Annotated in this window: 47 protein-coding genes and 3 pseudogenes (2 of these 50 only partly in view); 25 read left to right on the top strand and 25 right to left on the bottom strand. The window is 71.6% G+C overall.

Features of this window, described 5'->3' with window-relative positions; translation table 11 throughout:
- The 8 genes and pseudogenes from gyrA to HNR21_RS36780 all read right to left on the bottom strand — a co-directional run.
- Positions 1–1,792, bottom strand: the 5' portion of a protein-coding gene (gyrA, locus tag HNR21_RS05165; protein WP_182704278.1) for a DNA gyrase subunit A. The gene continues 755 nt to the left of window position 1, outside the view; the window shows 1,792 of its 2,547 coding nt (coding positions 1–1,792); its start codon is at positions 1,790–1,792; the stop codon falls past the left edge of the window.
- Between the two features lie 70 nt (positions 1,793–1,862).
- Positions 1,863–3,812, bottom strand: a complete 1,950-nt coding sequence (gene gyrB / locus HNR21_RS05160) for a DNA topoisomerase (ATP-hydrolyzing) subunit B (RefSeq protein WP_182704277.1) — start codon at positions 3,810–3,812, stop codon at positions 1,863–1,865.
- 370 nt (positions 3,813–4,182) lie between these two features.
- Complete coding sequence (locus tag HNR21_RS05155) at positions 4,183–4,695, bottom strand: DciA family protein (RefSeq protein WP_182704276.1); 513 nt, start codon at positions 4,693–4,695, stop codon at positions 4,183–4,185.
- A gap of 141 nt (positions 4,696–4,836) precedes the next feature.
- Positions 4,837–6,288 carry a DNA replication/repair protein RecF gene (gene recF, locus HNR21_RS05150; RefSeq protein WP_182704275.1) on the bottom strand — a complete coding sequence of 484 codons (1,452 nt, stop codon included), beginning with the start codon at positions 6,286–6,288 and terminating at the stop codon, positions 4,837–4,839.
- Between the two features lie 98 nt (positions 6,289–6,386).
- Positions 6,387–7,307: a phosphogluconate dehydrogenase (NAD(+)-dependent, decarboxylating) gene (gene gnd, locus HNR21_RS05145; protein ID WP_182704274.1), complete on the bottom strand. Its 921-nt coding sequence runs from the start codon at positions 7,305–7,307 to the stop codon at positions 6,387–6,389.
- Positions 7,308–7,633: 326 nt separating this feature from the next.
- The gene (gene dnaN / locus HNR21_RS05140) at positions 7,634–8,761 is read right to left on the bottom strand and encodes a DNA polymerase III subunit beta (protein WP_119726286.1); all 1,128 of its coding nucleotides are present in this window, start codon (positions 8,759–8,761) and stop codon (positions 7,634–7,636) included.
- Positions 8,762–9,803: 1,042 nt separating this feature from the next.
- Positions 9,804–11,075: pseudogene (gene dnaA, locus HNR21_RS36785) on the bottom strand (chromosomal replication initiator protein DnaA); the annotation flags it as partial.
- Between the two features lie 576 nt (positions 11,076–11,651).
- A pseudogene (locus HNR21_RS36780) lies at positions 11,652–11,798 on the bottom strand (hypothetical protein); the annotation flags it as partial.
- A 614-nt stretch (positions 11,799–12,412) separates the two neighbouring features.
- Between HNR21_RS36780 and rpmH the strand changes: the two are divergent.
- The 5 genes from rpmH to HNR21_RS05110 all read left to right on the top strand — a co-directional run bounded on the left by rpmH (position 12,413) and on the right by HNR21_RS05110 (position 14,852).
- Positions 12,413–12,550: a 50S ribosomal protein L34 gene (rpmH, locus tag HNR21_RS05130; protein ID WP_119731506.1), complete on the top strand. Its 138-nt coding sequence runs from the start codon at positions 12,413–12,415 to the stop codon at positions 12,548–12,550.
- Between the two features lie 34 nt (positions 12,551–12,584).
- Positions 12,585–12,983 carry a ribonuclease P protein component gene (gene rnpA, locus HNR21_RS05125; protein WP_246441963.1) on the top strand — a complete coding sequence of 133 codons (399 nt, stop codon included), beginning with the start codon at positions 12,585–12,587 and terminating at the stop codon, positions 12,981–12,983.
- 16 nt (positions 12,984–12,999) lie between these two features.
- Positions 13,000–13,314 carry a membrane protein insertion efficiency factor YidD gene (gene yidD, locus HNR21_RS05120; RefSeq protein ID WP_182704271.1) on the top strand — a complete coding sequence of 105 codons (315 nt, stop codon included), beginning with the start codon at positions 13,000–13,002 and terminating at the stop codon, positions 13,312–13,314.
- A complete protein-coding gene (gene yidC / locus HNR21_RS05115) occupies positions 13,307–14,266 on the top strand; it encodes a membrane protein insertase YidC (RefSeq protein WP_182704270.1) in 960 nt (319 codons plus the stop codon). The genes yidD and yidC overlap by 8 nt, the downstream gene beginning before the upstream one ends.
- Before the next feature lie 100 nt (positions 14,267–14,366).
- Positions 14,367–14,852, top strand: coding sequence for a Jag family protein (locus tag HNR21_RS05110; RefSeq protein WP_182704269.1), 486 nt, complete (start codon positions 14,367–14,369; stop codon positions 14,850–14,852).
- A 714-nt stretch (positions 14,853–15,566) separates the two neighbouring features.
- Here HNR21_RS05110 and HNR21_RS05105 read toward each other — a convergent pair.
- Both HNR21_RS05105 and HNR21_RS05100 read right to left on the bottom strand, forming a co-directional pair.
- A complete protein-coding gene (locus tag HNR21_RS05105; RefSeq protein WP_182703785.1) occupies positions 15,567–16,466 on the bottom strand; it encodes a transposase in 900 nt (299 codons plus the stop codon).
- A gap of 454 nt (positions 16,467–16,920) precedes the next feature.
- Positions 16,921–17,358, bottom strand: a complete 438-nt coding sequence (locus tag HNR21_RS05100) for a DUF6458 family protein (RefSeq protein ID WP_182704268.1) — start codon at positions 17,356–17,358, stop codon at positions 16,921–16,923.
- Positions 17,359–17,528: 170 nt separating this feature from the next.
- Between HNR21_RS05100 and rsmG the strand changes: the two genes are divergently transcribed.
- Positions 17,529–18,203: a 16S rRNA (guanine(527)-N(7))-methyltransferase RsmG gene (gene rsmG, locus HNR21_RS05095; protein WP_119731500.1), complete on the top strand. Its 675-nt coding sequence runs from the start codon at positions 17,529–17,531 to the stop codon at positions 18,201–18,203.
- A 1,289-nt stretch (positions 18,204–19,492) separates the two neighbouring features.
- Here rsmG and HNR21_RS35880 read toward each other — a convergent pair.
- Positions 19,493–19,666 carry a membrane protein insertion efficiency factor YidD gene (locus tag HNR21_RS35880; RefSeq protein ID WP_512700800.1) on the bottom strand — a complete coding sequence of 58 codons (174 nt, stop codon included), beginning with the start codon at positions 19,664–19,666 and terminating at the stop codon, positions 19,493–19,495.
- A gap of 990 nt (positions 19,667–20,656) precedes the next feature.
- Here HNR21_RS35880 and HNR21_RS05085 point away from each other — a divergent pair.
- Both HNR21_RS05085 and HNR21_RS05080 read left to right on the top strand, forming a co-directional pair.
- Positions 20,657–21,577 carry a ParA family protein gene (locus HNR21_RS05085; protein WP_376766574.1) on the top strand — a complete coding sequence of 307 codons (921 nt, stop codon included), beginning with the start codon at positions 20,657–20,659 and terminating at the stop codon, positions 21,575–21,577.
- Between the two features lie 40 nt (positions 21,578–21,617).
- Positions 21,618–22,565 carry a ParB/RepB/Spo0J family partition protein gene (locus HNR21_RS05080; RefSeq protein ID WP_182704266.1) on the top strand — a complete coding sequence of 316 codons (948 nt, stop codon included), beginning with the start codon at positions 21,618–21,620 and terminating at the stop codon, positions 22,563–22,565.
- A 935-nt stretch (positions 22,566–23,500) separates the two neighbouring features.
- On the opposite strand, the gene HNR21_RS05075 is transcribed toward HNR21_RS05080, so the two are convergent.
- A complete protein-coding gene (locus tag HNR21_RS05075; RefSeq protein WP_182704265.1) occupies positions 23,501–24,490 on the bottom strand; it encodes a D-alanine--D-alanine ligase family protein in 990 nt (329 codons plus the stop codon).
- A 225-nt stretch (positions 24,491–24,715) separates the two neighbouring features.
- On the opposite strand from HNR21_RS05075, the pseudogene HNR21_RS35875 reads away from it, so the two are divergent.
- Positions 24,716–24,865 (top strand): annotated as a pseudogene (locus HNR21_RS35875) (PLP-dependent aminotransferase family protein); the annotation flags it as partial.
- A gap of 1,250 nt (positions 24,866–26,115) precedes the next feature.
- Here HNR21_RS35875 and HNR21_RS05065 read toward each other — a convergent pair.
- Positions 26,116–27,348, bottom strand: a complete 1,233-nt coding sequence (locus tag HNR21_RS05065) for an aminotransferase-like domain-containing protein (protein WP_182708483.1) — start codon at positions 27,346–27,348, stop codon at positions 26,116–26,118.
- 351 nt (positions 27,349–27,699) lie between these two features.
- Here HNR21_RS05065 and HNR21_RS05060 point away from each other — a divergent pair, with 351 nt between their 5' ends.
- Entirely contained in the window at positions 27,700–28,317 is a 618-nt protein-coding gene (locus HNR21_RS05060; protein ID WP_119731495.1) for a GNAT family N-acetyltransferase, read from the top strand.
- Between the two features lie 587 nt (positions 28,318–28,904).
- Here HNR21_RS05060 and HNR21_RS05055 read toward each other — a convergent pair.
- Positions 28,905–29,810 (bottom strand): phosphotransferase family protein, encoded by a 906-nt coding sequence (locus tag HNR21_RS05055; protein ID WP_182704264.1) that lies wholly within the window; start codon positions 29,808–29,810, stop codon positions 28,905–28,907.
- 648 nt (positions 29,811–30,458) lie between these two features.
- Here HNR21_RS05055 and HNR21_RS05050 point away from each other — a divergent pair.
- Together HNR21_RS05050 and HNR21_RS05045 are read left to right on the top strand one after the other, a co-directional pair.
- A complete protein-coding gene (locus HNR21_RS05050; RefSeq protein WP_182704263.1) occupies positions 30,459–32,120 on the top strand; it encodes an ABC transporter substrate-binding protein in 1,662 nt (553 codons plus the stop codon).
- A gap of 74 nt (positions 32,121–32,194) precedes the next feature.
- Positions 32,195–33,475 (top strand): MFS transporter, encoded by a 1,281-nt coding sequence (locus tag HNR21_RS05045; protein ID WP_182704262.1) that lies wholly within the window; start codon positions 32,195–32,197, stop codon positions 33,473–33,475.
- Positions 33,476–33,653: 178 nt separating this feature from the next.
- Here the strand turns inward: HNR21_RS05045 and HNR21_RS05040 are convergent, their stop codons facing one another.
- The 3 genes from HNR21_RS05040 to HNR21_RS05030 form a co-directional block, all read right to left on the bottom strand.
- Positions 33,654–34,232, bottom strand: coding sequence for a dihydrofolate reductase family protein (locus HNR21_RS05040; RefSeq protein WP_182704261.1), 579 nt, complete (start codon positions 34,230–34,232; stop codon positions 33,654–33,656).
- A gap of 69 nt (positions 34,233–34,301) precedes the next feature.
- Positions 34,302–35,624, bottom strand: a complete 1,323-nt coding sequence (locus HNR21_RS05035) for an adenosylmethionine--8-amino-7-oxononanoate transaminase (protein WP_220500040.1) — start codon at positions 35,622–35,624, stop codon at positions 34,302–34,304.
- 156 nt (positions 35,625–35,780) lie between these two features.
- Positions 35,781–37,244, bottom strand: a complete 1,464-nt coding sequence (locus HNR21_RS05030; protein ID WP_182704260.1) for a CCA tRNA nucleotidyltransferase — start codon at positions 37,242–37,244, stop codon at positions 35,781–35,783.
- Positions 37,245–37,435: 191 nt separating this feature from the next.
- On the opposite strand from HNR21_RS05030, the gene HNR21_RS05025 reads away from it, so the two are divergent.
- The 6 genes from HNR21_RS05025 (at position 37,436) to HNR21_RS05000 (ending at position 45,409) form a co-directional block, all read left to right on the top strand.
- Positions 37,436–37,966 (top strand): aminoacyl-tRNA deacylase, encoded by a 531-nt coding sequence (locus tag HNR21_RS05025; RefSeq protein WP_182704259.1) that lies wholly within the window; start codon positions 37,436–37,438, stop codon positions 37,964–37,966.
- Between the two features lie 123 nt (positions 37,967–38,089).
- Positions 38,090–40,300: a DUF6049 family protein gene (locus tag HNR21_RS05020; protein WP_246441961.1), complete on the top strand. Its 2,211-nt coding sequence runs from the start codon at positions 38,090–38,092 to the stop codon at positions 40,298–40,300.
- Positions 40,212–41,990 (top strand): murein biosynthesis integral membrane protein MurJ, encoded by a 1,779-nt coding sequence (gene murJ / locus HNR21_RS05015; RefSeq protein WP_312880850.1) that lies wholly within the window; start codon positions 40,212–40,214, stop codon positions 41,988–41,990. Before HNR21_RS05020 ends, murJ begins: the two co-directional genes overlap by 89 nt.
- Positions 41,991–42,215: 225 nt before the next feature.
- Positions 42,216–43,823 carry a protein kinase family protein gene (locus HNR21_RS05010; protein WP_119731486.1) on the top strand — a complete coding sequence of 536 codons (1,608 nt, stop codon included), beginning with the start codon at positions 42,216–42,218 and terminating at the stop codon, positions 43,821–43,823.
- Between the two features lie 225 nt (positions 43,824–44,048).
- Positions 44,049–44,606 (top strand): RNA polymerase sigma factor SigM, encoded by a 558-nt coding sequence (gene sigM / locus HNR21_RS05005; RefSeq protein ID WP_220500546.1) that lies wholly within the window; start codon positions 44,049–44,051, stop codon positions 44,604–44,606.
- A 23-nt stretch (positions 44,607–44,629) separates the two neighbouring features.
- Positions 44,630–45,409 (top strand): anti-sigma factor family protein, encoded by a 780-nt coding sequence (locus HNR21_RS05000; RefSeq protein WP_182704257.1) that lies wholly within the window; start codon positions 44,630–44,632, stop codon positions 45,407–45,409.
- A gap of 323 nt (positions 45,410–45,732) precedes the next feature.
- On the opposite strand, the gene HNR21_RS04995 is transcribed toward HNR21_RS05000, so the two are convergent.
- Positions 45,733–46,302, bottom strand: coding sequence for a dienelactone hydrolase family protein (locus tag HNR21_RS04995; RefSeq protein WP_182704256.1), 570 nt, complete (start codon positions 46,300–46,302; stop codon positions 45,733–45,735).
- A 188-nt stretch (positions 46,303–46,490) separates the two neighbouring features.
- Between HNR21_RS04995 and trxB the strand changes: the two genes are divergently transcribed.
- Positions 46,491–47,450, top strand: a complete 960-nt coding sequence (trxB, locus tag HNR21_RS04990; RefSeq protein WP_182704255.1) for a thioredoxin-disulfide reductase — start codon at positions 46,491–46,493, stop codon at positions 47,448–47,450.
- Between the two features lie 544 nt (positions 47,451–47,994).
- Here the strand turns inward: trxB and cutA are convergent.
- Positions 47,995–48,324 carry a divalent-cation tolerance protein CutA gene (cutA, locus tag HNR21_RS04985; protein ID WP_182704254.1) on the bottom strand — a complete coding sequence of 110 codons (330 nt, stop codon included), beginning with the start codon at positions 48,322–48,324 and terminating at the stop codon, positions 47,995–47,997.
- Between the two features lie 124 nt (positions 48,325–48,448).
- On the opposite strand from cutA, the gene HNR21_RS04980 reads away from it, so the two are divergent.
- Positions 48,449–48,910, top strand: coding sequence for a hypothetical protein (locus HNR21_RS04980; RefSeq protein WP_182704253.1), 462 nt, complete (start codon positions 48,449–48,451; stop codon positions 48,908–48,910).
- 5 nt (positions 48,911–48,915) lie between these two features.
- A complete protein-coding gene (locus HNR21_RS04975; RefSeq protein ID WP_182704252.1) occupies positions 48,916–49,254 on the top strand; it encodes a hypothetical protein in 339 nt (112 codons plus the stop codon).
- 53 nt (positions 49,255–49,307) lie between these two features.
- Here the strand turns inward: HNR21_RS04975 and HNR21_RS04970 are convergent, their stop codons facing one another.
- From HNR21_RS04970 to HNR21_RS04960, 3 genes are all read right to left on the bottom strand, one after another.
- On the bottom strand, positions 49,308–49,667 hold the full coding sequence (locus tag HNR21_RS04970) for a DUF1801 domain-containing protein (RefSeq protein WP_182704251.1): 360 nt from the start codon (positions 49,665–49,667) through the stop codon (positions 49,308–49,310).
- A 161-nt stretch (positions 49,668–49,828) separates the two neighbouring features.
- On the bottom strand, positions 49,829–50,902 hold the full coding sequence (locus HNR21_RS04965) for an IS110 family RNA-guided transposase (RefSeq protein WP_220500038.1): 1,074 nt from the start codon (positions 50,900–50,902) through the stop codon (positions 49,829–49,831).
- Positions 50,903–51,129: 227 nt separating this feature from the next.
- Complete coding sequence (locus HNR21_RS04960; protein ID WP_182704250.1) at positions 51,130–51,774, bottom strand: DUF998 domain-containing protein; 645 nt, start codon at positions 51,772–51,774, stop codon at positions 51,130–51,132.
- A gap of 155 nt (positions 51,775–51,929) precedes the next feature.
- Between HNR21_RS04960 and HNR21_RS04955 the strand changes: the two genes are divergently transcribed.
- Both HNR21_RS04955 and HNR21_RS04950 read left to right on the top strand, forming a co-directional pair.
- Entirely contained in the window at positions 51,930–52,250 is a 321-nt protein-coding gene (locus tag HNR21_RS04955; protein ID WP_182704249.1) for a YciI family protein, read from the top strand.
- A 98-nt stretch (positions 52,251–52,348) separates the two neighbouring features.
- Positions 52,349–54,313: a sigma-70 family RNA polymerase sigma factor gene (locus HNR21_RS04950; RefSeq protein ID WP_312880849.1), complete on the top strand. Its 1,965-nt coding sequence runs from the start codon at positions 52,349–52,351 to the stop codon at positions 54,311–54,313.
- Between the two features lie 110 nt (positions 54,314–54,423).
- Here the strand turns inward: HNR21_RS04950 and HNR21_RS04945 are convergent, their stop codons facing one another.
- Positions 54,424–55,077 (bottom strand): dihydrofolate reductase family protein, encoded by a 654-nt coding sequence (locus tag HNR21_RS04945; protein WP_182704247.1) that lies wholly within the window; start codon positions 55,075–55,077, stop codon positions 54,424–54,426.
- Positions 55,078–55,214: 137 nt separating this feature from the next.
- On the opposite strand from HNR21_RS04945, the gene HNR21_RS04940 reads away from it, so the two are divergent.
- Positions 55,215–56,048: a hypothetical protein gene (locus HNR21_RS04940; RefSeq protein WP_182704246.1), complete on the top strand. Its 834-nt coding sequence runs from the start codon at positions 55,215–55,217 to the stop codon at positions 56,046–56,048.
- 156 nt (positions 56,049–56,204) lie between these two features.
- Here the strand turns inward: HNR21_RS04940 and HNR21_RS04935 are convergent, their stop codons facing one another.
- On the bottom strand, positions 56,205–56,465 hold the full coding sequence (locus HNR21_RS04935) for a hypothetical protein (RefSeq protein WP_182704245.1): 261 nt from the start codon (positions 56,463–56,465) through the stop codon (positions 56,205–56,207).
- Positions 56,462–56,908, bottom strand: a complete 447-nt coding sequence (locus HNR21_RS04930; RefSeq protein ID WP_182704244.1) for a hypothetical protein — start codon at positions 56,906–56,908, stop codon at positions 56,462–56,464. Before HNR21_RS04930 ends, HNR21_RS04935 begins: the two co-directional genes overlap by 4 nt.
- A gap of 179 nt (positions 56,909–57,087) precedes the next feature.
- Between HNR21_RS04930 and HNR21_RS04925 the strand changes: the two genes are divergently transcribed.
- Positions 57,088–57,671, top strand: partial view of a helix-turn-helix domain-containing protein gene (locus tag HNR21_RS04925; RefSeq protein ID WP_182704243.1) — the 5' end (the start) only. 658 nt of this gene lie beyond the right edge of the window; 584 of the gene's 1,242 nt are visible here — the first part of the coding sequence; it begins with the start codon at positions 57,088–57,090; the stop codon falls past the right edge of the window.

Raw genomic sequence — 57,671 nt, 5'->3', positions numbered from 1 at the left:
TGTTCGCCACGTGCTGGCCGCGCGAGTCGCGCCCGCCCTCGGGCAGCTCGTAGGCCTTGGCCCGGTAGACCCGCCCCTTGTTGGTGAAGAACAGCAGCCAGTGGTGGGTCGTGGTGACGAAGAAGTGCTCGACGATGTCGTCCTGCTTGAGCTGGGCGCCGCGCACCCCCTTGCCGCCGCGCTTCTGCTCGCGGTAGGCGTCCACCCGGGTGCGCTTGGCGTAGCCGCCGCGGGTGATGGTGACGACGATCTCCTCTTCGGCGATCAGGTCCTCGTAGGAGACGTCGCCGTCGAACGGGACGATCTGGGTGCGCCGGTCGTCGCCGTACTTGTCGACGATCGGCTCCAGCTCCTCGCGGACGATCCGGCGCTGCCGCACCGGGCTGGCCAGGATCTCGTTGTAGTCGGCGATCTCGGCCATCAGCCGGTCGTACTCGTCGGTGATCGCCTGCCGTTCCAGGGCGGCCAGCTTGCGCAGCTGCATGTCCAGGATGGCCTGCGCCTGGACCTCGTCGATCTCCAGCAGCGCCATCAGGCCCTGCTGGGCGTCCTGCGCCGAGGCCGAGCCGCGGATCAGCGCGATGACCTCGTCGATCCGGTCCAGCGCCTTGAGCAGGGCGCGCAGGATGTGGGCGCGCTCCTCGGCCTTGCGCAGCAGGAAGCGGGTGCGCCGGATGATGACGTCGATCTGGTGGTCCACCCAGTGCCGGATGAACTGGTCCAGGCGCAGCGTCCGCGGCACCCCGTCGACCAGCGCCAGCATGTTGGCGCCGAACGTCTCCTGCAGCTGGGTGTGCTTGTAGAGGTTGTTCAGGACGACCTTGGCGATGGCGTCCCGCTTGAGCACGATGACCAGCCGCTGGCCGGTGCGGCCGGAGGTCTCGTCGCGGACGTCGGCGATCCCGTCGAGCTTGCCCTCCTTGACCAGCTCGGCGATCTTCAGCGCCAGGTTGTCCGGGTTGACCTGGTACGGCAGCTCGGTGACCACCAGGCAGGTACGGCCCTGGATCTCCTCGACCTCGACCACCGCGCGCATGGTGATCGAGCCGCGGCCGGTGCGGTAGGCCTCCTCGATGCCCTTGCGGCCGACGATCAGCCCGGAGGTGGGGAAGTCGGGGCCCTTGATCCGCTCGATCAGGGCGTCCAGCAGCTCGGAGTCGGAGGCCTCGAAGTTGTCCAGGTACCAGAAGACGCCCTCGGCGACCTCGCGCAGGTTGTGCGGGGGGATGTTGGTCGCCATGCCGACGGCGATGCCGGCCGAGCCGTTCACCAGCAGGTTGGGGAACCGCGCGGGCAGCACGTCGGGCTCGGAGGAGCGGCCGTCGTAGTTGGGGGAGAAGTCGACGGTCTCCTTGTCGATGTCCCGCAGCATCTCCATGGCCAGCGGGGCGAGGCGGCACTCGGTGTACCGCATCGCCGCGGCCGGGTCGTTGCCGCGGGAGCCGAAGTTGCCGTTGCCGTCGACCAGCGGGTACCGCATCGCCCACGGCTGGGCCAGGCGCACCAGGGTGTCGTAGATGGCGCTGTCGCCGTGGGGGTGGTAGTTCCCCATGACGTCGCCGACGACGCGGGCGCACTTGAAGTAGCCGCGGTCGGGGCGGTAGCCGCCGTCGTACATCGCGTACAGGACGCGGCGGTGCACGGGCTTGAGGCCGTCGCGCACCTCCGGCAGCGCCCGCGCCACGATGACCGACATCGCGTAGTCGAGGTAGCTGCGCTGCATCTCGACCTGGATGTCGACCGGTTCGATGCGCTCGCCCGGTCCACCGCCCTCGGTGGTCACTTCCGTCACTTCGAAGTCCTCTTCTCAGGTGCAGAACGTCATGCGGCCGGCGCCCGCCCGGCGGCGGGCGGACCGGCCGTCAGATGTCGAGGAAGCGCACGTCCTTGGCGTTGCGCTGGATGAACTCGCGCCGGGGCTCGACGTCCTCGCCCATCAGCACGCTGAACAGCTCGTCGGCCTGCGCGGCGTCGTCCACGGTGACCTGCAGCAGCACCCGGCGGGCCGGGTCCATGGTGGTGTCCCACAGCTCCTGGGCGTTCATCTCGCCCAGACCCTTGAAGCGCTGCACGCCGTCGCGGGGCCGGGGGTCGCGCTTGCCGGCGGCGATGCCCGCCTCGATGATCGCGTCGCGTTCGGCGTCGGAGTAGGCGTACTCGGCGTCCTGGCCGCGCTGGTCCCACTTGATCTTGTAGAGCGGGGGCTGCGACAGGTAGACGTGCCCGGCCTCGATCAGCGGCCGCATGAACCGGAACAGCAGGGTCAGCAGCAGCGTGTTGATGTGGTGGCCGTCGATGTCGGCGTCCGACATCAGGATGATCTTGTGGTACCGCAGCCTGGAGATGTCGAACTCGTCGTGCACCCCGGTGCCGAGCGCGGTGATGATCGCCTGGACCTCGTTGTTCTTGAGGATCTTGTCGATCCGCGCCTTCTCGACGTTCAGGATCTTGCCGCGGATCGGCAGGATGGCCTGGAAGTGCGGGTTGCGCCCGCCCTTGGCCGAGCCGCCGGCCGAGTCGCCCTCGACGATGTACAGCTCCGAGCGGGCCGGGTCGGTGGACTGGCAGTCCGACAGCTTGCCGGGCAGCGAGGTCGACTCCAGCAGGCTCTTGCGCCGGGTCAGGTCGCGGGCCTGGCGGGCGGCGATCCGGGCGCGGGCGGCCTGGCTGGCCTTGTTGATGATCTCCTTGGCCTGGCCGGGCTCGCGGTCGAACCAGTCGCGCAGGTGCTCGTGCACGACCTTCTGCACGAACGAGCGGGCCTCGGTGTTGCCCAGCTTGGTCTTGGTCTGGCCCTCGAACTGCGGGTCGGCCAGCTTGATCGAGATGATCGCGGTCAGGCCCTCGCGGACGTCCTCGCCGGTGAGGTTGTCGTCCTTGTCGCGCAGCAGGCCCTTGTCCCGGGCGTACTTGTTGACGATCGTGGTCAGCGCGGAGCGGAACCCCTCCTCGTGGGTGCCGCCCTCGGCGGTGTTGATGGTGTTGGCGAACGTGTGGACCGACTCGGAGTACGAGCCGCTCCACTGCATCGCGATCTCCACCGCCATGCCGTCGGTCTGGTCCTCGAACGCGATGACGTCGGGGTGGACGGCGTCCTTCTTGGCGTTGATGTAGCGGACGAAGTCGGAGATGCCGCCGTCGTAGCGGTAGCTCACCCGGCGGGGCTCGGTGCCGTCCTCGCCGTTCAGGTGGTCGGGACGCTCGTCGACCAGCGTGATCGACAGGCCCCGGTTCAGGAACGCCATCTCCTGCATGCGGCGGGAGAGGGTCTCGAAGTTCCACTCCAGGGTCTCGAAGATCTCGCCGTCCGGCCAGAAGGTGATGATGGTGCCGGTCTCGTCGGTGGGCTCGCCCTTGGCCAGCGGGGCGATCGGGCCGCGCCAGGTGTAGGACTGCCGCCACACGTGGCCCTCGCGGCGCACCTCGGCGTCCAGGCGGGTGGACAGCGCGTTCACCACCGCCGAGCCGACACCGTGCAGGCCGCCGGAGACCGCGTAGGACTTGCCGTCGAACTTGCCGCCGGCGTGCAGCGTGGTCAGCACCAGCTCGATCGCCGGGCGCTTCTCCACCGGGTGCTCGCCCACGGGGATGCCGCGGCCGTTGTCGTAGACCCGGACGCCGCCGTCGGCCAGCAGCGTCACCTCGATGGTGTCGGCGTAGCCCGCCAGCGCCTCGTCGACGGAGTTGTCGACGATCTCGTAGACCAGGTGGTGCAGTCCGCGCTCGCCGGTGGAGCCGATGTACATGCCGGGGCGCTTGCGTACCGCCTCCAGGCCTTCAAGGACGGTGATGGAACTAGCGTCGTACGCCAAAGGAGATCCTCCTGCCGGGGATGCTCGCCGCCGCGCCGCGCGAGTGTGGTGTGCCCGCGTTCGCGGTGTGCCCCGTAACACACGTAAAGGGCGTCCGTTGTGCCTTGCGACTCCCCGGACGACCCGTGACGGCGCAGCATCCTGAACCCGCCCTCATTCTACCGGCTCGACCGTCAAAAATGGCCACTCCGCAGCGCTAGGAACGCGCGTAGCGGTCGAAGGGGCCTCAGGACGAACCCCCCCATGCGCCAGGGGGGTTGCTCTGGCCTACGTGACGCTCGCCGCGAAACTCGCCAGTAGCGCGCCCGAACAGATGTTCAGGCCCCGCCGGAGCCCCGCCGGGGCGGTGAGCTGGACCTTCGGAGCGGCCTCAGCGCACCCGCCAGGCTCCCGGCCGGCGCGGCCCCGAGGCGGGCCCGACGACCTTGACCCGGGTCACCGTCCCGTGTCCGAGTTCCTGGTTGAGCCGCTTCACCAGCTGGCTCGACAGCAGCCGCACCTGGGTGGCCCACGCGGTGGAGTCCGCCGCGATCGTCAGCGTGCCGTCCTCGAAGTGCTCCGGCCTGGTGTGCCGGGCCAGCTCCGGCCCCACGATGCCCGGCCAGTTGCCGAACACCCCGCCGACCGCCGCCCGGGTCTCCCAGCCCCGGTCGGCCAGCAGGTCCCGGATCGCCGCCCCGAACGGCTTGGGGTCGCCGCCCCGGCCCGGCTCGCGCACCGGCCGCGACCTGGCGGCCCTGCGCCTGCCCTGCCCCGGGACGGTGCCGCGCTTGAGGGCGTCCGCCCGGGCCTGCGCCAGGGCCTCCCGGGCCAGCTCGATGCCGGACTTGGGCCGGGGCTCCTCCTGGGCGCCGCCCTGCACAGCCTGTGGATCGTCGCTCATGCCCGCGCTCCCCGTCGGTCATAACACGCCCCCCGCTCGCCTACGGCGCGCCTTGAGGCACCGGCTCTCCTCGTCGCGTGCTCGCTCGTTCCTCGCTCCGCGCGCTCCTCGTCGATCCGGTGCCGCGCGCCTTCGGCTCGCTCAAGACACACGGCTCACCTCGCCGCGGTCCACGCTGAACGAGTCGCCGCTCAGCTCCGCCGGAACGTCCTCGGGCACCGCGGCGGTGATCAGCACCTGCTCGGCCGGCGCCACCAGCTCCGCCAGCCGGCGCCGCCGCCCCGAGTCCAGCTCGGCGAACACGTCGTCCAGGATCAGCACCGGATCGTCCCCGTCCGCCCGCAGCAGCTCGAACGCCGCCAGCCGCAACGCCAGCGCGAACGACCAGGACTCCCCGTGACTGGCGTACCCGCGCGCCGGCAACCCGCCCAGCTGCAGCACCAGCTCGTCCCGATGCGGCCCCACCAGGCTGACCCCCCGCTCCAGCTCCTGCCGCCGCGAGTCCCGCATCGCCTCCTCGAGCGCGGCCACCAGCACGTCCCGCTCGACCCTCTGCGCGCCGCCCCCGTCCACGGCGACCTCGTGAGCCGCCCTGGCGGCACCGTTCGAGGAGGTCTGCACGCCCTCGCGGCCGGGCTCACCGGCGGAAGGTGCGGCACCACGCGCCGGACGGCCGGGGGAGCCCGGCACGTCACCATGACCACGCGCGGCCGACTGCCGGTCCCCGAGTCCGTCTTCCGAGGCCCCACCGTGCGGCTCGGCGGCCGGTCCCGGGCCGGGCGTCCCTCCTGTGGTCGAGGCGGTGGCGCCGTTCGAGGGCGCGTACGGGGTCGTACCGGCACGGCCGTTCTCGGGGGCGGCCAGGACCGGGAGCGGGGGGAGCCGGTCGCTGACGGAGGTGCGGTAGGCGAGGGAGGCTATGCCGCCGCCGGGGGCGAGGGCGGCGTAGGCCCTGGCGACCAGGGGAGTGAGGTCGGAGACCAGGTCGAGGCGGGCGGCCAGGAGCTCGGCGCCGAGGCGGGCCAGGTGGGAGTCCCACACGTCGAGGGTGGCCAGGACCTCCGGGCCGGGGGAACGGCGGTGGGCGGCGGCGGACTTGAGCAGGGCGTTGCGCTGCTTGAGGACCCGGTCGTAGTCGGCGCGGACCCCGGCGTACCGGGGGGCCCGCGCCGTCAGCAGCTCGTCGAGGAACCGGCGGCGCTCCCCCGGGTCGCCCTTCACCAGCGCCAGGTCCTCGGGGGCGAACAGCACGGTGCGGAGCATCCCCAGGATGTCGCGGGGCCTGGGGACGGGGGAGCGGTTCAGCCGGGCGCGGTTGGCCTTACCCGGGTTGATCTCCAGCTCGATCAGCGCCCTGCGGTCGTCGCGGACCACCCCGGCGCGCACGATCGCGCGCGGCGCGCCCTGCCGGATCAGCGGGGCGTCGGTGGCGACCCGGTGGCTGCCGTGGGTGGAGACGTAGCCGATCGCCTCGACCAGGTTGGTCTTGCCCTGCCCGTTCGGGCCCACGAACACGGTGACCCCCGGCCGCAGCGCGATCTCCGCGGTCGCGTACGAGCGGAAGTCCTGGAGCGACAGGTGGGCCACATGCACGGGACACGAGGGTAGGGCAGAGGTACGACCGTCAGCGATTGCGCGGGCGATGTCCACAACCCTGTGGAAACTGTGGAAGATCGCCCGGCATCCGCCGCTCAGACCGAGGGCGCCTCCACGTCCGCGCCGGCCGAGTCGGCGCCCTTGGCGGACTCCACCGCGTGCCCGCCGAACTGGTTGCGCAGCGCCGCCACCACCCGCATCGCCGGGGAGTCGTCCTGCCGGGAGGCGAACCGGGCGTACAGCGCGGCGGTGATCACCGGCAGCGGGACGGCGTGGTCCACCGCGGCCTGCACCGTCCACCGGCCCTCGCCGGAGTCCTGCGCGTACCCGCGGATGCCGGACAGCTCGGGGTCGTCGTCCATCGCCCGGACCATCAGGTCCAGCAGCCAGGACCGGATCACCGTGCCCTCCTTCCACGAGCGGAAGGTCTCCGGCACGTTGGTCACCAGGCCGCTGGCGGCGATCAGCTCGTAGCCCTCGCCGAAGGCCTGCATCATCCCGTACTCGATCCCGTTGTGGACCATCTTCACGAAGTGGCCCGCGCCGACCTTGCCGGCGTGCACGAACCCGTACTCGCCCTCGGGCTTGAGCGTCTCGAAGATCGGCATCAGCCGCTTCACGTGCTCCTCGTCACCGCCGACCATGAGGGCGTAGCCGTTCTCCAGCCCCCACACGCCGCCGCTGACGCCGCAGTCGACGAACCCGATGCCCTTGGCGGCCAGCTCCTCCCCGTGCTTCTGGTCGTCCACGTAGTGCGAGTTGCCGCCGTCCACGACCACGTCGCCGGGCTCCAGCAGTTCCCCCAGCCTGTGGATGGTCTGCCGGGTCGGGTCCCCGGCGGGCACCATCACCCACACCGCCCGCGGCGCGGGCAGCCGCTCGACCAGCTCCTCCAGCCCGGCCACGTCGCTGATCTGCGGGTCCCGGTCGTACCCGACGACGTTGTGACCCCCGCGCCGCAGCCGCTCGGCCATGTTGCCGCCCATGCGCCCGAGCCCGATCATCCCGATGTCCACAGCTCAACCCCTCTCGTCTGCCGGTACGACGCCGGCCGCCCGCTCCTCGACCGACCGGCGAGGCCGGCGGCGGCGCGGGCCGACGACGTGTCGTCCACAGCACGGCCCCGCGCTCCCCGTCCAGGCCACCCGGGCGGGCGGCCCGCTCGGCCATGTTCTCGCCGATCGCTCCCGGATGCGCACGACTCGTGCCCATTCGACCATCGTCGTCCACACCGGTGTGGACGACACCCGGGGTCAGGGCACCGGGCGGGGCGGCCGGTCGGCCGGTGGCGCGGCGCCCGTCCGCGCCACCGGCGCCCTGTGGGTACCCGGCCTGGGGCGAATCATCCGGAAAGGCGCACGGGCATGATCAGGTACCGGTAGTTGGGGTTGGCGCCCTCCTCCGGCGGCTTGCCGGTCAGCACCGCCGGCTTGGTCGGGGTCGTGAACGACAGCCGCGCCACGTCCGAGCCGATCGCCGACAGCCCGTCGAGCAGGAACGCGGGGTTGAAGGCGATGTCGATGTCCTCGCCCTCCAGCGTGGCCTCCAGGGCCTCCACGGCCTGTGCCTCGTCGCCCGTCCCGGCCTCCAGCACCACCTCGCCCTGGCGGAACGACAGCCGCACCGGGGTGTTGCGCTCGGCCACCAGCGACACGCGCTTGACCGCCTCGATGAACGGGGAGGTCTGCACCTCGGCCAGGCCCGCGTACTCGCTCGGCAGCAGCGACCGGTACTTGACGAAGTCGCCGTCCAGCAGCCGCGAGGTGGTGCGGCGCCCGCCGCCGGAGAACCCGATCATCCCCTCCCCGGTGCCGCCCGCGCCGCCGAGCGCGATCGACACCTCCGCGCCGTGGGTGAGGGACTTGGCGGTGTCGGCGAGGGTCTTGGCGGGCACCAGGGCCACGGCGGTGAAGTCGGGGCGTTCCGGCTTCCAGTGCAGCTCCCGCACCGCCAGCCGGTACCGGTCGGTGGAGGCCAGCGTGACGGTCTCGCCCTCGATCTCCACACGTACCCCGGTGAGCATGGGGATGGTGTCGTCCCGGCCGGCCGCGATGGCGACCTGGGAGACCGCGGCGGCGAACTCGTCGCTGCCCACCGAACCCGCGGCCGGCGGCATCTCCGGCAGGGACGGGTAGTCCTCCACCGGCATGGTCAGCAGGGTGAACCGGGCGCTGCCGCAGCGGACCATCACCTTGGCCCCGTCGGTGGTCACCTCCACAGGCTGGGGAGGAAGGCTGCGCGAGATCTCGGCCAGCAGCCGCCCCGAGACCAGCGCGGTGCCCGGCTCCTCCACGTCGATGTCGGTGGTGACCTGAGCGGACACCTCGTAGTCGAACGCCGACAGCTTGAGCCGGTCGGTCGCCTCGATGTGCATGCCCGCCAGCACCGGGACGGGCGGCCGCTGCGGCAGGGACCGGGCGGTCCAGGCCACGGCGTCGGCGAGGGCGTCTCTGTCGATACGGAACTTCAAGGGGACCCGCCTCCTGCAGGTTTCGGGTTCGGATCGTGGGCAAGGCTCCCGGGGCCGCGCGTCAGGCGCTCGATCCCCAGGCCCTGAGTTGAGTCGAGATTCTTCTTGAGTAGAAACAAGGTGCAGTACTCGTCATAGGGGCCGTGGATACTGTGGACGACCACTGTTCGGCCAGGTCAGACCCTACATTTCTGTCCACCGGCCCTGTGGGCTCCCGGTGGACGGCGCGGGCCGGCCTGGGGACGGCCGATCCGTCCCCACACGCTGTCCTCACGTTGTCCCCCGGTTTTCCACGAGTTGTCCGCAGCCCAACGGAACGTCATCCACCACTGTGGACCCTAGGCGCCGTCGGCGGGCCAGGATGACAGTCTCGGCCGAACGCCGTCCCCAGCACATCCCCAGCCCGTCCCCAGGATGTCCCCATCCTCTCCCCAGGGCGACCGAAGCCCGTCCACACGCCCTCCACCGCCCGTCCCCAGCCTGTCCGCAGGCTTTCCACCGCTTCCCGGCGTCGATCCACAGGCTTATCCCCAGCCTGTGCGCCTCCCCCGGGCATACCGCCCAAATCCCCGGCCCGTGATCCACACCACCCCGGACGCCGTCGTCCACACCCGCGTACACCCGTCCACGTCATCCACAACCGGCGAGTCGGCCGAGGCCCCACCCACCCACCGGCACCCGGCGGGTCACCGTAAACCGCCCATCGGACAACCCGAAGCCCACATCCATCCCAAGAACGACCGCACCGTCCCCACTGATGAGGCCGGCCGCCGGACTCCGGCGGTTTCCGGGCGCCCTGACGAACGCATCCGCCCGGCTGGGCGTCCGTGTGGAGAGCGCGTTCGCCGGATGAGCGGCACGACGCGCGTTCGCCCCAGCGGTGCCGGTCCGCCCGGCAGACGGGTGGAGACAGGGATGTGCCGCGCAGCGGCGGATGGTGAGGGGGACGCCGGGCGGGCGGGTCAGCGGTGCGCCGGGGTCTTCGGGTGGGGACGGTCGTGCCCGGCGACCGGGGAGGCCGGTCGCCGGGCGGAGTGCGGGATCAGCGCTTGCGGGCCTGGTGCTTGATGCGGCCGGTGAGCTCGGTGACCTGGTTGTAGATGGCGCGGCGTTCGGCCATCAGGGAACGGATCTTGCGTTCGGCGTGCATGACCGTGGTGTGGTCGCGGCCGCCGAACTGGGCGCCGATCTTGGGCAGCGACAGGTCGGTGAGCTCGCGGCACAGGTACATGGCGATCTGCCGGGCGGTCACCAGCATCCGGGAGCGGGACGGGCCGCACAGGTCCTCGATGGTGGTGCCGAAGTACTCCACCGTCTGGGCCATGATCATCGCGGCGGTGATCTCCGGGCCGGTGTCGTTGGGGATCAGGTCCTTCAGCACGATCTCGGCCAGCCGCATGTCCACCGACTGCCGGTTGAGGCTGGCGAACGCGGTCACCCGGATCAGCGCGCCCTCCAGCTCGCGGATGTTGGTGGCGATCTGGGAGGCGATGAACTCCAGCACGTCCGGCGGCACCGCCAGGCCCTCCTGGCGGGCCTTCTTCTGCAGGATCGCGATCCGGGTCTCCAGCTCGGGCGGCTGCACGTCGGTGGTCAGGCCCCACTCGAACCGGTTGCGCAGCCGATCCTCCAGCGTCACCAGATCTTTGGGCGGGCGATCACTGGAGATCACGATCTGCTTGCTGGCGTTGTGCAGGGTGTTGAACGTGTGGAAGAACTCCTCCTGGGTCTGCTCCTTGCCCTCGAGGAACTGGATGTCGTCGACCAGGAGGATGTCCACGTCCCGGTAGCGCCGCCGGAACCCGTCGGCCTTGCCGTCGCGGATGGCGTTGATGAAGTCGTTGGTGAACTCCTCCGAGCTCACGTACCGCACCCGCGCGCCGTTGAACAGGCTCTGCGCGTAGTGGCCGATCGCGTGCAGCAGGTGCGTCTTGCCCAGCCCGGAGTCCCCGTAGATGAACAGCGGGTTGTAGGCCTTGGCCGGCTGCTCGGCCACCGCGACGGCGGCGGCGTGGGCGAACCGGTTGGACGAGCCGATGACGAACGTCTCGAACGTGTACTTGGGGTTCAGCCGGGCGTGCTCCGACCCCCCAGCCTTGGGCTGCTCGCCCGCCGGGCGGCGCGCCTGCCACGGCTGCTCGGGCTCGCCGCCGTCCATCGGACGCTCGCCGCGGCCCTCGCCGTGCTGCGGACCCGGGTCACGGCCGTCTCCCGGTCCTGAGCCGTACGAGCCGGGCGGCGGTGGAACGGGCGCATACCCCTCGTCGTACTGCTGCGGGCCCTGGCCGGGCAGCGGCAGCGGCACTTGGCCGGGGTCGTCGGCGTGGTGCCGCCCGCCCGCGGGCATCCGGTGCTCGGCGTCGTCGTAGTGCCGCCCGTGGTCCCGGATGGAGTGCAGCGACTCGGAACCGGGCCGCTGCGGATCGTCGTAGCGATCCTCATACAGCGGCGCGTTCAACGTCCGGTCGTTCGGGTGGGAGGCCCGGCCCCACGGCGGCACGTCGTCCCGGCCGCGGTCGTCGTCGTGGTGAACGGGCGGCGCCGCATGCCGTCCCTGGGACGGGTAGGCGGCGTGCCGTCCTCCGGGGTGCGGCGCCTCGTACCCGTGAGACTGCTCACGGGTCCACGGGTAGCCCTGCCCGCCCTGCGGATATCCGTCCTCGGGATATCCACCGGCACGGCCCGGGCTGTGGATAACTCCCGGCCGGGACTGCCCGCCGTAGGTTTCCGGCGGCTCCGGCCGGCGCTCGGCGGGCGGCTGCTCGGCCGGCGGCTGGGGCGGCTCGGGCTGGACGGTGACCGCCACGAAGATCTCCCGGCCGAGCTCCTTGGACAGCGCCTGGGTGATCAGCCCGCGCAGCCGGGTCTCCAGCGCGTCCTTGGCGAACTCGTTCGGGGCGGCCAGCAGCGCGGTGCCCTCCACCAGCGCGAGCGGGCGCACCAGCGGCAGCCAGGCCCGGTAACTGGGCGGCAGCTCCCCGTCGGAGAGGGCGGCCAGCGTACGGGCCCACACCGACGCGAGGTCACGACCGTCCATACGCCACATCCCTCCCCATTTCGCCGTGGACCAGAGTCCCAAATCGGGGCTCCTACCGCAGGGGACTTACTCTCTCACGCGTCATCCACAGAGTTGTCCACACCTTGTGCAAGACCGCACTCGGGCCTGTGTAAAACTCCGCCGTTGACTGGATTCCGGAGGGAAGATTCCTGGGGACACCGATCCGCGGGGCGGGCCGCATGGCGGGCCGGATCCGGGTCTCGTCCGGCGACGGTAGTGGGTGCCGGCGGGTGGCCGCAACATCGGACGCACGATCCGCACGAGCGCCGCATGGGCGTCGCGCACGCCGTCGTCCCCGCAGTGTAGACGCCCCGCGCCGGGCGTGCGCCGGTTTGACCGCGGGGGCGGGCGGCGCGTAACGTTCTACGGTCGAGTCGCATCGACGGCGATCACGCGTGCCCGCCTCCCGTCACCAGGGCGCATGGCCTCATGGGCAAGTACAGTCGATGAGGGCGAGCATCCAGGGCGAGCCAGGCGGGCCCCCGCTGCGGGGGACCGGACGCGTCCGCCGGGTGCGACCGCACAACCCGAACCACCTCAGGCGCCATGGCCTGCAGGGATCACACGACCGCAGCACCGCACTGGAGTCTCGAGTGAGCAAGCGTACGTACCAGCCGAACAACCGCCGCCGCCACAAGAAGCACGGGTTCCGGCTGCGCATGCGCACCCGGGCGGGCCGTGCGATCCTCGCCGCGCGGCGGCGCAAGGGCCGCGCCCGCGTTTCGGTCTGACCCAAGCCGCCCCATGCTGCCCTCCGGTCACCGGATGCGGCGGCGGGACGAGTTCACGTTGACCGTCCGGCGCGGCGTCCGCGCCGGACGGCCTCATGTCGTCGTTCACCTGCTGCGCCGGGATGACACAGCTCACGGCCACTCCGACCCGCGCCCCGCGGCGAACGTCCGGGCGGCGGCCGCGGCTGCGCACCGGCCGGACGGCGACCTCCCCCGGGCCGGCTTCATCGTCGGCCGCAACGTCGGCAACGCCGTCGTCCGCAACAAGGTCCGCCGCCGGCTCCGGCACCTGGTCGCCCGGCATCTGGACCGGTTGCCTCCGGGTAGCCTGCTTGTGGTACGCGCCAACCCGGCCGCGGCGTCGGCGCGTTACGACGAACTGGCCACGGATCTCGAGTCGGCGCTGGACCGGCTGCTGCGGCGACGGGCCTAGGGGGTCGCTGGCGGACATGACGATCGACACGCGGGTGTCTCCGGCCGCCTGCCTCCTCATCCTCCTCGTTCGCGGCTACCGGCGGTTCCTCAGCCCCCTGCTCGGGAACCAGTGCCGCTTCCAGCCCACCTGCAGCGCGTACTCCCTGGAGGCCCTGCACACGCACGGGGCCCTGCGGGGGAGCTGGCTGACGGTGCGCCGGATCGGCCGCTGCCACCCGTTCCACCGGGGCGGGTACGACCCGGTGCCGCCGGCGAAGCACAACGAGACGTCAGGCCGCACGCCGAGCGGCCCCCCGATCGGAGAGCCCAAGGAGCTGCCCGGTGCTTGATTGGCTGTACGAACTCGTCGCCCAGCTCATCATCTGGATCCACAGCGGACTGAGCACTGTCGTCGACCCCGACAGCGGCTGGGCGTGGGGCGGCTCCATCATCCTGCTGACGGTGTGCCTGCGGCTGCTGATGGTGCCGCTGTTCGTCAAGCAGATCCACGCCTCCCGCAAGATGCAGGAGCTCAACCCCCAGGTCCAGGCGCTGCGCAAGAAGTACAAGAACGACCGGCAGCGCCTCAACCAGGAGGTCATGAAGCTCTACCAGGAGCACGGCGCCAACCCGCTGTCGGGCTGTCTGCCGCTGCTGGTGCAGATGCCGGTGTTCATCGGGCTCTTCCAGGTCCTCAACGGCATCTCCAACGCCAAGGAGGGCGAGTCCAAGTTCGGGATGTCGGCGGAGCTGATCCGCAGCGCCCAGCACGCCGACATCCTCGGTGCGGCCATCCCGGACACGTTCCTGAAGGCCGTGGGCGCCGACCCGATCGGCTGGAGCGCGGTCGTGGTCACCGGGATCGCCGTGGCGATCAGCTCCACCACCACGTTCTTCACCATGCGCGCCAGCATGAAGCGGCAGCCGGTGATGGACTCCGACAACCCGATGTTCGCCGCCCAGAAGATCATGGTGGTGCTGGCCCCGGTGTTCGGCCTGTTCGGCCTGGGCTTCCCGCTGGGCGTGCTGATGTACTGGGTGACCTCCAACACCTGGACGCTGGCCCAGCAGCACTACATCTACTCCAAGTACCCGCCGATCAACGCGACGGCGAACGGCGACGGCAAGGGCGCCGCCCCGGCCAGGGGCGCCGGAAAGGGCTCCGGTGCCGCGGCCGCCCCGGCCAAGGGGAAGATCAGGAAGGACGCCGCCGCGCAGCCCGAGCCGGAGCGCCCGAAGGTCGTCCGGCAGCAGCCGTCCCGCAAGCCGCGCAGCAAGCGCAGCGGATCCTCCAAGCGCTAGATTCGACGACAGGGGACGCCGTGTTCCCTGCCCGCCGTGTTCCGCAGCGCCGCCCGCCTCGTCGGCGGGTAGCCGAGCAACCCGTCGACAAGGAGAACCCGTGAGCCAGACCGACGCCACCGAGGTCGACGTCCAGGCGCTCGAGCAGGAGGGCGAGATCGCCGCCGACTACATCGAGGGCCTGCTCGACATCGGGGACTTCGACGGCGACATCGACATGGACGTCGAGGGCGAGCGCGCCCTCGTCGCGGTCGTCGGCGCCTCCCTGGACGAACTCGTCGGCAAGCGCGGCGAGGTTCTGGAGGCCCTGCAGGAGCTCACCCGCCTGGCCGTGCACCGCAAGACCGGCAACCGCTCCCGGCTGATGCTCGACATCGGCGGCTACCGCGAACGCCGCCGCGCCGAGCTCACCAAGATCGGCGAGGACGTGGCGGCCGAGGTCAGGCGGACCGGCGAGCCCAAGCCGCTGGCCCCCATGACCCCCTTCGAACGCAAGATCGTCCACGACGCCGTGGCCGCCGCCGGCCTCCGCAGCGAATCCGAGGGCGAGGAGCCCGAGCGCTACGTCGTCGTCTATCCCTCCTGACGACCGCCGCCTCTCACCTCCCGAACGCCGGGCACCCCCACGGGCGCCCGGCGTTCGGCATTTCCCCACAACTCCCCCACCGGCCCGCCCGTCCACCGGCCGACTCCTGACGTACGGCCAGGCCCGTCTCCGTAGGCCGACCTCGCCTGGCCGTATCCGACAATTCGCGACAGCCGCGCCGGAGAGCTGCAGTCACCGAACCCGGTGGCCATGTGCAGCGATGGGCTCGTTCACGACCAGTCGGTCGATCCGGCGGTGAACGATCCGTGCGCCGTCACGGCCACCGGAGCGTCGAAGGGAAGAAGCCGGTGGGGTGGCCTTGCACGGGGAGGGGCCGGCGCGATGGAAGCCGGCGCGCGCCACGCGGACATCGTGTGACCCCTTTGACGGCGCGGCCTAGGGTCTGTCGTCAGAGTGCCCCTGGTGGTGCGGCCGGTTGGGCGAAGACCGGCCGTTCGGTGCGTCCGGCATCGGTTCAACGAGGCGATCGGCATGTACGGGTTGGCGTGTGCCACGCGGACGTCGTACGGCCACTGTGACGACATGCCCTAGGCCGTGTCCGGTGGATCTCGATGTTGGCGTCGGGTGGGCCATCCGCTGGGAGTCCAGGGGCGGCTTTCGGACGGCCTCAGCCCGCTGCAGCCGCCCGTGAAGTGCCCGCCTGATCCGCCGGACACGTCCTAGATCGTTGATGGGGGTTGTTGGGGCTGAGGTTCAGTGGTCGTAGGCGGTCAGTGATCGCTTGACCGGTGCGTCGATCAGCCAGTTGTGCCAGATTGCGGCGTTGAGCGCGCAGATGCGCTGGCACAGACGTGTCCATAGCCCTTCGGTGGTGCGGGCCTGGTGGCGTTCCAGTCCGAGCTGGTTCTTCAACGTCCAGATCACCGCCTCGATCCGCTGGCGCAGCCAGGCCGGGAACATCGCCGTCTGAGAACGGGGCTCGTCGGCGCGGACGGGGCGGATCAGCACATGGCCCAGATCGGCGGCGGCCTTCTCCACCCCGGCCCCGGCAAAGCCCTTGTCGCACACGATCGGGCACGGCCCGGGCGCGGGCGGGGCAACCTGCAGCAGATGCACCGCCTGCACCCGCTCGTCCAGCTCCTTGGGGTGGGCCAGGCTGAAGGCGCACACCGCGCCCTCGGCGGTGGTGATCAGCATCAGCTTGGCGCCCCAGTAGAAGGCGTGGTGCGAGGTGTCCATGCCATAGCCGGCGATCTCGCCCAGCCCCGAGCGGTGCACGGTGGTGCGCGAGGCGCCGCAGCGCACCGGGGTGCCGTCCATCAACCGCAGCCGCTCATGCCAGGACGGAACCCGGCGCACCAGCCACATCGACGCGGCCAGCAGGGCCGGGGCCGCATCACGCAGGTGCCGGTTGTACTCGGACTGGCCCGGCAGCCGCGGGAACAGGTGCCCGATCCTGCCCGGCGCCGTCCGCAGCCACCGGCGCTCGGAATCGCACCCCAGCAGCACCTGCGCCACGGCGACGCAGACCAGCTCGGCATCGGTCAGCAGCCGCTCGGGACCGCGTCTGCGCCGGCGGGCGGCCGATGGCAGGACATGGTCGTCCAGATGGACGTAGAGTGCGGTCAGAAGGGCGTCCAGGTTTGTCTTCACACACTGATCATGGGCGCCCTTCGCCGTGTCCACCACCGGTTCAGCAAACCCCATCAACGATCTAGGGGAGCAGTGGCCGGGGAGCCCCGGTTTCACACGGGTGCGGGCGGTGTGGGACGTGATCCTCCACCCGGAGGGGAGGTGCTGCTCTTCGTTCTGGCCGGTTCGCGGTGGCGGCGGTTCAGGGGCGGCGCCGGGAGGGGGATGCGTGGCTGCGGTTGTGCCCGCGGAGTGCTTCGGAGGTTCCTCGATGGGGAGCGGTGGACAGGTGTTCCCTGGCCGTCCGGCGTGCGGGCGGGCGGATGACGTTCCACGTGAAACATCGGGTGCCGACCGGCCGGCGGACGGTGGGAAACACCTGTACCGAGAGGGCTGTGCCGTGTAGATGGTCGGGGAATCCATGGCCGTCCGGGCGGACCCGGCGGAGCCGGGAGGTCACCGGCACGCCGGCGGGTCAGAGGGGTTCGCGGCGGATGCGGCTGTGGCCCTCCTCGATATGGCGGCCGGGCTGCGGCGGGTCGGCGGGTCGCCGGGTGCTCTCGGTGCTCTGGCGCACGGTGTGCGGAGCCGGTTCCGAGGACGGGGAGACGGGGCGTTCCACGATGGTGCGCTCGACCACGGGGGCCTCCGCGGTGGCCGGTTCGTGGACCGGGCGGGTGTGGGCGCTCTCCTCGGGGTGCACCACGTACAGGGGCTCCTCGTCGGCGATCTCGGCGACGGCGGCGCTGCGGCGCGGCCTGGTGTAGGCGAAGGTGAAGATCATGCTGGCGACGCCGACCAGGATGAGGATCCAGCCGACCATCTGGATGTTGACGCCGCTGAGGTCGATCTTCAGGGCGAACGCGAGGATCGCCCCGATGGCTATGAACGAGAGGCTTGCTCCGAATCCCATGCGCCGTTCCTTCCGGGGGGTTGGGACGGAGGGGATCTCCCCGTCCCGGTAGGGCGTTCTCGCCTGTGGTGCTACCCGGTGGACGGCGAATATGCGTGACCGCAGGATCGGTTGTCCACAGCGGTCGGCCTGTGTGCACGCCCGGTGCTGTTTATGGAACGATTCGTACGGTGGGGAATCCAAGCTCGGCACCGGATGCGGCGCGGGAGGTCTTCGGCGACACGCTGCCGCTGGCCGAACGTTATGCGGAGTTTCTCGCCGATGCGGGAGTCGTGCGCGGTCTGATCGGCCCCCGGGAGGCCGACCGGCTGTGGGAGCGGCACCTGATCAACTGCGCGGTGGTGTCCGAGGCGGTGCCGGAGCGGGCGACCGTGCTCGACATCGGTTCCGGCGCCGGGCTGCCCGGGCTGGTGCTCGCCATCGTCCGGCCCGACCTGTCCGTCACGCTGCTGGAGCCGCTGCTGCGCCGGACCACGTTCCTGACCGAGGCCGTCGCGATGCTGAACCTGGCGAACGTCGAGGTGCGCCGCGCCCGGGCCGAGGAGGTGGTGGGGGACTACCAGGCCGACATCGTCACCGCCCGTGCGGTCGCTCCGCTGGACCGGCTGGCCGGCTGGGCGCTCCCGCTGCTGCGCCCCGGCGGGGAGCTGCTCGCATTGAAGGGCGAACGCGCCGGTCAGGAGCTTGCCGAGGCCCGCCCGGTGCTCAAGCGCTTCGGCGTTCGCACGGCCGAACTGCTCCGGCTGGGGCAGGGTAAGGTCGAGCCGCCGACGACGATTGTTCGCGTGGTCGCCGAACGGACGCCTCCGCGCCGCGCGAAAGGGTCGAGGAAGAGGTCTTCATGACGACGGCACCAGGACTGGGCTGGCCCGACCAGGCCGGTGACCCCGCCCAGCACGACCCCGAGGGCCTGGGTTGGCCGGCGCAGCAGGATCACCCGAAGGCCCGTCCCGCCGTCCCTCCCGCCGTCTTCTCCGCAGCCGCCCCGTCCGGCACCACGACCACGTCGCCTCCCGGCACTCCCCTGGCCGCAGCCGTCTTCACCCCTCCGTCGTCCGGAACCTCCCCAAGCTCCCCCATCGCGCCGCCCACCCCCTACCCCGCAGCCGCCCGACCGGACGCCCCGGCCGACGCCCGCCCTCCCCTGGCAACGCCTTCCACCACGTCATCGCCGCGGGAACCGGCCGCCCCAAGCCCCACCCCCTCGTCTCCTGCAGAGCACCGGCCTGACCACGTTCGCTCCTCCGCACCACTCCCACGAGCCACGTCGTCGCCGACACCAGCCGATACGAGGTCTTCCACCCCCTCGCCCACGCAGGCCGACACAACGGACCTCGCCGCCCCGTCTTCCACGAACGAACGACCGTACGCATCGTCCCTCCCCTCGCCCGTCCAACCGGATGACCCTCGTTCGCAGGGAGTGACCGACACGGCCCCTGCCCCCTCGCCCTCGGCGGCCGGTCAATCGAATGTGGCGTCCATCCCTTCGCCTGCCCGGCCAGGGGATCCTCGTTCTCAGGAACCGATCGACACAGACTCCGCCGTCTCGTCTTCGGCGTCCGGTCGATCGGATGCGCCCTCTACCCCCTTGCCTGCACGGCCGGGTGGTGCTGGTTCTCAGGGACCGATCGACACAGTCCCTGTCGCCTTGCCTTCGGGGGCCGGTCGATCGGATGCGTCGTCCACTCCTTCGGCCCCCTGGCCGGGAGATCCTGCTCCTCAGGGGCGGACCGACACAGATTCCGCCGTCTTGTCTTCGGGGGCCGGTCGATCGGATGTGTCGTCCATCGCCCCGCCCGCCTGGTCGGATGATGCGCGTTCGGCCCGAACGACGTCCTCCCTGGAAGCGGCTGACCAGGATGCAGCCGCTTCCCGTCGCACACAGGTCGGCCCACCGGATCGGCCTGCCGCCCCGTTCTCCGTGGGGGACCGGTCGGACGAGCCGATCGTCCTTTCACCAGCTCGGCCGGATGATGTTCGTTCGGCTCGAACGACCCCAGTGGCGTCGTGGGCGGACACAGGCTCGACTGCCTCTGATCCCGGGCAGGGCGGTGGACAGGAGCGGCCCTCCGTCCAGCCTCCTGAGGCGGGCCGGCCGGATGCGGTGCGTGTCCCTTCACCTTTGTCGCCGGGATCATCCGGCACGAGCGCGGCCGTTTATCACGCCATGGGGGAACGGGCGACAGCGACCGATCCGGCACACCGCCAGCCGACTCCCGCGCAGGGCCCCGCGCGTGTGCAGGGCCTCCAGGGAGTAGGCGCTGCAGGTGGGCTGGTTCCCGAGCAGGGGGCTGAGGCACCTCCGCAGGTCGGCGCGGCGGTTCCGTCCTCTGGGCTGCCCGATGGAGGGGGCCGACAGGACGCCCCGCAGAGCGCTTCGCCTGGTAACGGCGGGTTCTCCCGAACGATGCCGCCCGCCAAGCCGTCGTTCACGGGATCGATTGCCTCACATGGTGGCGGCGTGATCCCGCTGGCCGCCCCGGTGATGCCGGAGGCGAACTCCTCAGGAGGAACGCCTGCCGTTCGAGGTGATGTCGGCCCGCACGGGATGATGGCCCCACCGGTCCTCGGTAGCACCGGGAGCACGGGTGACCCGTCCGGCACGTCGACCGGCGGGATGAGCGGCTCCCCGGCGTCACCGCCGGCGCCTGGTTCGGAATCGAACGGCGGAAGCCTCTCCGGGCGACCCTCCGATCGCGGGGAGTCGCCTGTCGTACCCGGTGGCGTCGGTGCCTTCGGTTCATCGGGATCGGGACCGGCGGAGCGGAAAGGCTCGCCGGTCACCCGTTCTCGGACGGCACCGGGCGCGGCGGCGGGTGGTGCCGGAGGCGAGGGAGGCATCTCCCCACAGAGGCCGGTTTCGTCGCCACCGCCCGTCGTGTCCGGTGGGGTGGGGGCGGCGGTTCCCTTCGCCGGTGCGGGGGGTGGGCGGCCGGTGGACGGCGCGGTCGGGCGGATGCCGGTGGGCGGGTCCGGTACGGTTCCCACCGGAACGAGTGGTACGTCGGATGGTGGGTCGGGCCCTATGACGGATGGTTCATCGACGAATGCGGTGCCTGGCGGGTCTGCTGACGCGCCGGAGGGGACGACGAAGCCGGTCCGGCCGGAGTCCCAGGCCGGGCCGGGGAGTGAGAGCACGTCCGGTACGGCGAAGCGGAACGGGCCGCCGTCCGGGCATGCGGCGTGGGGCGCCACCTCGGGAACGGCGGCGACCGGTTATGTGCCGACCAGCGGAGGGGGCGCCGGGGGTCCCCGGCCTGCGGCCGGTCGGGCATCCATCCAGGGGGAGTCGGAGTTGGTGCGCGAAGCGCTGCAGAAAGCCACTGTTTCACGGGAAACATCGCCGCCCGCCCCGGCGAACGAGGCCGCCCGGAGGGCCGGGACGGCGGGAGCCGCCCTGCAGTCCATGTCCGGAAAGAAGGAGTGGCCCAAGCCTCCGGCCTGCCGGGTGATCACCATCGCCAACCAGAAGGGCGGCGTCGGCAAGACCACCACCTCGGTCAATCTGGCGGCCTCGCTGGCCATGCACGGACTGAAGGTGCTGGTGGTCGACCTCGACCCCCAGGGCAACGCGTCCACCGCGCTGGGGGTCGACCACCACGCCGACATCCCGTCCATCTACGAGGTGTTGATCGAGGATCGGCCGCTGGCCGAGATCGTCGTGCCGGCTCCGGAGCTTCCCAACCTCTACTGCGCGCCCGCGACCCTCAACCTGGCGGGGGCGGAGATCGAACTGGTCTCCAAGGTGGCTCGGGAGTCCCGGCTGCGCCGGGCGCTGGACCGCTATGACAAGGAGCAGTTCGACTATGTGCTGATCGACTGCCCGCCCTCGCTGGGGCTGCTGACGGTGAACGCGCTCGTCGGTGCGGAGGAACTACTGATCCCGATCCAGTGCGAGTACTACGCGCTGGAGGGGCTCGGGCAGCTGCTCCGTACCGTCGATCTGGTGAAGTCGCACCTCAACCCGCAGCTCGAGGTCTCCACCATCCTGCTGACCATGTACGATGCCCGAACCCGGCTGGCCGCTCAGGTCGCCGACGAGGTCCGCGGGCACTTCGGCGACATCGTGCTCAGGACGGTGATCCCCCGTAGCGTGCGGGTGTCGGAGGCGCCGAGCTACGGGCAGTCGGTGATGACCTACGATCCGGGTTCCAGTGGCGCGCTCGCCTACAGCGAGGCCGCGTCCGAGATGGCCCACCGTGGCGCGGGAGGGGCCTGATGACGACCAACGACAGCGTTGCGCCAGGTGAGGTGACGAGGTGACACAGCAGCGGCGCGGTCTGGGCAGGGGGCTGGGCGCCCTCATCCCCACGGGGCCCGCCCCGGGGGCCGGTGGCATGAACGGCCGGGACGGCGCGGCGGCCCCGGAGCTGGAGCCGGTGGCCGGAGCGCACTTCGCCGAACTGCCGCTGGACTCGATCACTCCGAACCCTCGGCAGCCGCGCCAGCACTTCGACGAGGAGGCTCTGCAGGAGCTGGCCGAGTCCATCAGGATCGTCGGCCTGCTCCAGCCGGTGGTGGTGCGCCGGACCACTCCCGACCGGTACGAACTGATCATGGGAGAACGCCGCTGGCGCGCCTCCCAGGAGGCCGGGATGGAGACCATCCCGGCGATCATCCGGGACACCTCCGACGACGATCTGCTCCGTGACGCCCTCATGGAGAACCTCCACCGCCAGCAGCTCAACCCGCTGGAGGAGGCGGCCGCGTACCAGCAGCTGCTGGAGGACTTCGGCGCCACCCACGAGCAGCTGGCCGCCCGGATCGGCCGGTCCCGTCCGCACATCACCAACACCCTGCGCCTGCTGAACCTGCCGCCCGCGGTCCAGCGCCGCGTCGCCGCCGGAGTCCTCACCGCCGGCCATGCCCGCGCCCTGCTCTCCCTGGACAGCGCCGAAGCCCAGGAGGCCCTCGCCCAGCGCATCGTCGCCGAGGGTCTCTCGGTCCGCGCCGTCGAGGAGATCATCCAGATGCGGGACATCGAGGACCCGCCCAAGGCACCGCGCAAGGGCCGCAAGAAGCCCGTCGCCCCCGCCCTCCGGGAACTGGCCGAACGCCTCTCCGACCGCTACGAGACCAAGGTCCGCGTCGACCTCGGCCGCACCAAGGGCAAGATCGTCGTGGAGTTCGCCACCCTCGAGGACCTCGACCGCATCATCAAGGCCATGGCACCCGACGAACCCGGCCTCCAGGAACCCGACCTCTGACCCACCCCTTCCCCACGCCCCGGAGCCCTTGCCTCCGGGGCGTTTCCATTCGTCCGGGCACCCTCCAGCCGCTTCTCCCCATCTCCCGAATCCCCCGCCTGCACCCGCCAGCCCGACACGTTGGTCAACACGGTGAACGCGCCGCTGTATGAGGACCGGTACGACGATCCGCAGCGGCCGGGTTCCGAGCCACTGCACTCCATCCGGGACTACGGGTGGCACATGGCAGAGTTCGTGTCGGTCGGCCCCTGGGAACCGGGATCTCCCGGCCAGGGGGCCGAAGGAGTGGACGACGCATCCGATCGACCAGCCCCCGAAGGCAAGGCGACAGGGACTGTGTCGATCGGTCCCTGAGAACCAGCATCATCTGGGCCGTGCAGGCAAGGAGGTGCAGAGGGCGCATCCGATCGACCGGCCGCCGAAGACGAATACGGCGCGACGCTGAGCACCGGATGCCCGCGGGCGGCCGGCACCACGCCGACGACCCCGGCCAGGTGCCACTGCCACTGCCCGGTCAGGCCCACAGCAGTACGGCGAGGGGTATGCGCCCGTTCCACCGCCACCCGGCTCGTACGGCTCAGGACCGGGGGACGACGGTGGCCGTGCCGGTGGGATACGGCCACCGAGTCTCCGGTGGAGTCGAAGTTGCCTTGCAGCAGTCCGGGAAGCTGCGCACAGGCTGCTGAATGCGATCACCGCTCGGAGTCCGAGCCGTACTGCGGTATCCGACGGATCAGGGCCGGAGGCGGATCCGAGCTCTGTGACCGCCTGAGAGATCAGGGGTCACCGGAGAGGTCAGAGCGCCATCGGGGCGTCAGAGAGATGTTTCACGAGAAACATCAGGGGTGCTGATCGCGCGTCCGGTGTCTTGGTGCTGACTGTGGTGGGTGAGGGGACGCCGGGCAAGAGGGGCCAGTGGAGGCGGCGGGGATGTTTCACGGGAAACAACGGGTGCGGATCAGGTCTGCGAGGGTGGGGCCCAGGTCCAGGGCGGCGGCGTGGAGAGCACGGGGGAAGAGGCTGGTCTCGGTCATCCCGGGGGCCACGTTCACTTCGAGGAAGTGGACCTGACCGGTGGGGTCGACGATCAGGTCGGTGCGGGAGAGGTCGCGGAGACCGAGAGCGCGGTGGGCGGTGAGGGCCGCCTCGGCGGCCTGGCGGGCGGACTCCTCGGGGATGCGGGCTGGAGTGACGAACTCGGTGTCGCCGGCGTCATAGCGAGCGGTGTAGTCGTAGAGGCCCCCGGCGGGGACGATCTCCACGGGAGGGAGGGCGACGGGCGTGCCATTGCGCTCTATGACGCTGACGGCGATCTCGATGCCCGGGACGTAGCGCTCGATCAGGGCGGTGTCGCCGTAGGCGAAGCAGCCGACCATGGCGGTGGGGAGTTCGGAGGGCTCATGGACGGCGGAGATGCCCAGGGCGGAGCCGCCACGGGCCGGTTTGACGAAGAGAGGGAGACCCAGCCGGCGCACCACGCTGTCCAGCAGGGCGGCGGCGCCGAGGTCATGGAAGACCTCCTTGGGCAGGGTCACCGAGTCGGGGGTGGCCAGCCCGGCGGCGCGGACGATCGACTTGGCGGTGGGCTTGTCCCAGGCGATGCGGCAGGCATGCGGCTCGGCGCCGACATACGGGATACCGAGCAGATCGAGAACATCGCGGATGGCGCCGTCCTCGCCCATCGCCCCATGCAGCACGGGGAACACGGCGTCCGGGGGAGAGGCCTGCAGGGCGGGCAGCAGAGCCGCATCCACATCGCGGATCTCCACATCGAGATCCAGGGCGCGCAACGCGTCGGCGACCCGACGACCCGAGCGCAGCGACACCTCACGCTCGTACGACAGCCCACCGGCGAGAACGATCACATGACCGAGTTCGGGCTCACCGTTCCCCGCCGCAGCGAACCGCCGCTGTTGGATGCCCATGCCCTTCGCTCGCCTTCCACAGAAACCACTGAATCCCGCCCCAGCCGAGCCCGCCCGCACCGACCGCCGTGGACACCACACTCACCTGGCCCTCGATGGTACGAGGGATCATCTCCACCGCTCCCGCCAGTCCCCGCCGAAACCACGGCTTCCCTCCCCGGCACATCCCCGCGGCGCTGCGGACCGCCCCGCACACCCCGCTGCCGCTGTTCGCCGGTCCGGCCGCGGGCCAGGATCTACGAGGTGATGGCGCTGGAGGGGGTGCACGGCTCCCCCGAGGACGTCATCGTCACGGTCGGCTCCCAGCAGGCCCTCGACCTGCTCACCCGGATCTTCGTCGACCTCGGTGACGTGGTGCTCGCCGAGGCGCCGTCGGTGCAGAAACGACCGCCCTGGCCGCAGCCCGCGTCCGCCGCCGGGGCGATCCGTCCGGTGCCGGTCGTTCCGCAGCAGTCCCCGCATCCACCGGCGTCCTCATCCTGAGGACCGGTGAACCGGCGTCCCCACCTTGAGGACCGATGCCTGCCCCTCCATTGAGCCCTTGCGGAGATCACGAGACCCTCACCGCAAGCCACCTCGCGCCGGTTGCTGCGGACCGCCCCGTGCACTCCGCCGCCGCTGTTCACCGGTCCGGCCGCAGGCCAGGCGCCGTTGGTACAGAACTGGCCGCCCCGGTCGCGGCCGCACCCGCCGCCGGGGCGACCCGTTCGGTGCCGGTCGTTCCGCAGCAGTCCCCGCATCCGCCGGCGTCCTCACCCTGAGGATCGGTGCCCGCCCCTCTGCTGAGCCCTTGCGAAGATCTGCCTTGCCGCAAGCCACCTGGCATCGGCTGCTGCGGACACCACTGCGAGGCTGATCTCCGCTTTTCCCGCGACCTCCTGCGAATGTCAGAGAGGTCGCGGGAGCCTTCTCCTCTTACGCGCCGGCGGCCGCTGCACTCGCAGGAGCTTTGCCGACATGCGGGCCGATCCCCGCAGGCCCGCCGGCCACCAGCCGAGGACCACCGAACACCTGCCCGCGCCGGCCTGCGCTTGCGGCTGCCGGAGCGCCACATTCGTGTAGGCGGCCTCGCTGGTACGAGGGGCATGCCACCGTTCCTGCCAGTCATCCGCAGACGGAGTGTCCGGTGCGGCGCACCCGTTGGCATCAAGATCCGCCGGACATGGCCCAGGGCTGTCTGACAGCTCTCGAAGGTCGGGCCCGGAGCGTCCGGGCTGGGCTGAGCAGCGCTGAGTCGACCGTGGACGCTAAGGGCTCGGCAACCGTCCACCACGGCACGGCTGCCGCGGATTGCCGGGCACGACCTGACGCTGACCGTGGTGTCGGTGTCTTCGGGGCAGGGCTGAGCAGCGTCGAGTTGACTGCGGCGGCTGGCGGCTGGCGGCTTGGTGACCGCGTCCATCACGGCACGGCTGCCGCGGACTGTCGGGCACGACCTGGCGCTGGCTGTGGGGTCGGTGTCTTCGGGGGCGGGACTGAGCAGCGCTGAGTCGACCGTGGCCGCTGGGGCTCGTCCCCGGCACGGCTGCCGTGGATTATCGGGCACGACCTGGGGCCGGCTGTGGGGTCGGTGTCCTGGTGGTCGTGGGTGTGTTCGTCGGTCGGCGGTGGGGCTGCCGGGTCGTTCAGGCGGTGTCGGGGCCCGGGGTGTCCATGCCGGTGCGTTCGGGGGCGTGGGCGGTGCCGAAGGTGTCCCGTAGGTCGATCTCGCGTTCGACCACGGCGGCCAGCCGGCGGATGCCCTCGCGGATGCGGTCCGGTTCGGGGAAGCAGAAGGACAGGCGCATGTTCCGGCGGCCCTGGCCGTCGGCGTAGAAGCCGGTGCCGGGCACGTAGGCGACCCGTTCGGCGATCGCCCGCGGCGCCATCGCCTTGGCGTTCAGGCCCTCGGGCAGTGTCACCCACACGAAGAAACCGCCGGCCGGACGGGTCCAGGTGGTGCCCTCCGGCATCAGCGCCTCCAGCGACTCCAGCATCGCGTCGCGGCGCTCGCGGTACATCTCCCGGAACGACTTGATCTGCTGCTTCCACGGCTGGGTGGTCAGGTACTCGCGTACCGCGAACTGGGAGAAGCTGGAGTGGCTGAGGATCGCCGACTCGGCCGCCAGCACCAGTTTGGCGCGCACCGCGTGCGGGGCCAGCGCCCAGCCGACCCGGAAGCCGGGGGCGAACGTCTTGGAGAACGAGCCCAGATAGATCACATGGTCGGGGTCGTCGGCGCGCAGCGCCCGCATCGGCTCGCCGTCGAAGCCCAGCAGCCCGTACGGGTTGTCCTCGATCACCAGCACCCCGTACGAGGCGCAGATCTCCAGGATCTCGGCGCGGCGGGAGGCGGGCAGGGTGACGCCGCCGGGATTCTGGAACGTGGGGATCGTGTAGAGGAACTTGACCCGCCGCCCCTCCCGGCCCAGCCGGTCCAGCGTCTCGCGCAGCGCCTGCGGGATCAGCCCCTCGTCGTCCATCGCCACGTGCACCACGTCCGCCTGGTACATGGCGAACGTGCCGAGCGCCCCCACGTACGACGGCGCCTCGGCGAGCACCACGTCACCGGGGTCGACGAAGATCCGGGTGAGCAGGTCGAGGGCCTGCTGGGAGCCGACCGTGACGATGACGTCCTCGGGGGAGCCGTGCACCCCCTCCAGCGCCATCACCTCACAGATCCTGGCCCGCAGCTCCGGGTCGCCCTGCGCGGAGGCGTACTGCAGCGCCTGGGCGCCGCGCCGCTGGGTCAGCTCGCCCAGCATCTCCCCGACGATGTCCAGCGGCAGCGCGGCCACGTACGGCATCCCGCCGGCCAGCGAGACCACCTCGGGCCGGTTGGCCACGGCGAACAGGGCGCGGATCTCCGAAGGCACCATCCCGGCGGCCCGGGCGGCATAGCGGTCGGCGTAGGGATCTGTTCGCGTGTGCTGGTGCACGGATACCTCCGGAGCCGGGAGCCACAAGGCAAACTACGTCATGGTCGGATGCGGTCTGGTGCTGGGCCGGGTCAACGACACGCCCGGTGCGGCCATGTTTCCTTGACGCTCCGGCCGACGCCGGTCGCTCGACGCCCTTGTCAGATACGATGCCTCAGGGACCCCGGGGGTTGTCCTGACAACGCCCGAACGGGTCCCGCGGTCGGGGGATGCGGCGAGCGCTCCCTGCCGTCATCGGCTCAGGCAGCCCGTGGACGGGCGCGGGAACAAGCACCAGGGGGTGCCGATCTGGTGTCGCGTCGTCTCGTCAGCATCACGCTCGACAACCTGGACGATCTGCCGCTCCGGTGCCGCAGGTGCGTGTTCTGGGAGCTGGACCCGGTCAACGGGGAACGCGCCGTCGAGGCCGGCGACCCCGCCCTGGAGAAGGAGGCGTGGATCTCCTCCACGCTGCTGGAGTGGGGCAGCTGCGGCAAGATCGTCTATGTCGACGGAGTGCCCGCCGGTTTCGTGCTGTACGCCCCGCCGCTGTACGTGCCCCGTTCGGTGGCCTTCCCCACCAGCCCGGTCAGCGCCGACGCCGTCCTGCTGATGACCGCCCACGTGGTCCCGGAGTTCGCCGGCGGCGGTCTGGGCCGGATGCTCGTCCAGGGGGTCGCCAAGGACCTGGTCCGCCGCGGCGTCAAGGCCATCGAGGCGTTCGGCGACCTCAAGGGGGAGGAGGGCGGCTGCATGGTCCCCGCCGACTACCTGCTGTCGGTCGGCTTCAAGACCATCCGCCCCCACCACCGCTTTCCCCGCCTGCGGCTGGAGCTCAAGTCCGCCCTCTCCTGGCGCGAGGACGTGGAGGTCGCCCTGGAACGCCTCCTCGGCTCCATGACCCCCGAAGGCGCCCTCCGCCCCGTCTGACCACAGAGCACGACCAGGACCCTCTGGCAAGACGGCAACGGCCACCCGCCTTCCGGCAGTCTGCCCGGGCGACGAACGCGGAGACGAACACAGACGGGGAACGACGAACACGGACGGCCCGCACAAGGCCATCGTCGACTCGGTCGGGTGCGTTCCTCTGGCTGATCGCCTGCGTGCACGGCACCGGCTTCTACGCTGACGGCCAGGGGTGCCGGAACATGCGCCTGTCCTTCTGCTTCCCCCGAACCGGATTGCATCCGCCGCCCGGTCGGCGTGGTCGAACGCGAGATCGCCCTGCGGGACACCTTCGGCACCGCCCACGCCTCCGAGCGCACCGGCATGGGCACTCCGTCTCCGGCCACCGCTTGGGCGTGTCGTCAGCCGGTGGCCCAGTGGCTGATCGTGTGCGGATGTCGGCTGTTTGTGCGTTCACCCGGGAGCAGGCACGCGTCGGCGGAACGCAGGGACTTGCGGAGCCACCGTGACAACGCGGCTTGAGCCAGCAAGAGCCTCCCCAGCGCGGCGAGTGCTTTGGTGGCGTTCATCCGGGAGCCGGGCGCGCGTCGGTAGAGCGCAGGGGTTGCGGGCTACCGTGATGGCGCAGCCTGGGGCGGGAAGAGCCATTCCAGCGCGGCGAGGCTTTTGTGGAGGTACTCGTCGTGGCCGGTTTCGATTCCGTACGCCAGGTCGGTGAAGACCGTGCACCTGGCGTAGAAGGTCGCACGGGCCCTCAACGCCTGCCTGTCGGGGGCTTCGGCGCGGTAGCCGGCCAGCGCCCTGTCGAGCGCGTGAGGGCCGAGGTCGCGGTACAGCAGCCCGAAGTCGTACGCCGGGTCGACGATCGCGGCGTCGCTCCAGTCGATGACGCCCGTCACCGTCCCCGTCGCCGGGTCGACCAGGACATGCTCGATCCCCAGGTCGTTGTGGGAGAACACCAGGTCGTACCCGTCCGTCGGAGGAGGTGCGGCCAGGAACTCCGCCACGGCCGGGCGGTGGGTCTGGGGCACCCGGTCGCCGACGGCGGCATATGCCTCCGCCGCCTCACGCAGCCACAGATCCTTGGGGTAGTCGTCGACCTCCACCAGCCCGGTGGCCTCGTCGTGCCGAACGGCGTGCAGCGCGGTGAGCAGTTCGCCGAGCACCGCACCGACGGAGCCGCTCCGTTCGGACCGTTCCCGCAGGGGGAGGTCGATCAGCGGCACGCCCGGGAGCTTGAAATAGGCCAGGCAGCCCTCATGCGCGACCGTGAAGCACGGCTCGGGAACGGGCAGCGGCGCCAGGCCCGCCACGGCCGTCAGCAGACGGGCCTCGCCCTCCACTCGCCCGGCTCGTTCCTCCGCGTCGGAGTCCTTGCCGAAACGTACGATCAGCTCGCCGTTGACCTCGTAGGCGACGTTGTCCTCGCCCTCACCGAGCAGCGTCACCGACCTGACCTCATAGCCGTGCAGGTACGCGGCCACGAGCTCGCGGACATCCTCACTCCGGCGACCCATGCCCAGACCCTACGACGTGCTGATCACCGGGCGCACCGGCATGGTCCCCACCGCACCCGGACCTCGGCGTCCGGAGGACGTTCCAGACGGCGCCCCGGGGATCTCCACGCCGGGTGCACGGTCTTCACCGACATGGCGTACGGAATCGAAACCGGCCGCGACGAGTACCTCCACAAAGCCTCGCCGTGCTGGAAGGGCTCTTCCCGCCTCAAGCCGCGTCGTCACGGTGGTCCGCAAGCCCCTGTGTCCTGCCAGCGTGCCCGGCTTCCGGGTGAGCGCCATCAAAGTACTCGCCGTGCTGGGGTGGCTCTCCCGGCTCAGGCCGCGTTGTCACGGTGGCCCCGCAAGTCCCTGCGCTCTGCCGACGCGCGCCCGCTCCCGGGTGAACTCATCAAACGGCCGGCATCCGCACACGATCAGCCGCTGGGCCATCGGCTGACGACACGTTCAGGCGGTGGCCGGAGGTGGGGTGTTCATGCGGTGGCCGCGCGCGCTCGTTCGCTGTCCGGACGGTTGGTGCTGGAACTGTGGCGGACGGGTCGGGGCCGGGTGTGAGGGAGGCGACACAGGGGGTGGGTAAGTGTTCGCTTTTGGGACGGGAGAATGCTGGGGGCGGTCGGTCAGGTGGTGGCGAGTGTTGGAGGGGCGATGGCTCGGAGGGCTGGGAGCGCCTGGGTCGCGGGGATCGGCGTCGTCGTGCTCGCGCTGGCCGGGTGCGGAGCGGAGAGTACGGGCTCGGCGCCTCGGGCGGGGGGAACGCTGCAGGTCGTCGGGGCCGAGGACGTGGAGCATCTGGATCCGGCCAGTGCCGGCGGGGTGCACGCGTACGGGCTGAACCGGGTGTTCGCGCGGACGTTGCTCGCGACCGGCGCGTCCAACAACTTCGACGAGACGGTGCCCGTCCAGGCGGACGTGGCCGAGCGGGTGCCGACCAAGGAGAACGGCGGGATCAGCAAGGACGGGAAGACGTACACCGTCCGGCTGCGCAGGGACGTTCAGTGGGACACCCGGCCGGCGCGGGCGGTCGTCGCCGAGGACTTCGTGCGCGGGTTCGAGCGGCTGTGCAACCCGGCCGCGCCGTCGCCGTACCGGGAGTACTACATCGCGACCGTCAAGGGGATGGCGGAGTTCTGCGACGGCTATCAGGAGGTGCCGGACGACGACGCGGAGGCGATGGCCGCGTACCAGAAGGAGCACTCGATCGCCGGGGTGAAGGCCGACGGGGACCGCACGCTGGTGTTCACGTTGATCCGCCCGGCCACCGACTTCCTCAACATGCTGGCGCTGCCGTCCGCCGCCGCGGCTCCCGAGGAGTACGACGAGTACGTGCCGGACGGCCCCGAGTTCCGGCGGAACACCATCTCGAACGGGCCGTACCGGATCGCCTCGTACCAGCCCGGCCGTTCCTACGTCCTGGAGCACAACCCGGCATGGCGGGCCGCCTCGGACCCGCTGCGGGAACGGCACGTCGACCGGATCCGGATCACGTTCGGGGTGAACGACCCCGAGGAGGTGCAGCGGCAGATCGAGCGGGGGACCGCCGACCTGTCCTGGGACCAGCCGGTGCCGGTGGCGGCGATCGGACGGCTGCGCGGGACGGACGGCTTCACGTTCCGGCAGGTCCCGGGGATCGCGCCGTACCTGGTGATGGACGGCCGGAACGGGCCGACCGCGGACCGGCGGGTCCGGCAGGCCGTGCAGTACGCGGTGGACCGGACCGCGGTGATCCGGGCGTTCGGCGGCCCGGAGGCGGCCCGCCCGCTGCACACGCTGATCGCGCCCGGCAACACCGGGTACTTCGAGCACATCGCCTACCCGTCGCCCGGTGACGCCGGTGATCCGGCCCGTTGCCAGGACCTGCTCGGCAAGGCCGGCCATGAGGACGGGCTGGAGCTGACCCTGGCCGCCCACGGCCACGAGGACGTCGCCGAGGCCGTCAAGGAGAGCGTGGCGGACTGCGGCATCAAGATCGAGCTGCGCGACGAGGACGCGGACGCCGACCTCGCCCTGGTGACCCCGCGACCCGACTGGTTCGGCAACAACGGCCGTTCCGCGCTGGCCCCGCTCCTGGAGGACCACCCCGACCTGTACGTGCGGCACATGCTCAAGGAGTCCCTGAACGCCCCCGCCCTCGACCGCGCCACCGGCCTGTGGAACCAGCTCGACCGCCTGGCCATGCAGAACGCCTCCATCGTCCCGCTGGTCGACCGCGCCGTCCCGATCCAGCACTCCGCCCGCGTCCGCGGCGCCCGCTTCCTGCCCCCCGCCCAGACGTACGACTACACCCGCCTCTGGCTGACCCAGCACTGACCCCGTCTCCTCCGGGCGGCCCCGAGGAGACGGGGCGGGGAGTTCCCACGGGCGGCCCGCAATACTCTGGCTCGGTGAGAGGCACGGAGTTGCGGGCGGTGGTGCGGGGGCGGGACTTCCGGTGGCTCTATGCGACGCGGGTGGTGTCGCAGTGCACCGATGGGCTGTTCCAGGTGGCGCTGGCCGGCTACATCCTGTTCTCGCCGGAACGGCAGGCGTCGGCGGGGAAGGTGGCGGCGGCGTTCGCGGTGGTGCTGCTGCCGTACTCGGTGCTGGGGCCGTTCGTCGGGGTGTTCCTCGACCGGTGGTCGCGGCGGCAGGTCCTGGTGTGGGCGCCGGTGCTGCGCTCCGGGCTGGTCGTGGGAACGGCGGGGCTGCTGCTGGCCGGGCACGACGGGGTGGGGTTCTTCCTCGCCGTGCTGGTGGTGATGGGGGTCAACCGGTTCTTCCTGTCGGCGCTGTCGGCGGCGCTGCCCCACGTGGTGGAACGGGAACTGCTGGTCACCGCGAACGCGTTCGCGGTGACGTCGGGGACGGTGGCCGCGTTCGCGGGCGGCGGGCTGGGCTATCTGCTGCGGCTGGCGTTCGGGGGCGGGCAGGCCGGCACGGCGGGGATCCTGCTGTCGGCGGCCGGGCTGTATCTGCTGGCCGGGCTGGTCGCGACGACGCTGGGGCGGGAACGGCTCGGCCCCGACCTGGACACCGCGCCGCCGCAGACGCGGGAGGCCCTGGGCAACGTGCTGCGCGGGCTCGGGGACGGGGCCCGGTACATCGGGCGGACCCGGAAGGTCGCCCTGGCGCTGGGGGCGATCGCGTTCCACCGGTTCTGGTACGGGGTCACGCTGATCATGACCCTGCTGTTGTACCGCTACCTGTTCAGCGACGACGTGGACGAGGGGCTGAACCGGGCCGCCGGGGTCCTGGCGGTGTCGGGGATCGGATACTTCCTGGCCGCCGTGCTCACCCCGCTGGTGGTCCCCCGGATCGGCAAGGACGCCTGGATCGCCGGTCTGCTCGGGTCGGCCGCGGTGGCGTTGGCGGTCTTCGGGCTGCCGTTCGCGAACGTGCCCTGGATGGTGCTGGCGTTCCTGCTCGGGGTGGTCTCCCAGGGGGTGAAGCTCAGCGTCGACGCGATCCTCCAGGAGACGGTGCCGGACGCCTACCTGGGCCGGGTCTTCGCCGTGTACGACATGCTGTTCAACGCCATGTTCGTGGGCGCCGCCGCCCTGGCCGCCGTGTCCGTGCCGCCCAACGGCCGTTCCCACCTGATGCTGTTCATCGTCATCGCCGCCTACGCCATCGGCGCCACGGCCTACTGGACATCCGCCATACGCCGCCCCGCCCCCACCGCCTAGACCGGTCGTCACAGTGGCCGCACGGCGTCCACGACGCACGCGCCCACGTCCGCCCGGCCTCTGCTCGACCGGCCGACACCACCGGGGCACTGTGACGACAGGCTCTGGGCCAGGTCGCCAAGGCGTCCGTGGAAGGACGGACGGGTGCGGCCGGCGGCGCGGAGCCGCGGGATGCCGCCTAAGCCTTGATGCGGTGGCGGGTGTGCAGGGCCGCGGGCGCGTCGACCACATCGATGCGCTCCAGCGACACCTGGCGGCCCAGGTGTTCGAAGAGGCGCAGACCGTCGCCGAGGAGCACGGGCACCAGGTGCAGGGAGATCTCGTCCACCAGCCCGGCCGCCAGGTACTGCTGGATGACGTTCGCCCCGCCCATCACGCTGACGGTGCGGTCGCCCGCCACCGCCTGAGCCTGCCTCAGGGCGTCCTCGACGCCGCCGGTGACGAACGTGTAGACCCCGCCCTCGGGGACGTCCTCCGGCTGCCGATGGGTGAGCACGAACACCGGGCGCCGCGCCGGCCCGCTCGGCCCGTCGGCGCCCCACCAGCGCACCGAGTCGTCGTAGGTCGTCCTGCCCGTGATCACCGCTCCCAGATCACCGACGGCCTCCTCGAGCAGCGCGCGGCTCCGTTCGTCCTGGCCGAACGCCCACTCGTGCAGCCGCTCCCCGCCGGTCCCCAGCGGCTCGTCCGGCGTACGGCCCGCCGCCGCCACGAACCCGTCCAGCGACATGCTGATGTCCACCACGACCTTGCCCACGGCGCTCCTCCTCGTTCGTCCGCTTCCACGAAACCACCCGCCCCTACATCCGCGCGCCCGGAGCGGGGGTCACAGGGAGCGGGCGGCGGCGACCATGGCCTCGGTGATCCGGGCGACCTCGTCCGGGGTGCAGACGTACGGGGGCATGGTGTAGATCAGGTTGCGGAACGGGCGGAGCCAGACGCCGTGGCTCATGGTGATCTTCTGGATCGCGGGGACGTCGACGGGCTCGACGGTCTCGATGACGCCGATCGCGCCCAGGACGCGGGTGTCGCGTACGCCCGGCAGCCCGCGGGTCTCCGCCAGTCCGTCCTCCAGGACCGCCGAGATGGCCGAGACCTCGGCGCGCCAGTCGCGCCCCCGCCCGTCGCGGCCGGTCAGCAGTTCGAGCGAGGCGCAGGCCACCGAGGCGGCCAGAGGGTTGGCCATGAACGTCGGGCCGTGCATGAGCCCGCCGCCCTCCCCCTCGGAGATCACGCGGGCGATCTCCGAGGTGCACAGCGTCGCGGCCATGGTGAGGTAGCCGCCGGTGAGGGCCTTGCCGACGCACATGATGTCGGGCACGACGCCCGCGTGGTCGGCGCCCCAGAACGTTCCGGAACGGCCGAACCCGGTGGCGATCTCGTCCAGGATCAGCGGCACCCCGTGCTCGTCGGCCAGGTCCCGCAGCGCCCGCAGGTAGGCGGGGGAGTAGAAGCGCATCCCACCCGCCCCCTGCACGACCGGCTCGGCGATGATGGCCGCGATCTCCCCGGAGTGCCGGGCGGCCAGCGACGCCAGTTCGTCCAGGTATGCCGGGTCGGGCTCGTCGGCGTACCCCCCGGGCGGCGGGGAGGCGAAGATCTGCCGCGGCAGCACCCCGGTGAACAGGTGGTGCATCCCGTTGACCGGGTCGCACACGGACATGTCGGCGAACGTGTCGCCGTGGTACCCGCCGCGCACGGTGAACAGCCGGTGCCGTTCGGGCCGCCCCAGCGCCCGCTGGTACTGCAGCGCCATCTTGATCGCGACCTCGACCGACACCGACCCGGAGTCGGCGAAGAAGACCTTGGTCAGCGGTTCGGGGGTGAGGTCCACCAGCAGCGAGGCCAGCCGCACCGCCGGCGGGTGCGTCAGCCCCCCGAACATCACGTGCGACATCCGCCCGATCTGGTCGGCGACCGCCGCGTCGAGCACCGGGTGGCGGTACCCGTGCACGGCCGCCCACCAGGACGACATCCCGTCGATCAGCGTCCGCCCGTCCGCCAGCACCAGCCGCACGCCCTCGGCCGCCACCACCGGATGGTTGTCCACGGCCCCGGGCATCGGCCCGTACGGATGCCACACATGCTCCCGGTCGAACGCCAGCAGCCGCTCGATCTCCTCGGGGTTCATCGCCGCATGTTCCGCCATGCCCCGCAGCCTAGGCCGCTTCGCGCCCGTCCCGATCCGGGGCGACCCCACAAAAACCACGCGCTTCCACTTGACGCTCCCGTAGAGCGCGGAATCCGACCGCCGGAATGCCCCGCCCGATGACCGCGTACGAGGACGGCCGGGCGCGCGGAGAGGTCAGGAGGCCGGGGGCTCCAGGCCCTGCTCGCGAGCCCAGCGGAGGAGTTCCTCCTTGGCGGCGTCCTTGCCGATGACGCCGCGGTCCAGGCGGATGTCGAGCAGGTGCTTGTAGGCCCTGCCGACCAGGGGACCGGGCTTGATGCCGAGGACGGCCTGGATCTCGTTGCCGTCCAGCTCGGGACGGATCTTGGCGAGCTCCTCCTCCTCGGCCAGCCGGGCGATCCGGGCCTCGAGGTCGTCGTAGGTGCGGCGGAGGCGTTCGGCCTTGCGCCTGTTGCGGGTGGTGCAGTCGGCGCGGGTCAGCTTGTGCAGGCGCGGCAGCAGGTGCCCGGCGTCCCGCACGTAGCGGCGCACCGCCGAGTCCGTCCACTCGCCGGTGCCGTAGCCGTGGAAGCGCAGGTGCAGTTCCACCAGCCGGGCGACGTCGGCGACGACGTCCTTGGGGTAGCGCAGTGCGGACAGCCGGTGCCGGGTCATCTTCGCCCCGACCACCTCGTGGTGGTGGAACGTCACCCGCCCGCCCGGCTCGAACGAGCGGGTCTTGGGCTTGCCGATGTCGTGCAGCAGCGCCGCCAGCCGCAGCACCAGGTCGGGCCCCGACTCCTCCTGCGCGATCGCCTGCTCCAGCACGATCAGCGTGTGGTCGTAGACGTCCTTGTGCCGGTGGTGCTCGTCGATCTCCAGCCGCAGCTTGGGCAGCTCGGGCAGCACGTGGTCGGCCAGGCCGGTGTCCACCAGCAGCGCCAGGCCCTCGCGCGGGTGCGCGGCGCAGATCAGCTTGGACAGCTCGTCACGGACCCGCTCGGCCGAGACGATCTCGATGCGGGCGGCCATGTCGCACATCGCCGCCACCACCTCGGGCGCCACGGTGAAGCCGAGCTGGGCGGCGAACCGGGCGGCGCGCAGCATCCGCAGCGGGTCGTCGTTGAACGAGTCCTCCGGGCGCCCCGGCGTGCGCAGCACCTTGCGGCGCAGGTCGCCCAGCCCGCCGAACGGGTCGACGAACTCGTGCCCCGGCAGCCGTGCCGCCATCGCGTTCACCGCGAAGTCGCGCCGCCGCAGGTCCTCGGTCAGCGAGGTGCCGTACGACACCGACGGCTTGCGGGACCTGGGGTCGTAGGACTCGCTGCGGTAGGTGGTGATCTCCAGTTGCAGGTCGCCCTTGCGCAGCCCGACCGTGCCGAACTCGATGCCGATCGTCCAGACCGCGTCCGCCCAGCCCTCGACCAGCGCCAGCACCTTCTCGGGGGCGGCGTCGGTGGTCAGGTCCACGTCCTTGCCGGGCCGGCCCAGCAGCGCGTCCCGGACCGGGCCGCCGACCAGCGCGAGCTCGTGTCCCGCGGCGGCGAACCGGCGGCCCAGCTCGTCGGCCGCCGGCGGGATCACCCGGGCCAGCAGCGCGGCGATGGCCTGGCGCTGCTCGGGGGTGGGTTCGTCGGTGGGGGCGTTGGGCACGGGCATCGAGCGTATGACCTCACGAGACGGCTTACAAACAAAAAATCTTGGCGGCCTGTCCCCGCTGTACCGCAGGACTTTTGCCGGCAGGGTTCACATGCAGTTTTCCTCGGGTTACTTTCTGAGCACCCCGTGGTGAATCAAGTGAATCATGACGGGTATGCGTACGGTCCACCTCATGCCGCCGGAGGTCGACGATGAAGGACGCACTCGCCATTCACCGCGCGCTGCTGGAGCGGGAGATCGCACACGAGATCATGCGCCTGCGCCACCCCGTCTCCAGGGCCGACGACCTTCCGCACGCCCTGGGACTGGCGCCGGGACGCTGCCTGGCCGTCCGGATGTTCGGCTGTGCGGGCGCGGCGACCGGGGAACGCTTTCTGGCCGCGGTGATCACGCTCGCCGGCGGCACGCCCCCGCTGGAGCGGATCCGCCGCGCGGTGGGCGCGCGGCTGGTCCGCCCCGCCCGTCCCGACCTGGTCAACTCGATCACCGACTACGCCGCCGACCTGGTGTGCCCGCTGCTGCTGCCGGACACCGTCCCGGTGCTGGCCGACCAGGATGCGCTGGGCCACCTGCCGGACGAGGAGATCGTCTACACCGCGACCGGCGAGGGGTGGACGGCGCTGGCGGTGCGCCTGGCGGACGTGTACGCGCTGAGCCGGGCCAAGCCCATGGGGCAGCCCCGGGAGCCGCTGGGAATGAGCGCCTCCGTTCGCGCCGGCTGAGCGCCGACCGGTGTGGGGGGACGACCCCCCACACCGCCCGGCCGCTTCCGCGGAACGGTCGGACGCGGTGTCCGACGGCACTACCATCGAGCCCGTAGTCCGGAGTTCCGGCACCCTGCGCAAATGGACGGTTATGGCTTGAGGGTGTGGCGTCGCGCGGCGGTTGTCGCCGTGCTCTCGAGTTGCGTGATCGCGGTCCCCGCACCCGCTCCCCAGCGGTACGCCTCGGCGTCCGCGAACAGCCCGGAGTCCGCGGCGCCCCCGGCGGCCGCGCCGCGTCAGGCGCAGACCCCGCTGGAGCTGGTGCTGACCGACATGTCGGAGCGCACGGTCACGCCCCGGACCAACCTGACCATCAAGGGCCACGTGGTCAACCGCTCCGGCCGTCCGCTCACCGGCGTCCACTACCGGTTCCGCTACCTCCCCCAGCGGATGAGCAGCCGCGGCCAGCTCGCGCAGGCCGCCAAGTGGAACGTGGGGAGCCTGCCGGGTCTCACCGCGCCGAAGCCGCTGGGGAACGGGACCGTGCCCGCCGGCAACACCCCGGTGCCGTGGCAGCTCACCGTCCGGGCCGGGAACCTGGGGCTGCGGGACTTCGGGGCGTACCCGATCGGGGTGGAGTTCTTCAACGCCGCCGGGCAGCAGCTCGCCGGGCAGGTGACGTTCATGGTGTGGCGGCCCCCCACCGGCCGCTACCAGAGGACCTCGATCGGGTGGGTGTGGCCGGTGACCGACCGGACCCGGCGCACCACCGACCACTCGTTCCTCGACGACGGGCTCGACAGGGAGCTGGCGCCCACCGGGCGGCTGGGCGGCGTCGTCACCGCCGCCGAGAAGACCGGCACCCCGCTGACCTGGGCGGTCGACCCGGCGCTGCTGGACGACGCGCAGGCGATGACCCGGCCGTACACGGTGCGCCCGCCCCACCGCGACCCGGCCGGCCGGCCCGCCAGCCAGAACGCCCGGACCTGGCTCGACCGGTTCAAGAAGACCTCCGCCGGCGACCCGTACTTCGTGCTCCCGTACGCCGACGTGGACGCCGAGGCGCTGGTCCGCAACGGGATGGGCCGGCAACTGGAGATCTCCTACAAGCACATGGGCCTGGCCCAGCAGGTGCTCGGCAGGCCCCCCGCCGCCAAGGTGGGCTGGCCGGCGGAGGGCGCGGCCAGCACCCGCACCCTCGGCCGGATGGCACAGCTGGGGACCGAGTCGTTCCTGATGTCCAGCGCGCTCTTCCAGCCCGCCCAGACGACCTTCACGCCCGGCTCGCCCACCACCGTCCGGACCTCGGCCGGCCAGCGGAACGTGGTGACCTACGATCCGGTGCTCAGCGACATCGTCAGCGCCGGCACCCGCACCCCGGGGACCCGGCTGCTGGCCGAGCAGCGGTTCCTGGCCGAGACCGCGATGATCACCGCCGAGCTGCCGCTGCAGGGCCGCACCATCGTGATCGCCCCCGCCCGGCGCTGGAACCCCGACCCGCTGTTCGCCGAGAACCTGCTGCGCTGGACCCAGGACCTGCCGTGGCTGCGGCCGGCCCGGGTCGACCGGATCGCCCAGGCCAGGCGCCGCGAGCCGATGACGTTCACCGGCTACCCGAGCGCCTACCAGGCCCACGAGCTGGGCCGCACCTACCTCCGCGAGGTCAAGCGGATCGCCGGCCGGGCCGGCACCTTCTCCACCGTCTTCCAGCCGGCGGTCTGGCCGTACGAGCGGGCGGTGCTGCGGACGGTGTCCGGCTCCTGGCGCGGCGGCGGCACCCGGGCCCGCCGCGCCCGCGCCGCCCGGGACCTGTTCGGCGACCTGCTCGACAAGGAGATCGACAAGGTCCGGGTGTCCCGCCGGGGCGACACCGTGCAGCTCGCCGGGCGCACCGGGCGGGTGCCGTTCACCATCACCAACGGGCTGCCCGACCGCACCGTCCGGCTCCAGGTGAAGATCACCTCGCGGATCCCGGCCCGGCTGCAGATCGGCGAGTACACCAGGACCATCGAGGTGGGCCCGAACGAGAGCCCCAGCATCGACTTCGAGGTCGAGTCGTACGCGCAGGGCGCGGCGCTGGTCGACATCGAGCTGCTCACCCCGCAGGGCAAGCCGTTCCGTCCGGCCCACACGCTCCGGATCAACACGACCGGGTACGGCCCGGTGGCCCTCCTTATCACGGGAGGCTCCCTTGCCGTACTCTTCGTCGGCGTCGGGTTCCGAGCGATGCGGGCGCGGCGCCGCAACAAGATGGAGGCAGCTGGTGACGGGTCACCCGGAGGCGAACCACCCTGGCCCGACGAGCCGGCCGATCCCGCCGAACACCCCGCCGAACGTCCAGCCGAACCCTGATCCTCCGGCGGCCCCCACCGCCGCGCCGCCCGCCCCCGAGCAGGGGGAACGGGCCGCCGCGCAGTCCGGCGGCGGGCGCGGGGCCAACCTGCTGCGCTCGGGCGCGCTGATGGCGCTGGGCACGGTGTTCTCCCGGATCACCGGCTTCCTGCGCACCGCGGTGCTCGGCGCGGCGATCGGCACGGCCGCGCTGGGCGACGCCTACAACACCGCCAACACCATCCCGGTGATCGTCTACGACCTGCTGCTCGGCGGGATCCTCACCGCGGTGGTGGTGCCGCTGATCGTGCGGGCCAAGGAACGCGACGCCAAGTACGGCGCCCGGTTCGAGCAGCGGCTGTTCACCCTGGCGGTGCTGGGGCTGGTGATGATGACCGCGGTGGCGGTGCTGCTGGCCCCGATCTTCATCGACTACGTGTACGCCCGGGACTTCTCCGGGGACAAGCGCGATCTGGCGGTGCTGTTCACCCGGCTGTTCGCGGTGCAGATCTTCTTCCTGGGGATCAGCGCGTTCGCCGGGGCGATCCTCAACACCCGCGACCGGTTCGCCGCGCCGATGTGGGCGCCGGTGCTCAACAACATCGTCATCTGCTGCACCGGCGTGCTGTTCATCCTGGTCACCACCGGGACGGTCACGCCGGAGTCGATCACCTCCGGACAGGTGGCGATCCTGGCCGGGGGCACCATCGGCGGCATCGCGATGCAGACCCTGGCGCTGTGGCCGTCGCTGCGCGGGTCGGGCTTCCGCTGGCGGCCCCGGCTGGACTTCCAGGGCGGCGAGCTGCGGCAGATCATGTCGATGGCCGGCTGGAGCCTGCTGTACCTGGTGGCCACGCAGACCGCGTTCGCGGTGACCACCTCGCTGCTCAACGCCGCCGGCGACGCCGCCCCCGGGCACGGCTACAGCCCCTACTCGTACGCCTACCAGCTCTTCCAGCTCCCGTACGCGATCATCGGGGTCACCGTGATCACCGCGCTGCTGCCGCGGATGAGCTCGCACGCCGCCGAGGGCAGGACCGCGCTGGTGCGCGACGACTTCTCCTCCGGGCTGCGGCTGGCCTCGGTGATCATCCTGCCGGCGGCGGCGCTGATGGTGGTGCTCGGGCCGGAGATCATCGCGGTGACGCTGGAGCACGGCGAGATCGACCGGGACGCCGGCCTGGTGATCGCGCACATCATGCAGGTGTTCGCGGTGGCGCTGGTGCCGTTCGCGGCGTACCAGCTCACCCTGCGGGTCTTCTACGCCCACAACGACACCCGCACCCCGGCGTTCATCGTGCTGGCGGTGATCGCCACCAACATCACCGTCGCGGTGACCGCCAGCGCCCTGCTGGACCCCGAGCGGGTCGCGGTCGCCATCGCGGGCGGGTTCGCGCTGGCCCAGACCGTGGGCCTGCTGGTGTCGTGGCTGGTGCTGCGCCGCAAGCTCGGCGGCATCGACGGCCGCCGGATCGTCGGCACGCACGTCAAGCTGCTGGTGGCGATCTGCCCGCTGGCCGGGTTCGCCTACGCGGTGCAGGCGATCGTGGACGCCTGGCTCGGCCCCGGCTTCGCCCCCGCCCTGCTGTCGCTGATCGTCGGCGGAGCCGGAGGTGGCATCCTGTACCTGGTCTTCGCCCGCCTGCTGCGCGTCGCGGAGGTGCAGACCATGCTGTCCACCGTCACCCGGCGGCTGCCCGGCCGTGGCTGACCCCGCCTACCCGATCGGTGACACCGCGCTCACCTCGGTGTTCATCGCCAAGAACGGGCAAGTATTCAGACGCGCGCGGATAAGGCGGGACCGGGCCTCGGTCAAGGACTACCATGTTGGGGACTACGGCTTGCCGGGCGACACCCTGCGGAACGCAAAGAGGAGGGTCGGAGGCGTAAGCTGCCGCGCCACGATAATGGGACTCGACCACTTGCGCAGGACGTCGTGAGCACGTCCATCATCGAACCCGGAACCCGCCTCTCCGGCCGGTACCGCCTCGAGGAGCGGGTCGGCCGATCCGGCGGATCGACGCTCTGGAAGGCGATCGACGAGATTCTGGCGCGCGCCGTCGCCGTACGGACCTTCGACCCGGACTTCCCCCGCGTCGGCGAGGTGGTCACCGCCGCCCGCGCCGCCAGCCGGCTCACCGACCCCCGGCTCACCCAGGTCTTCGACGCCGACGACAGCGGCGAGCAGGCCTACGTGGTCAGCGAGTGGGCGGCCGGGCAGAGCCTGGAGGCCATGCTCAAGCGGGCCCCGCTGGAGCCCGGCCGGGCCGCCACCCTGCTGTACGAGGCGGCCGAGGCGATTGCCGCGGCGCACGCCGCCGGGCTGTCCCACCTGCAGTTGTGCCCGCGGCACCTGCTGTGGACCACCGGCGGCACGGTCAAGCTGCTGGGCGTGGCGGTGGACGCGGTGCTGGCCGACGTGCGCTCCGAGGACCCGGCGCTGGAGGACACCCGCGCGCTCGGCCGGATGCTGTACGCCTCGGTCACCGCGCGCTGGCCGGGCGACCCCGCCGAGTGCGACCTGCCCCCCGCCCCCCAGGCGGACGGGGTGTGCCGGGCGGCCCGCCAGGTGCAGGCCGGGGTGTCGGCGGCGCTCGACACGATCATCTGCCGGGCCCTCGGGCTGCCGCTGCCGAACGGGCAGCAGCCGCTGAACACGCCCGCCGAGCTGGCCGCGGCGCTGCGGACCGTTCCGCGCACCCCGCTGCCGCTGTTCGCCGGTCCGGCCGCGGGCCAGGCGCCGTCGGTGCAGAACCGGCCGCCCCGGCCGCGGCCCGCGCCCGCCGCCGGGGCGACCCGTCCGGCGCCGGTCGTTCCGCAGCAGTCCCCGCAGCCCGCCCCGCCCGCCGCGCGTCCGCAGCCCCGGCCGGCCGCCGGATACCCGCCGCCTGCCCCGCCCGCCCCGACCGTCGCGTCCCCGGCCGGCGGCGGCCGCGACGGGCTCAGCCGCCCGCTGCTGGCGGTCGCCGCCGCGGCCCTGACCGTGATCGTCGGGGTCGGCGCCTGGGCGCTGACCCGCGGCGACGGGAACCAGGGCGGTCCCGGGGCGAACGGCAGCCGCCCGCCCGCCGACGCCACCCAGAAACCGTCCGTGCGGAAGCTGGACATCAAGAACGCGCGGGGGCTGTACGAGGAGCGCCAGGCGGGCCATCCCGACCCCACGGTGATCAAGACCGCCAAGTCCGTGCACGACGGCAAGGACGGCACCATCTGGGAGTCGCAGACCTACGCCAACCCCTCGTTCGGCAACTACCTGCGCGGGGTCGGGGTGATGCTCGACCTGGGCTCGCCGGCCGGCATCGAGCGGATCGAGGTGACCGTGCCGGGCGCGGGCGCCGGAGCGACGCTGGAGGTCCGGGTCGGCGACCAGGACGTCCGGGAGCGGATGCGGCGGATCGACGAGCGGACCACCACCTCCGGGACGATCGAGATCAGGCCCGGTCAGGTGATCCGCGGCCGGTACGTGCTGCTGTGGATCACCAAGCTGCCGGTGAGCAACAAGGCGCAGGTCGGCGAGGTGACCGTCTACGGGCGTCCGGGTTGACCGGTTCCCTGGTGATCGGGGCGGTCGGGTCACGAAACGTTTCCTGACGCGTCGAGCCATGCCCCGTGGGGGCGTAAGTCGGTATCGTGCCCCTCAGCAGTTCTGTACCCGTACCCCCTGGAAAATCGTGGTGCCTACCCAAGCAGCCGCTCGCGAGCGCGAGGACTTTCTCCCGTGACGTCCGTGAGCACGTCATCCGTGGACGAGGTCTCCGACAAAGAATTGATGTCCCGGCACGCCCAGGGCGACCCGCACGCCTTCGGCCTGCTGGTCACCCGGCACCGGGAACGGATGTGGGCGGTCGCGCTGCGCACCCTGGGCGATCCGGAGGAGGCCGCGGACGCGCTGCAGGACGCGTTCCTGTCGGCGTTCCGCGCGGCCGGCCGGTTCCGCGGCGACGCCGCGGTGACCACCTGGCTGCACCGGATCGTGGTGAACGCCTGCCTGGACCGGCTGCGCCGCAAGTCGATCCGGCCGGCCACCCCGATGGGCGACGAGGCCAAGATCGACGCGCTGGCGCCCAAGCTGCCCGACCCGACCGACGGGCACGGCACGCTGCTGGACGTCACCGCGGCGCTGTCGGAGCTGCCGTTCGAGCAGCGGGCGGCGCTGATCCTGGTGGACATGATGGGGTACGCGGTGGACGACGCCGCCGAGTTCCTGGACGTTCCGCCGGGGACCATCAAGAGCCGCTGCGCGCGCGGCCGTGCCCGGCTCGCCCCCCGGCTGGCGCACCTGAGGAACCGTCAGGCGCGCGGGAACGTCCAAGATACGGATAAGTAGAAGGAAGGAGGTGGCCGGCCCAAGTGAACCCCGCACACCTGGACCACGACGCCTTGGCCGACCTGGCCGAAGGTCTGCTCGACGACACCCACGCCGCCTCCGCCAACGCGCATCTGGACAGCTGTGCCGAATGCCGGGAACGCTCGGCCGAGATCGCCGACGTGTCCCGGATCCTGGCGGACGTCCCGGTCCCGCCCATGCCCGCGGAACTGGCCGAGCGCATCGAGGCGGCCATCACGGCCGAGGCGATGGCCACGGCCGGGGTCGCGAGCATCTCGCATCACCGCCGGGCGCGCGAACGCGGAAAGCGGCATCTGCGGGTCATCGGCGCCGCCGCGGCCACCGTGGCGGTGGTCGGTGCCGGAGCCTTCGTGGGCACCGAGCTGATGGGCGGCTCCCTGCTCGACGGCGACGACCATGCGGCGACCTCGCACGCCCCTCCGGCCGACCCTCCCCGGGAGACTCCCGCGGTGGGTCCGCAGGCCCCGTTCACCGTCGTCCGGAGCGGCACCGCCTACCAGACCGCCACCCTGGGCGACCAGGTCACCGCCCTGGTCCCCAGGTCCCGCACGCTTCCCGCGCTGGCCTCGGTCCCCGACCGTCTGCAGGGCTGCGTGCAGGGCATCACCCGGGGAGCCAAGCCCGTCCTGGTCGACGCCGCCACCTACGAGAACCGCGAGGCCACCGTCGTGGTGGTCCCCACGGACTCCTCCACCTGGCGCGTCGTGGTGGCCGGCCCGTCCTGCTCGGCGACCGACTCCGACATCGTCGAGGAGACGACGATCCCGGCCCGCACTCCCTGATCTAGGAAGTCACGAGGCCCCGCGAGCCCATCCCCTCGCGGGGCCTCGCCCTGTCCGCCCACCCGCTCACGCGCCTGCCGACGCGGCGCCCATGGCGCGGTCCGCGATGTTTCCCGTGGAACATCGCCGCATGGCAGAGCCGCTCGGGGCGGAGGCGCCCGCCCCGAGCGCGACCTGGGTGGTTGCCGACCATGCGGGACTGCTCTGGTCGCCGTCGCCGCGGGTCGGCCCGCACGGCGGAGGCGGGCGGGCACCGGTGGTGGGTGCGTGGGCGGCGGGATGGAGGCCGTCGATCGTGCGGCGCGGGGTCCGCGCCGTGTCCGTCAGAGGTCGGCGAGGAAGTCGAGGGCGATGCGCCAGGTGCGTTCGGCGGCGTCGGGGTCGTGGTCGGGGAGGTCGGGGTCGGTGTAGAGGTGGCCGGCGCCCCGGTAGCGGTAGATCTCGACGTCGGCTCCGGCGCGGCGCATCTTGAGGTACCAGACGTTGAGCCAGTCGTCGGTCTCGTACGGGTCGGGATCGGCGACGTGGAGCTGGACCGGGATGTCGGTGGAGGCGTCGTCGGGGAGCTGCGAGGTGCCGTGCAGGAGCAGCAGGCCCCTGGCGTGCTCGTCGGCCAGGGCGAGGTTCTGGGCGATGGCGCCGCCGAGGGAGAAGCCGGCGTACACCAGGCCCCGGTCGGAGTGCGGCGCGGCGGCGGCCACCGCGCGGCGCAGCAGCTCGTCGCGGCCGATCTCCTCCCGGATCTTCTCGGCCTGCCCGGAGTCGGAGGCCGTCCGGCCGACGTACAGGTCGGGCACGTGCACCTCGTGCCCGGCCGCGCGCAGCCGGTCGGCCGCCGCGCGCACCGCCGGGCGCAGCCCGTACATCGAGTGCAGCAGCAGGATCCGCGCCACCGTGTCCCCCTTTTCTCCGCTGGTCGGACGGATGGCATCCTGCCACCAGGATTGGGCGTACGGCACACCGGGAATCCGCGGGGCCTAGGATCGGTTGACGCCACTGGCGGACCGGGTCACGCCAGGGCCGAGCGGAGACGACGGCGGTCCGAATCCCGACCGACCCGGCACGGAAGGAAGGCGCACACGTGAGCGACGTCCGCAACGTCATCATCATCGGCTCGGGCCCGGCGGGCTACACGGCCGCCATCTACGCGGCGCGGGCCGACCTCAAGCCGCTGGTCTTCGAGGGTTCGGTGACCGCCGGCGGCGCCCTGATGAACACCACCGACGTGGAGAACTTCCCGGGCTTCCCGGACGGCATCATGGGCCCGGACCTGATGGACAACCTGCGCAAGCAGGCCGAGCGGTTCGGCGCCGAGCTGATCGCCGACGACGTCACCGAGGTCGACCTGACCGGGGACCCGAAGATCGTCAAGGTCGGCGACGACGAGTACCGGGCGCACGCGGTGATCGTCGCCACCGGCTCGGGCTACCGCGAGCTGGGCCTGGAGAACGAGAAGCGGCTGTCCGGCCGCGGCGTCTCCTGGTGCGCCACCTGCGACGGCTTCTTCTTCCGCGACCAGGACATCGCGGTGGTCGGCGGCGGCGACACCGCCATGGAGGAGGCGATCTTCCTGACCAAGTTCGCCAAGTCCGTCACCGTGGTGCACCGCCGCGACGAGCTGCGGGCCAGCAAGATCATGCAGGACCGGGCGTTCGCCAACGACAAGATCCGCTTCGTGTGGGACAGCGAGGTCGTCGACGTGCTCGGCGACGACCGGGTCAGCGGCGTCCGCATCCGCAACCGCAAGACCGGCGAGGAGTCCACCCTCGAGGTCACCGGCCTGTTCATCGCGATCGGCCACGACCCGCGCAGCGAGCTGTTCAAGGGCCAGCTCGACATCGACGAGAACGGCTACCTGATCGTCGACGCCCCCACCACCCGCACCAACATCCCCGGCGTCTTCGCCTGCGGCGACGTGGTCGACCACATCTACCGCCAGGCCATCACCGCCGCCGGCACCGGCTGCTCGGCCGCCATCGACGCCGAGCGCTACCTGGCCGACCAGGGCGAGGCCGAACTCGTCCACCAGCCCGACGCCTGACGTCCGGACGTCCCGCACGGAACGGCCGGCTCCCCGCGAGCCGGCCGTTCCCGCGTTCCAGGACCTTCCGCGACCCGCCCCCCAGGACCCCTGACGGACGTCGTCAGGCGCCGAGCCCTTCAGGATGCGGTCCACGCCGCGGAACTGCTCCTCCAAGGCCCGCTCGCAACCGGCCTCCGACAGCAGCCGTACGCCCCGCACCGTTCCGCCGCACGCGAGACCGCCTCAGATGACCCCGACAGCGGTGAACGCCCCGAGCAGCCGATGCCACCACCGCCGTTCCCGACCGCACCCGCGTTCCCACGACCGCCCGGCCGCAGGCTGCGTGGTCACCGGACGCGAGGCGGCACTGACCCAGGCCCCGTCCGGCCCCACCACCGGCGGCCGGGGACGAACGGAACGGGACGCAGCCCGAGGTACGCGGTATCGAGCCGCAAGCTCGCGAGCGAGATCGGCCGCCGTGGCCCCCTCCACCAGCTCCACGGCACGCGCGCCCCGGACATGCCCGATGGCCGCGCGGGTGAGTTGCGGGCCGCCATCCGGGCTACGCGCCGGGAACTTGTGTCTCCTCATCCATCCACGCCAGGTAACTGGCCAGGCCTCCGTTGAGGGGCAGGGAGATGATCTCCGCGACGCTGTAGCTGTGCAGTTCGTGGATGAGGCGTTCGAGAGCGGGATAGGCGTCGGCCCGGGTCTTCAACAGCAGCAAGTACTCTTCATCGACCTGCACCTCGCCCTTCCGCCGATAGGTGCTGGTCATGGGGCCTACGACCTGGGCGCACGCGGCCAGCCGCCCGTCCACCGCCGCCCTGGCGATCCGCAGCCCCTCCTCGCGCGTCGGCACCGCCGTCTGCACCTGGACGTATTCGCCCACTTCGCTCCTCCCCTTCCGTCCGCCGCCATCTTGACGCGTCCCGCCCAACGCCGTACAGGCCCACCAAATCCACCAATTACGCCACGGAAGTGGTGGAGACGAAGTCCGATGACATGGAGGGCGGATGCCGCAGGCGGTGACGATCACAGGCAGCCGGTCGACCGGCCATCGGCGCGAGGAGGAGTACGGTGCTCTCTTCGCCACCTATGTGCGACCGTTCGCCCTGCCGGGGGTGCGGTTCTACCTGGGCGGGGCGATCGGGATCGATTCGCTGGCGCTGGGGTGGCTGGCGCGGGAGACGGACGTGCGGCTCTCGGTGGTGGTGCCGGTGAGGCTGGCGGATCAGCCGCCCGAGGCGCGCGGCGTCGTCGCGGACATGCGCAGCCGCGGGCGTCTTGACGAACTGGTGGAGCTGGGCGGGCGGTCTGGTACGGAGGGGTATCACGCGCGGAACCGGTGGATGGTCGACCGCAGTGACTTCGTGATCGGTTTTCCCAGAGCGGACGTCCAGGAAGGCGGTGGGACCGGCTACACCCTCGACTATGCCGCCTCGCAGTACAAACCTCGGCTCATCGTGCCCATCTGAGTGCGGTGACCACCTACCTTCGCGGGGTCTCCGCCGGTGACCGGGCAGCCCGCAAGTGTCGGCTCGCCGCCCAGGTCGCTGGCGCTGCCTTGCCGATCCGGTGTGTACGTCGGGGGTGTACCGCACTGGCCGCGTTCGGTGGCCCGTCTCGTACCGGCGATCCGGGAGCACCGGAGGCCGCTGCTGATCTGCTGCACGCCTGCGTTGATCTGGTGGCGGCGACCCGGGGCCGGGTACCGGCGCTGCGGATCCGTCGGGCCCGGCTGGAACTCAGGCCCTGGCATAACGAGCGCTTCGTCACGGACCTCGACGACCACATGCACACCGCTCTCATCGGCATCTAACCGGCGGCATGGGAACAGGCGCTTCCTGGGGAAGCGCCTGGGGGTGGGATGGGTCAGGAGGTCAGGGTGCGGGCCTGGGTGAGCCAGGTGGTGAAGAGATCCGGGTCGATGTCGTCGGGGGAGCGGAGTTTGGCGGTGGCCATCTCTCGGGTGCCGGGGGTGAGGCGGCCGGACGGGTCCTCCAGGGACTGGCCCTTCCAGAAGCCGAAGGCGATGTGGCTCTTGTAGGCCTTGATGAAGCAGACGGGGGACTTGCCCGGGGCGGGGCCGAGGCTCCAGACCGGGTGGCCGTGCCAGACAGCACCGGTGCCGGGGAGTGCGTTCTCGATGACGGGGAGGACGGCCTCGGCGGTTTCGCGGAGGGATTCGGGCAGCGAGGCGACGTAGTCCTGGACGGTGGCGTGCTTGGGCATGATCGTGTCCCTTCTTGATCGGACGTGCGGTGGAGCGGATGCCGACGCAGTCCTCGGTGGGTGTGCGGGGGCTGGTGGAGGCCGGGATCGGCGGGCGCGGAGGCGGCTTGTACGACGGGCGTTCGCCGTGTCCGTCAGGCCCGAGGATGCTCCTATGGATGTCAAGCGGCGAGTTCAAGATCGTTTGATGTGGTGATGATCTGGTAGAGCTCGCGGGCGATGTAACGCTTCAGGCATCGGATGATCTCTTTCTTGGACAGGCCTTGCTTGGTGCGCCGTTCGGCGTAGGCGCGGGTGCGTGGGTCCCAGCGCAGGCGGCACAGCACGACGCGGTAGAGGGCGGCGTTGGCCTGCCGGTCGCCGCCGCGGTTGAGGCGGTGCCGGGTGGTCTTGCCGGACGAGGCGGGGATCGGGGCGGCGCCGCAGAGCATGGCGAACGCCGCCTCGGAGGCGAGCCGGTCGTGGTTTTGGCCGGCGGTGACCAGCAGCTGGCCGGCGACGTCGGTGCCGAGCCCGTTGGCGGCGACCAGGCGGGGGTTGATCGCGGCCACGAGCGGGGCGAGGAGCTCGTCCAGATCGGTGATCTCGGCCGACAGTTGCTGATGGCGGCGGGCCAGCGGGCGCAGGGCGATCTTGGCGGCGGTGGCCGGTGACGCGGCGTCGGCCCGGTCGGGCCGCAGGCTCGCGCAGACGGTGATCAGTTGCGTGACCGGCAGGCCGCGCAGGCGTTCGCGCAGTTCGTCGGGGGCGGTGACGATCAGGGCCTTGATCTGGCGCTGGGCGTCGGCCCGCTGGTCGACCGCCGAGCGGCGGGCCACCCGCAGGTTGCGCAGCGCCTCGACGCGGCCGTCGCGCCGCTTGGGGGTTCCGGTCCGCTCGCCGGCCAGGGCGGTCTTGGCCGCCTGGATGGCATCGATCGGGTCGGACTTGCCCTGGAACCGGCGGGTCTTGCGGTCGGGGCGGTCGGCCTCGACGACGTGGACGCCCTGGTCGCGCAGCAGGCGGGCCAGCCCGGCCCCGTAGGCGCCGGTGCCCTCGACCCCGACCGGCCCCAGCCGCCCGAACCGGCGCATCCAGTCCAGCAGCGCGGTGTATCCGGCCGCATCGGCGGGGAACTGCTCGGTGCCCAGCACTCGCCCGACCTGGTCGATCACCGCGGCGGTGTGGGTGTCTTGGTGGGTGTCGACTCCACCGGTGACCTCGAAGGCCTGCTGTTGGGGTGTAATGGAGGGCATCGTCGTCCTGTCGTCTTGGCTGGGGGCAGGGCGGCACGCACCAGCCGGGCAACGCGGACAAGACAGAGATGGGGCCTCTGGCCAGGCTCCTATGAAGTCACAACGCCACGCCCGGTGAGCGCACATGAGCGCCTCCCGGCCAAGGCCGACATATCCCGTTGAAGACCCAAGGTCAGTCAGTGGCTGGGTCAGGCCCCGCCGGGAGGCGCTCATCTACATCATCTCTGTCAGTGGGCGGAGCGGTGGTGGGCGGCGGTGGCGGCGGTCCAGAGCATGGCGGTGATGGCACCGACGGCGAGGGTGAGGGAGCCCCACGGGCCGCCGGTCATGGCCCAGGCGTTGCCGATCAGGAGGGCGGTGCCGGCGATGCGGGAGGCGATGGCGTGAGGGCGGTGGCCGGTACGGGAGAAGTGGTGGCCCAGGACGTAGCAGGCGGCGATCAGGGCGGTGAACGAGATCGAGCCGGCCGCCATGTGGCCGATGCCGTGCCAGCTGAGGGTCGTGGTCTCGGGCGTTCCGGCGGGGAAGCCGGCGCCGGGGTCCATGACCAGGACGCCCGCGGCGATCATGCCGAGGCCGCTCACCCGGAGCAGGCGGGGCGCCCACCGGCCGCCGGGGGTGCCGTGCATGGCGCGCCGCAGGCCGGCGGCGCCGAGCACCGTCAGCACTCCGGCGACGATGAAGTTGGCGATCTGCAGCCAGCCCAGGGAACCCGTGCTCAGCAGGCTCAGCGGGTGCCGGGTCAGGTCGAAGCCCTCCCGGGTGAACGCCTGCGCCAGGGAGACGGCCGCCCACAGGGGTGCGGCGACGACGGCGCAGGTGAGCAGGGAACGGGTGGAGAGCGAGCGGGGGGAGACGGCGACGGCGACCATGTCGGTTTCCTTTCCGGCGGTAGGTTGCGGTGTTCTCGCTCCTGCGTCGAAGACTCGATGTGACAGGGAACGGTGTGCATTCCCTGTCACATCAGCTGTTCGACGCAGGGGTGAAGACAACAAGCGGCAAGAACCGGCGAGAAAGCGAGCGACCGATGCGCTACCTGATGACGAGCCTGCCCTCCGACACCGCCCGCAAGCCCGACGAGAAGCTGCACGCCGAGGTCGGCGCGTTCGTCGAGGAGCTGACCGCGGCCGGCGTGCTGCTGGCCACCGGCGGGCTGGACAGCCCCACCGTGACGACCTCCCGGGACGGCGAGTTCACCGTGACGGACGGACCGTTCGCCGAGGCCAAGGAGGTGGCGGTCAGCTTCGCGCTGGTGGACGTGCGGTCCAAGGAGGAGGCGATCGAGATCTCCCGCCGGTTCTTCCAGATCATCGGCGACGGAACGGGCTACATCCAGCAGGTCCTCTGACCCGATCCGGTGGTGACGGCACCGTCCCGGTTTGCCCATGAGGCCGGGGCGGTGCTGTCATCGACGGTGTGACGGACGCGCACAGCACCGTTGGCGCCGTGTGGAAGCTGGAGTCGGCCAGAGTGGTCGCCGGGCTCACCCGGATGGTCCACGACGTGGGGCTGGCCGAAGAGCTGGCCCAGGACGCCCTGGTGGCCGCGCTGGAGCAGTGGCCGGTCCAGGGCGTTCCCGACAATCCCGGCGCCTGGCTGATGGCGATCGCCAAGCGGCGGGCCGTCGACCACATCCGGCGTTCCCGCACGCTGGAACGCAAGCAGGAGCAACTCGCCCACGAGACCCACGAGACCCACGAGACCCACGAGGCGGCCGAGACCGCCGAGGCCGCCGAGGCTCCCGAGCGGGACGACGTGCTGCGGCTGATGTTCATGTCCTGCCACCCCGTGCTGCCGACCGAGGCGCGGGTCGCGCTCACCCTCAGGCTCGTGGGCGGCCTCACCGCCCAGGAGATCGCCCGGGCGTTCCTGGTGAACGAGACGGTGATCGCCCGGCGGATCGCCGACGCCAAGCGGACGCTGGCCGACAACGGGGTGCGGTTCGAGCTGCCGGACGGCGCGGAACTGGCCGCACGCCTGTCCGACGTGCTCGGGGTCATCTACCTGATCTTCAACGAGGGCTACTCGGCGACGTCCGGGGACGACCTGATGCGGCCGGGGCTGTGCCTGGAGGCGCGGCGGCTGGGCGGGCTGCTGGCCGAGCTGGCACCGGACGAGGCCGAGGTGCACGGCCTGGTCGCGCTGATGGAGATCCAGGCGTCCCGCGAGGCCGCCCGCACCGGACCGTCCGGCGAGCCCGTCCAGCTCCACGAGCAGAACCGGGGTCGCTGGGATCCGCTGCTGATCCGCCGCGGGTTCACCGCCATGCTGCGGGCGCGGGACGCCGGCGGACCGCCCGGCCCGTACGTGCTCCAGGCCGCGATCGCCGTGTGCCACGCCCAGGCGCGCCGCGCCGAGGACACCGACTGGGACCAGATCGCCGCCCTCTACGACGCGCTGGTCAGGCTGCTCCCGACGCCGGTCGTCCGGCTCAACCGGGCCGTCGCGGTCGGCATGGCGCGCGGGCCGCGGGCGGGCCTGGACCTGCTGGACTCGCTGACCGCCGACCCCGCGCTGCGGGACTACCACCTGCTGCCGGGCGTCCGCGGGGACCTGCTGCACAGGCTGGGCCGGTACGAGGAGGCGCGCCGGGAGTTCCAGCGGGCCGCCTCGCTCACCCGGAACGCCGCCGAACGGGCCTTCCTGGAACGAAGAGCCGAGGAGATCGAGACCCCGGAGGCCGACGGCCCCACGCTGGGACAGGCCGCCGAGGCGTTCCTGGCCCGCGACGACCTGGACGCCCAGACGATCCGCTCGTACGGGCAGACCCTCCGCCGCCTCCGGCTCGGCCTCGGCGACCGGACCCTGCTGGCCTCCCTGACCGCCGACCAGGTGACGAAGGTGTTCCAGACCGCGTGGGGCGACGCCGCCGCCAAGACCTGGAACCGTCACCGTTCGGCCGTCCGCTCGTTCGCCGCCTGGGCGGACCTGGACGACCTCGCCGCGGGCCTGGAACGTCGCGCCGAGGTCCGCGCCAAGCCCGCCGTGCTCGAGCCCGCCTACCTGGACGCCCTGTGGAGCCGCACCGACATTCCCCTGCGCGAACGCACCCTGTGGAGGCTCCTGCAGGAGTCCGCCGCGCCGGTACGCACCGTTCTCTCACTGAACGTCGAGGACCTGGACCTGGAGGACCGCCGCGCCCGCACCGCCAAAGGGGCCTGGGTGACCTGGCGTTCCGGCACGGCCCGCCTGCTCCCCGAACTGCTGGCGGGCCGTACCCGAGGGCCCGTGTTCCTCGCCGACCGGAGACCGGCCCCCGCCCGCATGCCCGCGGAGGCCGACCTCTGCCCCGAGACCGGCCGTGGCCGCCTGTCCTACGAACGCGCCGAGTACCTGTTCAAGCAGGCCACCAAATCCCTGGACCCGACCGGCGACGGCCACACCCTCCGCAGCCTCAGATCCCGCCTCTGACCAGGCGAGCGGGGCGCCGACAGCACCGGCGCGAAGGCGGCCGACGCCACCCGGACCGCACCGGTGCGTGCGCCGCCCCGGACCGGTGAAGCTGTACGAAACGTGCGGTGCTACTTGGAGGTGCGGGTCAGCCGGACGTGGGTGACGGCGGGCGAGCTGACGAACTCGGTGCACTCGTAACCCTCCGCACCACCGTCCAGGTTGTCGAAGAGCCGTTCGCCCCCGCCGAGCAGGATCGGGACGATTACGAAGTGCAACTCGTCCAGCAACCCGGCCCGCATGTACTGCTGGATCGTCGAGGCCCCGCCGCCCAGCCGGACGTCCGCCCCGCCCGCCGCCTCGAAGGCCCGTTCCAGCGCGACCTCGATCCCCTCGGTCACGAAGTGGAACGTGGTCCCGCCCTCCATCGTGATCGACGGGTGCGGGTGGTGGGTCAGCACGAACACCGGGTGGTGGTACGGCGGGTTGTCCCCCCACCAGCCCTTCCACTCGTTCTCGGCGTCCCACGGCCCCCGGACCGGCCCGTACATGTTGCGCCCCATGATGGTCGCGCCGATCCCCGCATCGCCCTGCTTCATGAAGTCGTTGTCCAGCCCCTCGTCCCCGCCGGACATCCCGTGCATCTCACGCGCACTGCGGGTCTGGAACGCCCAGGTGTGCAGCCTCTCCCCGCCGACCCCGAGCGGGTTCTCCAGCCCCTGCCCAGGACCCGCCATGTACCCGTCGAGGGAGACCGAGATGTTGTGAGCACGAAGCTTCGGCATGAGTTCCTCCATGTCAGTCCGCCGAGGCCCTACCCCCGGACCTTCCACATGGACAGACCACCGAGCCCCCGGGAACTCATCGCTCCCACTCGGAAAAGATCTGGTTCGCCCCGGACCTCGCCGATAGGTTCCGCCGCATGTGCGTCTCCACGGCCCCCGCCGAGTTCTCCGGGACGATCCTGTACGGAGGCCGCTGCCACCATCCCCGGCACGGCCTCATCCAGGTCGTCGGCTACCAGAACACCGCCGTCAACCTCGCCGACGGCCCCAACGCCATGCTGCTCCACGTTCCCGCCCGGGGCGCGATGTCCCCCGACAACTTCATCAAGGTCGGCCGGACGAGCGACATCCTCGATCGCATGGTCGACGCCGTACGCCCCAAGTCAAGGGGACCGCAGGGCATCGACTGGATGGGCGCGGCGGCGGGCGCGGCGTCCCACGAGGTCAAGGTCTTCGAGCACGACATCTACACCGTGCTGCTGGCCACCGACCCCACCTTCATCCCCCACGCCCTCCACCGGGTCGCCCCCAACAAGAGGCCGTATCTCAACCCGGCGCTGATGGAGTTCTACGCCGACTTCTACGCGGACCACACCGTCATGGTGTGCTGCTTCGACAACGCCGAAGCCCGGCGTGCCAAGCCCCTGCTCATCTGGTACGAGCCCACCGACCCCGACCGGTTGGTCCTCCCGGCCCTGGACTGCCACACCGGCGAGCCCCCCGACCTGGACGCCCGTGTCACCACCGACCACTGGGTCATCTTCGGCACCGACGACGCCCCCGAAGGCTGGGGCAGCCCCGTGCGCTACCCCGGCTTCATGCGCCACGGCCTGCGCGACTTCCTCCCCCGGACCGTGGTCGGCACCTCGTTCCACGGCCTCTCCCTACGCAACGGCGACTTCGCCATCACCCACGACGCCCTGCTGAACGCCGACCTCGCTCGAATAGACCGCCTCCAACCCACCCGCTGACCTCCAGCCGCTCCTACCGCATTGCGGATCTGGGTCACGTTCAGGTGGAGCCGGGTCTGCATCCGCCCACGAACCGAACCGGGCCACCCACGAGGGCGGCTGTTCAGGTACGCGGGAGAGATGGGCGGCGGCGCGTTGGGAGCACCGCCGCCCGGGCTAGCGGTGAAGCGTGGCCTTGACCGCGACCACCGCGTCCATCGGGCGGTTCGCCTCGCAGATCGGCGATCCGCCGGCGTGGGTGAACCACAGGCGGCCGTTGTCCGAGGCGCGCCGCTGCGCCCAGATCTCGACGAGCCGCCCCGTCTGGTCGGTGACGGTCAGGTGGAGTCGTTCGACGTTCACGGTGTAGCCCTGGCCGCGGAGGACTCCAGCGAGTGCGTTGAGGGCCTGACGGCGGTCATCGTCGGTGGTGATCATGCCGCGACCAGCCCGAGGCTCACCATGCACCGGCGGAACCAACCGCGGCGGTCGGGTGCCGGGTGGGCCTGCGGGATCGGCCGCCGTGGCGGGGTGATGCCGGAGGGCACGGCGGTGCCGAGGAGAGGCGAGGTGCGTCGCACCGCCGTGCCCGCCCCGCCCGTTCGAGCCGCCGCCTCGTACCGGTTCTGGCGGGGAGTCTTCGAGATGGATGAACGCTGCCGGTAGTGGTCGGTCAGCAGGCGCGCCAAGCCCGCAGGCGTCTCCGCCTCCAGGAGGCTGTCGTGGTCACGGACCATCGCCCACCAACGACCGGTGTGCTCGCCGTAGTGGATCAGCGCGGCCGGGAACCGCGCACGCAGCTCGGCGGCCTGTCGGCTGACAGGTGCGGCGGCAGGCTTGACCGGGATCGGCCATGCGGGCGGGGCTAGGGTGTTGCCCACGTCAGGAAACCTCACTTCCTGGCCAGGCCCCGGAGAACTCCGACGCGCGAACGTCGGGCCGGGGCCGCTTGCGTACTCACCTTCAGTGAAGGCTCGTCACGCGGCGCAGGGCAGAGGGCATCATGGGAGCACGAGAGTGTTCCCGGGAACGTCGGCCGGACCAAAGGTGCACGCACACCATGACCACCGCCGAGAGTCGTCGCGCCATCGGTGCGCGCCTGAAAGCCGAACGTGAACGGCGTGGATGGGGCCAGCGGACCCTGGCCCGTCTCCTGCGCGAGGCCGTCGATGATCCGCAAAAACCCGACCACGAATCGTTCGTGACGTACGTCAAGCGGTGGGAGGCCGGCAAGGTCGATCGGATCTCGGACCGCTACCGCGCCGCCTACGCCGCGGTGCTGGGCATCCCTGAACGTGAGCTGTTCACCCCGCAGCCGACCGTGCAACCGCCGGCGGACACGGCCGGTGACGATGAACTCGAGGCGCTCGAGCTGGCCCGGCGGGTCGCCGCCAGCGACCTGGGCGAGGCCACCCTGCAGGCGCTGGAACACGCAGCGGACGACCTCGCCTGCGCCTACCAGGGCACTCCACCGGATGCGCTGCTTCAGCGGGTCAGGAAGCACCTCGCCTATGTGGGGATGCTGATGGACGCACGCAAAACGCTGGCGGAGCATCGGCGGCTGCTCGTGGTCGGCGGCTGGCTCTGTCTGCTCGCCGCCACCTGCGACGTCGACCTGCACCGCCGGTCGGCGGCCAGGGCCCG

Source organism: Thermomonospora cellulosilytica, from assembly GCF_014138835.1.
Lineage (GTDB): Bacteria > Actinomycetota > Actinomycetes > Streptosporangiales > Streptosporangiaceae > Thermomonospora > Thermomonospora amylolytica.
Note: the sequence above shows the minus strand (reverse complement) of the source record. Positions and strands in the feature narration are given on the sequence as shown.

What these genes read in the sequence shown, in the direction of transcription:
- HNR21_RS05020 (WP_246441961.1), top strand. Translation starts at nt 38,090, where the DNA reads ATGGACGGTTATGGCTTGAGGGTGTGGCGTCGCGCGGCGGTTGTCGCC.
- HNR21_RS05075 (WP_182704265.1), bottom strand. Translation starts at nt 24,490, where the DNA reads ATGGGCATCCAACAGCGGCGGTTCGCTGCGGCGGGGAACGGTGAGCCC.
- HNR21_RS04945 (WP_182704247.1), bottom strand. Translation starts at nt 55,077, where the DNA reads ATGCCGAAGCTTCGTGCTCACAACATCTCGGTCTCCCTCGACGGGTAC.
- HNR21_RS04960 (WP_182704250.1), bottom strand. Translation starts at nt 51,774, where the DNA reads ATGGTCGCCGTCGCCGTCTCCCCCCGCTCGCTCTCCACCCGTTCCCTG.
- HNR21_RS05025 (WP_182704259.1), top strand. Translation starts at nt 37,436, where the DNA reads ATGAAGGACGCACTCGCCATTCACCGCGCGCTGCTGGAGCGGGAGATC.
- HNR21_RS05055 (WP_182704264.1), bottom strand. Translation starts at nt 29,810, where the DNA reads ATGGGTCGCCGGAGTGAGGATGTCCGCGAGCTCGTGGCCGCGTACCTG.
- HNR21_RS05155 (WP_182704276.1), bottom strand. Translation starts at nt 4,695, where the DNA reads ATGAGCGACGATCCACAGGCTGTGCAGGGCGGCGCCCAGGAGGAGCCC.
- HNR21_RS05100 (WP_182704268.1), bottom strand. Translation starts at nt 17,358, where the DNA reads ATGGGATTCGGAGCAAGCCTCTCGTTCATAGCCATCGGGGCGATCCTC.
- HNR21_RS04955 (WP_182704249.1), top strand. Translation starts at nt 51,930, where the DNA reads ATGCGCTACCTGATGACGAGCCTGCCCTCCGACACCGCCCGCAAGCCC.
- yidD (WP_182704271.1), top strand. Translation starts at nt 13,000, where the DNA reads ATGACGATCGACACGCGGGTGTCTCCGGCCGCCTGCCTCCTCATCCTC.
- HNR21_RS04970 (WP_182704251.1), bottom strand. Translation starts at nt 49,667, where the DNA reads ATGCCCAAGCACGCCACCGTCCAGGACTACGTCGCCTCGCTGCCCGAA.
- HNR21_RS05065 (WP_182708483.1), bottom strand. Translation starts at nt 27,348, where the DNA reads ATGGTGCCTTCGGAGATCCGCGCCCTGTTCGCCGTGGCCAACCGGCCC.
- rnpA (WP_246441963.1), top strand. Translation starts at nt 12,585, where the DNA reads ATGCGGCGGCGGGACGAGTTCACGTTGACCGTCCGGCGCGGCGTCCGC.
- HNR21_RS04980 (WP_182704253.1), top strand. Translation starts at nt 48,449, where the DNA reads ATGCCGCAGGCGGTGACGATCACAGGCAGCCGGTCGACCGGCCATCGG.
- HNR21_RS05035 (WP_220500040.1), bottom strand. Translation starts at nt 35,624, where the DNA reads ATGGCGGAACATGCGGCGATGAACCCCGAGGAGATCGAGCGGCTGCTG.
- sigM (WP_220500546.1), top strand. Translation starts at nt 44,049, where the DNA reads ATGTCCCGGCACGCCCAGGGCGACCCGCACGCCTTCGGCCTGCTGGTC.
- HNR21_RS04940 (WP_182704246.1), top strand. Translation starts at nt 55,215, where the DNA reads ATGTGCGTCTCCACGGCCCCCGCCGAGTTCTCCGGGACGATCCTGTAC.
- HNR21_RS05050 (WP_182704263.1), top strand. Translation starts at nt 30,459, where the DNA reads ATGGCTCGGAGGGCTGGGAGCGCCTGGGTCGCGGGGATCGGCGTCGTC.
- HNR21_RS04935 (WP_182704245.1), bottom strand. Translation starts at nt 56,465, where the DNA reads ATGATCACCACCGACGATGACCGCCGTCAGGCCCTCAACGCACTCGCT.
- HNR21_RS04965 (WP_220500038.1), bottom strand. Translation starts at nt 50,902, where the DNA reads ATGCCCTCCATTACACCCCAACAGCAGGCCTTCGAGGTCACCGGTGGA.
- HNR21_RS05030 (WP_182704260.1), bottom strand. Translation starts at nt 37,244, where the DNA reads ATGCCCGTGCCCAACGCCCCCACCGACGAACCCACCCCCGAGCAGCGC.